Here is a 57671-nt window from a genome sequence, read left to right as displayed (position 1 = left end):
GACGCCGGAGTGCCGCCAGAAGAAGAGCCAGCGGTTAGAATCTTTGTCGTCGGTCATCCCGCGCGTGGCGGCATCTTTATTGTACTGGTCGTCGCTCGGCAGATAATCAAACTCAACCAGGCCCGCGCCCGCCTTGGTCAGGTAGCGGAATTCGTTCTGCCACTGCAGGCCGCGCTTGCTCATATAGTGCGGCGTGATGGTGGCATCAGCCTGCGGCGCAATGTTCCAGTAGTAAGGCAGAATAAATTCAAAGCCGTTGGAGCTGCCGAATTTCGCGTTGGGGATCAAAAAGCCCGAACGGCGGCGGTCGCCAATCGGTAGCTGTAGATAAGGGCTGTACAGCACCGGCACCGCGCCGATCTTAAAGCGGGCGTTCCAGATTTCCGCGACCTGCTCTTCACGATCCTGGATCACCTGCGTACCTGCAACGCTCCAGCTGTTGTCGCCGGGCAGACAGGAGGTGAAGGTACCGTTTTCAAGGATGGTATAGCGGTTTTCACCGCGCTGCTTCATCTGATCGCCGGTACCCCGTCCCTGGCGGCCCACCATTTGATAGGTGCCGTTCCAGACGTTGGTGTCTTTGGTATTCAGATTCGACCAGGCTTTCGGCCCTTTCAGGATGACCTGATTATCGTCGTATTGCACATTACCCAGCGCGTCAACGGTGCGTACCGGCGTCGTCTGGCCCGGCTGCTGTCGCTGATGCAGCTGCATCTCGTCGGAAAGCAGACGGCTGTTGCCCTGGCGAATATCGACGTTGCCGTTGAACACCGCGTCGTCAGGGTAGTTGCCTTTCGCTTGATCCGCGTTGATAGTAACCGGCAGTTCATTGGTATTTTTACCCTGAATCAGAGGCCGGTTATAGCTCGGTACACCCAGCATACACTGCGAGGCGAGGTCATCTGCCAGACCCTGCTGGCTGTAGAGCGCTGAGCCGATAAGCGTGGCCAGCAAAGTAGGTAGTCGTTTTTTCATACGCGGTATCGAAAATTCCGTGATAGCTGGCATCATGCCGACAAACGGTCAGAGACTAACGCACTCAACTGCGTTGCGCTAGTGTTATCCAGGCTGTTTGACCGCGTTGCCGTTAGGCTCAGAGATAAATGACGGGTATGATAATGCAATTTTTAGCCTTCAGCATGGCGAATTGAGGAGTATATGCGCTATTGGGGAAAAGTAATCGGGCTTGTGCTGGGTTTGTTAAGCGGCACCGGCTTTTGGGGACTGGCGATTGGCCTGCTCTTCGGGCATTTGGTTGATAAAGCGCGAGCGGTTCAGGGGCAGGGCTATTTTGCTAATCAGCAGACCCGTCAGGCGCTCTTTTTCAGCACCACCTTTCAGGTTATGGGCCATCTGACCAAGTCAAAAGGCCGCGTGACCGATGCGGACATCCAGATGGCGTCATTGTTGATGGATCGTATGCAGCTGCACGGCGAGGCGAGAACGGCCGCGCAGCAGGCTTTTCGCCAGGGGAAAGAGGGCAACTACCCGCTGCGCGACAAGCTGCGGGAGCTGCGCAGCGCCTGCTTCGGCCGCTTCGATCTGATTAGGATGTTTCTGGAAATCCAGATCCAGGCCGCGTTTGCCGACGGCTCGCTCCATCCTAACGAACGTCAGGTGCTGTATGTCATCGCGGAAGAGCTGGGGATTTCGCATGCGCAATTCGATCAGTTTTTACGGATGATGCAGGGCGGTCAGCAGTTCGGCGGCGGGGGCTATCAGCACGGTGCCGGTTCGCAAGGCTATGCGCAGGCGCAGCGCGGGCCAACGCTGGAAGATGCCTGTAGCGTGCTGGGCGTAAAAAGCAGCGACGATGCGGCGACCATCAAGCGCGCCTATCGCAAGCTGATGAGCGAACACCATCCCGATAAGCTGGTGGCCAAAGGCCTACCGCCGCAGATGATGGAGATGGCGAAGCAAAAAGCGCAGGAGATCCAGGCGGCTTACGATCTGATCAAGCGTGAAAAAGGGTTTAAATAATTTGTTAGCGGCCGACGAGCGCTTTCGTCGGCCTTTTTAATGCCAGCTTTATTATTAATATTCTTTTTAACACCACGCTGATTTTTTATTAACGCCTTGTCTTTTAATTCCCCTTTCTTGTTAATCTCGCCTGGCTGTAATCATGCCGCAGCCCGTCTGCGCCCTATATTGTTAATATAAATAATCAGAATGATATACAGACAGGTTCTGTCTGAGCGAACGGAAAATGTTTATGCTGGGTTTATCAGCGGGCCGCTATGATAGAGAAATAAAATACTGACAATATTAAAATGGCTTAATGAGATATGAATAAAGATAAATATTTTCTTTTTCTCTGTGTTGCTATCGCGTCTGAAATAACGGCTACCACGATGCTGGCGCTGTCTAAAGGCATGTCCGTGCTGCTACCGGCATTTACGGCGCTGGCCGCTTATGGTTTCTCCTATTATTTCTTATCGCTGTCCCTTAAAAAAATTCCGCTGGGCCTGGCCTATGCCCTGTGGGCCGGGCTGGGGATTGTCGCCACTTCGCTGATCAACCGCTTCCTGTTCCAGGTTTCCCTGAGCGGCGGCGCGATTGTCGGCCTGTTAATGATCATAGCCGGGGTGCTGGTGATTAATCTGCTGGCCAAAAGCGATCGCGGTAACGATACCGTGGAGGAAAACTAATTATGCACAGTACGCTGATGGGATTGTTATGGCTTTTTATCGCCATCCTGCTGGAGGTGCTGGCAACCAGCCTGCTGCCTAAAACCGATAATTTTAAACGCTGGGGACTGACCCTGGGCGTCATGGCAATTTACGGCACCTGTTTTTACGCATTATCAAAAGCGATTGTCGTGCTTTCCGTTGGCCTTTCTTATGCCCTGTGGGCCGGGCTGGGCGTAGTTATTATCAGTCTGGTTGGCGTGATTTTTTATCGAAATAAGATCGATAAGTATTCCGTTCTGGGAATCGGTCTTATCGGCATTGGCTGTATTACCATGGGGATATTTTAATGCAGGATATAAACACACGGCTTTTACCTCGTGCTGAGCGTCTGCGCGAGCGTTATTTACAGGCTAAGCCATTTATTTCGGCCGCGCGAGCCAGAGCGGTCACGGAAATTTACCGTCGCTATCCGGGGATGCCGGCTATTTTATTACGCGCGATGGCCTTTCGTCATGCCTGCCGCACGGCGCCGCTGGTGATTGCAGAAGATGAACTGATTGTCAGTCATCCGGCAGGCGCGGCGCGCGGTGGCGAAGTGTCGCCGGAAATTGCCTGGCGCTGGGTGGCGGACGAGCTGGATACCATGTCCACGCGCGCGCAGGATCCCTATGAAATCAGCGAAGAGGTAAAGCGCGAGCTGCGTGAAGAGATTTTCCCTTTCTGGCAGGGGCGGTCGCTGGATGAGGTGGCGGAAACCCGGCTGCGCCACGCGGGGCTGTGGGAATGGAGCACCGTTGAAGGAATTTGTGATTTAAGTATTAAAACGCAAAACGGCGGCGGCGACACCTGTCCGGGCTACGACATCATCCTGCTGAAAAAAGGCATGGGCGGCGTGCAGCGGGAAGCGCAGGCGGCGCTGGATAAGCTTTCGCCAACCTGCCCCGAGGATCAGGACAAGCGCTATTTCTATGAGGCGGTCGTGGAAACCTGTCAGGGCGTGGTGGATTACGCCAACCGCTACGCCGACTACGCCCAGGCGCTGGCTGAGCAGACGCCGGACGCGCAGCGCAAAGCGGAGCTGGAAAAGCTGGCCGCTATTTGCCGTCGCGTGCCGGAACAGCCGCCCGCCACCTTTTACGAAGCGCTACAGGCCATCTGGTTTGCGCAGTCGCTGTTTATTCTGGAAGAAAACCAGACCGGCATTTCGCTTGGCCGTGTCGATCAGTACCTGTGGCCGCTGCTGCAGGCCGATCTTGCCAGCGGCGAGCTGACGGAGGAACAGGCGGAAGAGCTGCTTTGCTGCTGGATGATCAAAATGTCCGAGTGCATGTGGATTTGCAGCGCCAGTTCCGCCATGTATTTCGCGGGCTACCAGCCCTTTGTCAATCTGGTGGTCGGCGGCCAGAAGCGCGAGGGCGGCGATGCCACCAATCCGCTTTCCATGCTGATTATGGACTGCTCGCGCAAGCTGAAAATTTATCAGCCAAGCCTGGCGGTGCGGATCCACAACCAGTCGCCGCAGCCTTTTATGCGCAAAATCGTCGAGGTGATCCGCGCCGGGATCGGTTTCCCTGCCTGTCACTTTGACGACGCGCATATCAAAATGATGCTGCGTAAAGGCTTCGATTACGACGATGCGCGCGACTACTGCCTGATGGGCTGCGTAGAGCCGCAACGTTCTGGCCGCATCTATCAGTGGACCTCGGTAGGCTATACCACCTTTACCTGCGCCATTGAGCTGGCGCTAAATAACGGCAGAAGCGCCAGCGGCAGCCAGATGGGGCCGCAGACCGGCGAGGCCGCCACGCTGAAAAGCTGGGAAGCCTTTGAGGAGGCAGTCAGGCAGCAGCTGCGCCACATTGTGAAGCAGGCCGCAGAAGCCACGCTGATGATGCAAAAGCTGCATAAAGAGCTGGCGCCCAAGCCGTTTATCTCCTGCCTGGTCGAAGGCTGTCTGGAGCAGGGCAAGGATGTGATGCACGGCGGCGCGGCAATTAACAACGGGCCAGGACTGATCTGGACGGGAATGGCGGACTACGCCAACGCCATGATGGTGATGCGCGAGCTGGTTTATCAGCAGCAGCAGGTGACGCCAGCGCAGATGGCGCAGGCGCTGCGTGATAATTTCTCCGGGCACGAAACGCTGCGCAACGCCTGCCTGAACGTCGCCAAATTTGGCAACGATATTGAAGAGGTCGATCTGATCGCGCGCGATCTGATCCGCTTTATCGAAAGCGAGCACCGCCGGTACTCGATGCTGTACGGGCCGTTCACCCACGGGACGCTTTCTATCTCTAACAATACGCCGTTCGGCCTGACCACCGGCGCGCTGCCCAGCGGACGACTGGCCGGTATGCCGCTCGCTGACGGCATCAGCCCTTCCCAGCAGACGGACTATGCAGGCCCTACGGCGATTATTAATTCCGTTGGCCGGATCAATGTCGAAGAGATGGAGATCGGCATGGTGCATAACTTTAAGCTGCTGCACGGCATTCTGGATACGGAAGAGGGCGAGCAGGGCATTATTACCCTGCTGCGCAGCGCCAGCCTGCTGGGCAACGCGCAGATGCAGTTCAGCTATGTGGACAACGAAACGCTGAAAAAAGCGCAGGAAAACCCCGGGCAGTATCGCAACCTGATGATCCGGGTGGCGGGCTACAGCGCCTTTTTCGTTGAACTCAGCCGCGAGGTTCAGGATGAAATCATCAGCCGTACCCAACTCCAGTCTTTCTGAGGCCGCCAGCGGGAGCGTATTCAATATTCAGCGCTTTTCTCTGCATGACGGCCCCGGCGTGCGCACCGTGGTGTTTCTGAAAGGGTGCCAGATGCGCTGCGCCTGGTGCGCCAACCCGGAAAGCCTGGCGCCGCAGCCGGAAGTCCTGTTCGATCGGCAACGCTGTGCAAAAGCGCCTTGCGAGCAGCACTGTCCGGGCCGATCGGCCGTTAAAATGGCGGCGGTCGGCTATGAAAGCTGGCCGGATGACCAGAAGTGCCCGGCGGCGGCGCTGCGCAAGGTGGGCAAAACGCTTAGCGTCGACGAAGTGATGCGCACGGTGGCGGCGGATGCGCTTTATTACCGTACTTCAGGCGGCGGGATGACGCTCAGCGGCGGTGAGGCCGCCATGCAGCCTGATTTTTCCCGTGCCTTACTGCGCCGCGCCAGGCAGGAGGGGATCCACACCGCCGTTGAAACCTCCGGCTTCGCCGCCTGGCCCGCGCTCTGGCAGGTCTGCGAAGCCAGCCAGCTGATCCTGTACGATGTTAAGCTGGCCGACGACGTCCTGCACCAGCGCTACACCGGCGTCAGCAACCGCAGCATCTGGCAGAACCTGACGCGCCTGCTGGCGCAGACGATCCCGCTGCGCATCCGCATTCCGGTCATACCTGAGGTGAACGACAGCAGAAAAGAGGCGGAGAAGATGATGCGCGCCATCGCCAGCCTGACGCAGGGCAGCCGCTGCTTTCAGGGCATCGATCTGCTGCCTTATCACAATTTCGGCCTGCGCAAATACGTGCTGACGGACAGGCGGTGTCTTTATGAGGAAATGCACCCCGATCGCGGCAAGCCGCGGGTGGCGGAGCTGGAGAAAATGGCCGTGCGGTATGGGTTAAGCACGACAACGCTGTCCCACTGCATCGGCTGAATAAGGCCTCTGGCGACAGAGGCCTTTGTTCAGAAGTCCGCCGGCTGACGGAAAGTCATCGGCGTCTGGTATTTGGGATGGGTGATGGTGAGCATCTCGGCGTGCAGCAGCAGGCGCGGCGCCATCGCTCTGGCCTCTTCATGCGCGTAAAAGTTATCGCCCAGAATCGGATGCCCCAGCGCCAGCATATGCACGCGAAGCTGATGAGAACGGCCGGTAATCGGCTTTAACCGCACGCGTGCGCTGTTATCCGCCGCATACTCCAGCACCTGATATTCGGTCTGCGCCGGTTTACCGGTTTCAAAGCAGACTTTCTGCTTTGGTCGCAGCGGCCAGTCGCAGATCAGCGGCAGATCGATAAGCCCTTCTTCCTGCGCGGGATGACCCCAGACGCGTGCCAGATAGGTTTTTTTCGGCTCGCGCTCGCGGAACTGGCGTTTCAGCTCCCGCTCGGACGCTTTGGTCAGTGCGACCAGGATAATACCGCTGGTTGCCATATCCAGGCGGTGTACGGATTCCGCCAGCGGAAAATCGCGCTGAAGACGCGTCATCACGCTGTCTTTATGCTCGGGCAGCCGACCGGGCACCGACAGCAGACCGCTCGGTTTGTTGACCACGATAATATGCTCGTCCTGATAAAGAACGGCTAAGGGATCTTGCGGAGGATTATAGGGTTCCATCTTTTTGCCTGTATGGGGCGACCGCAGCCGCCCCGTGCTAATTACTGATGCGTGACAACGATCAGGCGCAGCGCGTCAAGACGCCAGCCCGCGCTATCAAGCGCCGCCAGCACCTGCTCGCGATTGCTTTCCAGCGCGTCGATCTCATCCTGACGGATGTTAGGATTAACCGCGCTCAACGCCTGCAAACGCGACAGCTCCGCGCTCAGGTTCTCGTTTGCTTCCGTGCGGGCAATCTCGATCAGCTTGCGCGCTTCTTCGGCAGCCTGGCCTTCCGCCAGCTTCAGGATCTCGTGCACATCCTGCTGTACGGCGTTAACCAGCTTGCTGCCGGTATGGCGATTGACCGCGTTCAGCTGACGGTTGAAGCTCTCGAACTCGACCTTACCCGCCAGGTTAGTCCCCTTGCGATCAACCAGCATCCGCACCGGCGTCGTCGGCAGGAAGCGCGTCAGCTGAAGCTGTTTCGGCGCCTGCGCTTCCACCACGTAGATCAGCTCCACCAGCAGCGTGCCGACAGGCAGCGCCTTGTTTTTCAACAGCGAGAGCGCGCAGCTGCCGGTATCGCCGGACAGGATCAGATCCAGGCCGTTGCGAATGATCGGATGCTCCCAGGTGACGTACTGTGCGTCTTCGCGCGACAGTGCCTGATTGCGATCGAAAGTAATGGTGCAGCCATCTTCCGGCAGGCCAGGGAAATCCGGCACCAGCATGTGATCGCCCGGCGTCAGCACGATCAGGTTGTCGCTGCGATCTTCCTGATTAATACCGACGATATCAAACAGGTTGAGCGCAAAGTTAACCAGCTCGATATGGTTATCCTGCTCGCTGATGGTTTCCGCCAGCGCCTGCGCTTTTTCACCGCCGTTGGAGTTCAGCTCCAGCAGGCGGTCGCGGCCCTGTTCCAGCTTGCTTTTCAGCGCGTTATGCTGCTCGCGGCAGTCGCTGATAAAGTCGTCCAGCCCCTCGCTGTTTTCCGGCGAGGCCAGATAGTTCACCAGCTGGTCGCTGACCGTATCGTAAATAGCGCGGCCGGTCGGGCAGGTATGCTCAAAGGCGTCCAGCCCCTCGTGATACCAGCGCACCAGCACCGACTGGGCGGTTTTTTCCAGATAAGGCACGTGGATCTGGATATCGTGCGCCTGACCGATACGGTCAAGACGGCCAATACGCTGCTCCAGCAGATCCGGGTTGGCAGGCAGATCGAACATCACCATCTGGCTGGCGAACTGGAAGTTACGGCCTTCGGAACCGATTTCCGAGCAGAGCAGCACCTGCGCGCCATCCTCTTCGGAGGCGAACCAGGCCGCCGCGCGGTCGCGTTCAATAATCGACAGCCCTTCATGGAACACGGCGGCGCGGATGCCTTCGCGCTCGCGCAGCACCTGCTCCAGCTGGAGCGCGGTGGTGGCTTTGGCGCAGATAACCAGCACTTTGCTGTCGCGATGGCTGGTCAAAAAGCCCATCAGCCATTCGACGCGCGGATCGAAGTTCCACCAGGTGCCGCTGTCGCCTTCAAATTCCTGATAAATCTGCTCCGGATAGAGCATGTCGCGCGCGCGCTCATCGGCCGCCTTACGCGCGCCCATGATGCCGGACACCTTGATCGCCGTCTGATACTGCGTCGGCAGCGGCAGGCGGATCTGATGCAGTTCGCGTTTCGGAAAGCCTTTGACGCCGTTACGGGTGTTGCGGAACAGCACGCGGCTGGTGCCGTGGCGATCCATCAACATGCTGATCAGCTCCTGACGCGCTTCCAGCTTGCCTTCGCGATCGCTGTTGGCGACCTGGAGCAGCGGCTCGATATCCTGCTCGCCCATCAGATCGTTCAGCATATTCAGGGCGTCGTTATCGATCGCCTTATCGGCCAGCAGGCCGGAAACCGCATCGGCAATCGGCTGAAAATGTTGCTGTTCTTCAACAAAAGTGGCGAAGTCGTGGAAGCGATCCGGGTCCAGCAGGCGCAGACGGGCAAAGTGGCTCTCCATGCCCAGCTGCTCCGGCGTCGCGGTCAGCAGCAGCACACCGGGGATCTGCTCGGCCAGCTGCTCAATTACCTGATATTCGCGGCTTGGCTGACCCTCTTCCCAGGCCAGGTGATGCGCCTCGTCCACGATCAGCAGATCCCACTCGGCTTCCGCCAGCATCTCCAGACGCTGCTTGTTGCGGCGCACAAAGTCGAGCGAGCAGATTACCAGCTGTTCGGTATCGAAAGCGTTGTCGCTGTCCAGGCGCGCCTGCGCGTAGCGATCGTCGTCAAACAGGGCAAAGCGCAGGTTAAAGCGGCGGAGCATTTCCACCAGCCACTGGTGCTGTAGCGTTTCCGGCACGACGATCAGCACGCGCTCGGCGCGACCGGCCAGCAGCTGCTGATGAATAATCATGCCCGCTTCGATGGTTTTGCCAAGGCCCACTTCATCAGCCAGCAGCACGCGCGGCGCGTGGCGACGGCCTACGTCGTGCGCGATATGCAGCTGGTGCGGGATCAGGCTGGTGCGCATGCCGCGCAGGCCGCTGACCGGCAGGCGATACTGTTCGCTCTGGTATTTACGCGCGCGAAAACGCAGCGCGAAGCGATCCATACGATCCAGCTGGCCGGCAAACAGGCGGTCCTGCGGCTTGCTGAACACCAGCTTGCTGTCGAGCATCACTTCACGCAGCATCACGCCGGACTCTTCGGTATCAAGCCGGGTGCCGATGTAGCTGACCAGACCGTTTTCGGTCACGACTTCCGCCACCTCCAGCTGCCAGCCTTCGTGACTGGTAACGGTGTCGCCCGGGTTGAAGATCACACGAGTAATAGGCGAATCATTTTTAGCGTAAAGACGGTTCTCGCCGGTGGCGGGGAAAAGCAGTGTGACCATGCGCGCATCTACCGCAACAATAGTTCCTAATCCCAGTTCGCTTTCCGTATCGCTGATCCAGCGTTGACCAAGTGTAAAAGGCATAGATATTCGGCTCGATTCTCGTAGAGGTTATTTCAGGCAATAGCACGGCTGCCCGGCAATAAAGCCCGGCAGATTCATTTCGTTTTGCAGGAAGGGCGCTATGGTACTGGAAGGTGGCGCGTTCGTCACCTGTCAAAAAAGCCCCAACTGACCTGTTACCAGTGTAGCAAAGTCATCCTGCACGAAAGGCAAAATGCCTTCCGCAACGGGCTGCAGCTGGCGGGAAAGGTAGTGATCGTAGTCCAGCGGCGTCAGGCGTGCCTCCAGCGGCTCCGGCCCTGACGTGGCGATAACGTAGCGGATCCGGCCGCCTTTTTGATACTGCAACGGGCGGCCCAGCTGGCGGTTCTGCTCATCGGCAAGGCGCGCGGCGCGCACGTGCGGCGGCACGTTGCGCTGATAATCTTCCAGCGGGCGGCGCAGCTTTTTGCTGTAGGTCAGCTGCTCGTCCAGTTCGCCATCCAGCAGCTGCCGCACGGTTTCGCGGATGTAATCCTGATAGGGCTGCCGTTTGAAAATCCGCAGATAAAGCGCCTGCTGAAAATTTTTCGCCAGCGGCGTCCAGTCGGTGCGCACCGTCTCCAGCCCTTTAAACACCATGCGCTCCTGGTCGCCTTCGCGGATCAAACCGGCGTAGCGTTTTTTGCTGCCCTGTTCCGCGCCGCGAATGGTCGGCATCAGAAAACGACTGAAGTGGGTTTCGTACTCCAGCTCCAGCGCGCTGGTCAGCCCCAGCGTTTCCTGCAGATGCTGCTGCCACCAGGCGTTGATTTTTTCCACCAGCCGACGGCCAATCGCGGCGGCCGACGCCTCGTCGTGCGGCGTTTTCAGCCAGACGAAGGTGGAGTCGGTATCGCCATAAATCACGTCATAGCCTTCCGCCTCTATCAGCTCCCGCGTCTGGCGCATGATTTCATGGCCGCGCAGCGTGATGGAGGAGGCCAGCCGCGGATCGAAAAAGCGACAGGCGCTGGTGCCCAGCACGCCGTACAGCGCGTTCATAATGATTTTCAGCGCCTGCGACAGCGGCTTGTTGCCGTGCTTTTTGGCCGTTTCGCGGCCCTGCCAGATCTGACCGACGATCTCCGGCAGGCAGTGCAGGGTGCGGGAGAAACGCGCGCCGCGAAAGCCGCTGACCGACTCGCTGTCGTCGGGATGCGCCATGCCTTCGGCCAGCCCGACCGGGTCAATCAGAAAGGTACGGATAATCGAGGGATAAAGGCTTTTGTAATCCAGCACCAGCACCGAGTCATAAAGGCCTGGCCGCGAGTCCATCACGTAGCCGCCCGGACTCGCCTCCGGCGCGACTTCGCCCATATTCGGCGCAACGTAGCCGGCGCGATGCATACGCGGCAGATAAAGATGGCTGAACGAGGCGACCGAGCCGCCATGCCGATCCGCAGGCAGGCCGTTGACGGTAGCGCGCTCCAGCAGAAAAGGCATGATCTCGGTACGCTGGAAAATGCGCGTGACCAGTTCGCAGTCTTTCAGGTTGTAGTGCGCCAGCGCCGGTTTGTCTTCCGCAAAGCGCTGGTCGATCTCCTGCATCCTGTCCCACGGATTATTAATGGCTTTGCCTTCGCCCAGCAGCTCGCGCGAGACCGATTCCAGGCTAAAGGAGGGGAAATCCCAGAAGGCGGATTTCAGCGCCTCGATGCCGTCGATAATCAGCCGCCCGGTCGCCTGCGCAAAGTAGATCCCCGGCTTGAAGCCGTGCTCGCGCCACTCCAGCGCTTCGCTGTTGCGGCCCAGCCGCAGCGGGATGCCATAGCGATCGGCATGTTTTTGCAGCACCCTGAGATCAAACTGCACCACGTTCCAGCCGATCAGCACGTCCGGATCGTGTTCGGCAAACCAGGCGTTGAGTTTTTCCAGCAGCGCAGGACGGCTGGCGACATATTCCAGCCTGAAGTCCAGGCGGCTGGCGTCGCCGTTTTCCGGCCCTAACATATAAACCACGCGCTGGCCGCAGCCTTCCAGCCCGATACAGTAAAGCTCGCCGTGGCGCGTGGTTTCAATGTCCAGCGACACCCATTTCAGCGGCGGGCGATAGTCCGGGTTAGGTTTAAGCCGCGCCTGCGTCAGGCTGCCGCCGACCTGCTGGCCGCTGAACCACACCGGCGCGGTGATAAAACGCTCCATCAGGAAACGATCGGGCGGGCGGATATCGGCTTCATAAACCATCACGCCGTTTTCGCGCAGCAGCTTCTCCAGCTTTTGCAGCTGCCGATACTGTTTGCAGTAAAGCCCGGCGACCGGACGCTGGCGGAAGTCCTTCAGCGTCAGCGGCGTCAGCCGAATATCTTTTTCGGCACGCAGCAGGGTTTCCGCCTGCGCCAGCTGCTGCTGCGGAATAAAGGCGACCGACTCCTGCGGCGGCAGCACGACCCGCTGCGGGCCGTCGTCCGTGGCCAGCCACAGCACGATCTCCGTACCGCTGGGCGTATCCCGCCAGTGTCGGGTCAGCAGAAAGCCTGCGCGCGCGTCGTTCACCTGAACCTCCTGAGCGGCTGGAAATGGGATACGGGGCTGTTCACCGCCATGCGGGCCTATAATAGCATGTTTATTTATACAGTTCTTACTTCGCCGGCGCCGCTCACCGGCAAGCGCTTTTCTTCTTTACCTGAACAGAAGAAATATCCGCATTCCCATACAAAACAGCGCTTGACGGATCCCGGACGGGCCAGGACAATCCGGCTTTCCAATAAACAGAATGTGAAATCTATGGAAGCCTGGCTGGAACACCTTATAACTCAATCAGTTGCCTGGTCTTTACTGGCAGTAGGACTGGTCGCCTTTTTCGAGTCGCTGGCGCTGGTTGGGCTGCTGCTGCCGGGCACCGTGCTGATGGCCTCGCTGGGCGCACTGGTCGGCAGCGGACAAATCAGTCTTTATCCGGCCTGGGGCGTGGGGATTATCGGCTGCCTGCTGGGCGACTGGATCTCCTACTTTATCGGCTGGCAGTTCAAAGGGCCGCTGCACCGCTGGTCATTTATTAAAAAGCATCAGCCGCTGATGGATAAAACCGAACACGCGCTGCATCAGCACAGCATGTTTACCATTATTATCGGCCGCTTTATCGGCCCGACGCGGCCGCTGATCCCGCTGGTGGCGGGGATGCTGGAGCTGCCGGTAAAGAAGTTTATCCCGCCTAATTTAATCGGCTGCGTGCTGTGGCCGCCTCTGTACCTGCTGCCGGGCATCCTGGCTGGCGTGGCGATTGACGTGCCGAAGGACGCCAGCAGCAGCCTGTTTAAATGGCTGCTGCTGGCGGTAGCGCTGCTGGTGTGGCTGGGCGGCTGGCTGGGCTGGCGCTGGCTGCGCGCCAAAAAACAACATGACTGGGCGACGGCCTATTTGCCGGAGAGCCGCCTGCGCTGGCTCGCGCCGCTGATGATGGCGGCGGGCGTCGCCAGCTTCGTGGCGATCCAGTTCCATCCGATGATGCCCATCTTCCGCCATCTGCTGTGGCAGGTGTTTATCGGCTAGTTCGCCAACCATGCCACGAGATCCGCCGTGAAACGTGACGGATTCGCTGATATTAACGCGATCCATCTTCATGCGGTTGCCCGGTGCGGTTTCGGCCGGGTAGCAAAATGAGATGCCAGGCAGTAGCTTCACAAAAGGAAGGCATAAAGAGCAGCGCGACATGTGGCGCGTTGAAGAACGAGTGGTTATGGGCCGCTGCCCGCTGACGACCTTCTTTTTACCGTTTCGCTGAATGACAGCACGCGTCCTTCAGACGCAGCGGATAGAACCTGATTATTCATGGCACTTCTCCTTATGAAGTGCTCCCTGCGCCAGCGGGGATAGACCGGTTAGCGCCCTGAATGCCAATCACAGCCCCGGGTGTTCCCCGCGCCAGCGGGGATAAATCGAAACTGTATATTCAGCCGCTTTTAGATTTGATGTGTACCCCGCGTGAACGGGGATAAACCGGACGATGGGCGGCGATATAGCCCGTGGGTTGTGGGTTTATCAGTCAGGCAGTAAGATTTACCTACTACGCATCTTTGTTAAAAAAACGCCCCCCACAGAGATTGCGTTATTTCTTGTCGTTAGTGAGTTATCCGTCTGCTACAAATGAGCTACGCAGCCCCAAGCGATTGAGGCTGAAAAATGGACAAATTTTTCTTTGCTTTTGTTGTCCTGCTTGCAGTACTGAAATCTTTCGGAGGAGATACGCCAGCGATTAACATCCACGCGGACAACTTCCTTAATATTTCAGTCACTAGCAGCAAGTAACCCATACAGAGGTCGGAATTATCCGGCCTTCTGTAAAATTCTATAGCGGCATATTATCGCCGGTCTGCCTTTTCGGCGATCAGATAAGTCAGTCCATAAACCACAAGGCCAGCGATCAAAACCAATAAGGGGTTAATGACGCGCATCGCCCCTTCGCTGAGTGTTGCGGCCAGAAAAATACCTATAACGACGGCCATAAGCACCAGACCGCCAGAAATCTCGGCTATCAACTTGCGAACCAGCCTAATAATTTTCGATAGCATTAATAAATTCCTGTGAGGCTGTCGGATTTTTGCGCAGCGTTTCGCCCATCTTGATGTAGTTTTGCAACGGCTCTTCAAAGAAAAAATAGAGCATATCGTAATCTTTAACCCGCAATTTTTGCCACAGCTGGGGGTTTTGCATGTGTAAACGCCTGGACGACTCACAGGCCCGCGAGATCACCCCCTGAGCCACCATGCCGCCGGTCATGGTTCCCGTCAGTCCCCGCAAGGCAATCCGGGAAATAAAAGACAGCATCACGCCGCTGACCACTTTTGATCCCAGATAAGAAGAGAGCGCAAGCTGGGTCGTTGTTCGGCTGGTCATCGAGGTGGCACCGCCGATCAGTTTGTCGTACACCTTCTTTAACGCCGGTTCTGGCAAATTTTTTAGCGAGTCGTCAATGATGATTTTTGCGATCTGGGTTATTTCGTTTCTGTCCCTGAAAGCATTCCTGATAGCCCGCCCCACGCGAATATCGTCCTGCATGTTGCGGTACTGTATGCGGCGGCCACCGTCGGAAAGGTTCAGATCCTGGAAGGTGCGTTCAAGCCCCAGATAAAAATCCATTGGTACCGATATAACGCCCGACATTATCGACTTGGCCAGCATTGTTGCGTTCATTCCCTTTCTCCTTTTGGGGGCTGTGATCCAGATTTGTTTAAATATGATACATATTAAAAATACTGAACCACAAGGACAAGGTTTGCTCGTCGGTTTGAGGCCGCGCCCTTACTGGCTTAACAGGTGATCCTGATTTTTTATCTATATCTATATAGTCAGAAAAATTGGGAGCATTTTCAGGCTTCAATGTCTGCGGCTGTTTCAGGGCAAAGAACGTTTGGCCATCCTGCGCACGCTGTGCCAGCACATCGGCAACGAATGAGTAAGATTCCGGAATAACTGACCATACCCAGTTCATGCGTGTTCCCCGCGCCAGCGGGGATAAACCGTCCTGTCCGGTAATCAGACGGCGCACCGACTCGTGTTCCCCGCGTGAGCGGGGATAAACCGTCCACGTAATTGCGTGGTAACTCCAGCCGGGCGTGTTCCCCTCGCCAGCGGGGATAAACCGGCCTTAATTTCTGTCTGTGCCGTCTGGCTCTGGTGTTCCCCGCTCATGTGAACACACTTTTCCAATTTGCTACTAACAGGCATGGCGAGGTTTGTCCCCAAAAATACGGAAGAAGGTTGCTTACGGCTGCGATAATACAACTTATATGCGCGAAAGGGCTGACACCACGCGGAGCAGACGACATTCCAAACTCTTCTTCCGGTAGAATACAATCCCAGGCCCGGCTAATGCCGCCGTGCTGAAGTATTAAACGGATCATATATGAGGCAATACAGAACGCGCGACTTTCTGCCGTTCAAGCCTGCGCCATGTCGCTTTTGCTTAGTGGTTTACTAAATTTTTCCGCACGGACAAAGGCGATGGCGTGCCCATAAGTACGCAGATCAATCCAAGGCCGTCGGTGCCGAAACCGATAGCGTTAGGGAGTGCTCACGGGCGCGTAAATTAACCGACTCATTTTCCGGAGAACGCAACGCGTCAAAAGAGTCGCTTTCAGAGCATTTTACCATGTTAAAAGCGCTGTCAAAAAAAAAACTAAGATATTCTAGACGACCGGTCTAATCAGGTGTAAGGTTAGTTCATGAACACAGCGACGCATAAACACAAAGACGATGTCCGCGAGCATATCCTCGCCACCGGACAGCGCATCATGGCGGGCAGAGGCTATTCGGCCGTCGGGCTGAACGAAATCCTGACCGAAGCGGGCGTGCCTAAAGGCTCCTTCTATCACTATTTCGGCTCCAAGGATGCCTTTGCTGTCGCCATGCTGGAAAGCTATTTTGCCGACTACCTGGCCGGGCTTGACCACACGATGAGCCAGCCCGGTGCCAATATGGCGCAGCGGCTGATGAACTACTGGCAGCAGTGGCAGGATACACAGTCATTCCAGGACTGTCAGGGCAAATGCCTGGCGGTAAAGCTGGGGGCGGAAGTGGCTGACCTGTCGGAAAATATGCGACTTGCGCTGGAAAAAGGCACTTCGCAAATTGTGGCGCGGCTGGCTGAAGCCATTGAGGCTGGCGCAAAGGAAGGGTCACTGCGGATTATCGACGAGCCAGGCCGGGTCGCAGAAAGTCTTTACCAGCTCTGGCTGGGCGCGAGCGTGATGGTGAAAATCGTTCGTCACAAAGGGCCGTTTGCCTCAGCCATGCTGTTAACCCGGCACACGCTGGGCCTGGCAGGCTGAAGCGCCGTTTGCTTCAGCGGTCCGGCAAATGCGTGGCCTGGCAGGCCAAAGCGCCGCTAAGCCAGGCGGATAGTTTTATTACAGGTTTACGATCGACAGGGCCAGCAGGCTGGCCTGTTTTTTTACCCCGAGATTAGACGACTGGTCTACTATATATTAATGCCACCATGCGGAGAGACACGATGAAAGTTTTAATGGTTCTGACCTCACACGATCGACTGGGCGACACCGGCCGTAAAACCGGTTTCTGGCTGGAAGAGCTGGCCGCGCCTTATTATGCCTTTAAAGATGCGGGCGCCGAAGTAACTCTGGCTTCGCCGGCCGGCGGCAATCCGCCGCTGGATCCGAAAAGCAACGAGCCGGATTTTCAGACTGAGATGACGCATCGCTTTGAGGCTGACGCCGACGCTGTTGCGCAGCTTGCCGCTACCGTGCGTCTGGACACGATTTCCCAGGCCGATTACGACACGGTATTTTATCCGGGCGGCCACGGCCCGCTGTGGGATCTGGCTGAGGACAAGCATTCCATCGCCCTGATTGAATCTTTCCTCGCCGCAGAAAAACCGGTAGCGCTGGTTTGTCACGCGCCTGGCGTGCTGCGCCATGTGAAAACGCCGGCGGGCCGTCCGCTGGTGGAAGGGAAAAAGGTCACGGGCTTCGCCAACAGCGAAGAAGAAGGCGTCGGCCTGACCAACGTGGTGCCTTTCCTGGTAGAGGATGAGCTGGTGGCGCAGGGCGGCATCTACTCTAAGGGCGCCGACTGGGGCTCTTACGTGGTTCAGGATGGATTGTTAATTACCGGCCAGAACCCTGGCTCCTCAGCGGCAACAGCCGCGCTGCTTCTCAAACAGTTCGCATAATCATCGCTTTCCTGCGGCGCAATGCCGCAGGATCCCATCGGGCCGCGGCTATTGCAGTAGCGGCATCAGCGCGGCTACCAATTTTTCAGGCGAAACTGGCGGCCCTTCCGGCTGCCAGGCGTTCTGCAATTCCGCTATCTCTATACCGATTAAAGACGAACAGGCGAGCACTTCGCAGCAGGCCGTCAGTTCCGCCAGCGTTAATCCTCCCTCTGACTGATAATCTGTCGGCACCGTGCCCGGGGCCAGCACGTCGCAATCCAGATGCACATAAACCGCACGGCCAGCAACGGCCTTACGCAGGCGATCCGGCAAATCTTCACCGGGCGGAAGGCAGGAAATATTGTGCTGCTCGATCAGGTTCACTTCAAAAGGATCGAGATCGCGCTGGCCGACCAGCACGACCTGTTCCATCCTGATACCGCTGCCCAGGCCGGTGTCCCAAAGGCCCAGCGGCCCGGCCAGAGCCAGTCCGCCCAGAAATCCACTGGTGGAAGAAGCCGGCGTATTGAGATCGGCGTGCGCGTCGAACCACACCAGACAAGCGTCGGGATAATGTTGCGCCAGCGCGGGCAGCGTCGCCAGCGACACGGCACAGCGGCTGGTGGCCGCTACGGAAACGGCTCCGGAGGCAAACACGGCGGCAAAATGTTGTTGTACCGCGTGCAAATCGGGCATGGCCGCGTCCAGTTCTTCGCGCCAGCCTGCGCTCAGCGCCGGTTTGGGCGTACCGATAACAGTCGGCCGCTGGCCGAGGCAGGATGCCAGCGCGTTACCAAGGGATTTGGCCGCTGGGATCGCAAGATCGTTATGGTCTCCGGCACGCCCCTGAAAAATAGTACAGACAGTGTGGTTTTCGACCATCAGGCTGCTCCGGTTAATTGCCAGGGAGGATTAAACATAAAACAGCGGGGAATGACGCACAAGATGGCATGATGTTTTACACAAAACCCGGCCGTTTGCCATAAACGCAAGCGGCCAGGTGAATACTTTGCAGACTGAAGATACGAGGCGGTTTTCAGACGAAGAAACGGCGGGCCTAAACAGCCAGCCCGTTGACCCTTAACATAAACAGGTCGCCTTCCCGGATTTCCCTTTTTCTTTCCAGCAGCAAATCGAGATCGTCTCTGACGGTAAGATAAAGTCCGCTTAACGACCTGTATTTCCCGCTGCACAGTTTTTCAATATTGATCAGGCTTTGCGTTTCATCAACGGTATTCCCGGCATCTTTTTCATCATATACCCACTGCAAGGCTTTTCCACGAGCGCTGTTGCTGTCGGTGATGGTATCAATCAGATTCGTTACCATGCCGGTGGAATGAACCAGGCCGGGGTGATAGGCGTAAAGAGAGATATTTTCACGCTTCATTTCAACCGCAAGATTTTCGGTTAATTTAATCACGGCCGCTTTGGTTACGGAATAAGAGGTACAATAAGGCCAGCGGTAAACCCCGGCATTACTGACGATATTAATAATAATCCCACGCTTTTTCACACGCATTGGCTTTAGCGCCTCATGCGTGCAATAAGAAAGGCCAAGCAGGTTAATATTGATGGCCTCAAACCAGTCGTCCAGTTCGATATCGGCAAATTTATCTACCGGCCCCCAGACGCCGGCGTTGTTGATCACAACATCAATATGACCAAACTTGTCGGCTATGCTGGCAAAGCAGGCGGCAACCGCGACCCGATCGGTAACGTCGCACTGGAGGCAGTGAACGGCACCGCCAAACTCCTCTTCAAGTTCGGCCAGTCTTTGCGCATCTCTGCCGGTAATAATAACCCGATGATCTTTCGCCAGCGCTCTGGCATAGGACAGGCCAAGCCCTTTAGACCCACCGGTGATTAATATCGTCTTTTTTTGCGCATCAATCATTGCCTGTTTTCCTTTAATAAAATAGATTTCTGGTCATGCTTGCTATATCGCATTAGTAACATATCTTTATGTAACTTACATGACATTCATCATTCATTTTATTTATGACAGGATAATAGTTTGTTTCTGAGTTGAATTAACAGATGAATAAGGTGACTATTCCTGTGCGTTAATATATGTCAATAAAAAGGAAAATATTTAATAAGTAAATAAAGCCGTCTGGCCCTGTTGATATCAATATATCTGTGCCGTTGCAGGAAAGATGACTTAGTTAGCAGTACCAGTTTAATGTGGACTGTAGCTATGCCAGCGAATGCTTACGACGTGGCTCGGCTTAAGGCAGAGAGGCCCGGTATGTAAACCAGGCGCCGCCGTCGTTACCGCAGGCTAATGCCTAATATGGCCGCCTCTTTGACCTCACCGTTAAGCAAGGCAGAAGTGCTGCCGTCCCAGAAAATCCGGCCATCGACCACCAGGGCGCTGCGCGGCGTGATGCGCGCCGCATCCTCAATACTGTGCGACACCATCAGCAGCGTCATCTTTCTTTCCCGACAAACTTCATCCGTCAACGCCAGCATCTCTTTACGCAGCGCCGGATCCAGCGCCGAGAACGGTTCGTCCAGCAGCAGGATCGGCTGCTGGCGCACCAGGCAACGGGCCAGCGCGGCGCGCTGACGCTGCCCGCCGGAAAGCTCGCCCGGCAGACGGGTCAGATAGTCTTCCAGACCGACCCTCTCCGCAATCGTCTGCAAGCTTCGCTGCTGTTCCGCCGTCAGCCGCAGCCCCGGATGCAGCCCCAACCCGATATTTTGCGCCACGGTAAGATGGGGAAACAGGTTATTTTCCTGAAACAGCATGGAAACCGGCCGCCTGGCCGGCGGCGTAGCGCGATGATCTTCGCCGTTCAGCCGCAGTTCGCCACTGTCGGCGGTAAGAAAACCCGCTACCAGGCTCAGCAGGGTGCTTTTACCTGCGCCGCTGGGGCCAAGTATCGCCAGGCGCTCCCCGGCCTGCATCGACAGGGAAAAGCGCATCGGCAGATGCTGGTAGATCCAGGTAAGGTTAGTCAACGTCAGCATGGCGTCCCGGCAGTTTTTCAATCAGGGTAAACAAAAGAAAGCAGAGCAGCAGCAGCAGCAGCGCGGTCACCGCGCCATCCTCGCTGCGATAGGCGCCCATCTGCTGGTAAAGCCAGAACGGCAGGGTGCGGAAATCTTCGTTGCCGAACAGCGCCACCACGCCGAAATCGCCGACCGACAGCACGCTGGCAAACGCCAGCGCCTGCGCCAGCGGCCGTTTTAACGCGCGCAGCTCGATCAGCCGCAGACGGTTCAGCCCGCGAATATCCAGCGCCAGACAAAGGCGGCTGTAGCGCTCGGCGATATCGCGCAAAGGATTTTCCAGCACTTTCATCGCGTAGGGCACGGCCATCAGCGCATTGGTAAAGATAACAATGCCGTCCGCAGACTGCGGCAGACCGAGGGTATCGTTCAGCAACAGGAAAAAACCGGTCGCCAGCACGATCCCCGGCATCGCCAGGATCAGCATTCCGCTCAGCTCCATCAGCTGGCCCGCGAAAGGCTGCTGGCGCAGGCGCAGCTCGCGGCTGCTCCACAGCAGCATCGTGGTCAGCAGCACGCAGAGCACGCCGGCGCCCAGGGCGATGCGTAGCGAGGTAAAGGTCGCCTGCCAGAGCGCGGGCTGTTGCAGGACGCTAAACAGGTTGCTGTTCAGGCCGCTGGCAATCACGGCCAACAGCGGCGGCGCGATCAGCAGCAGCAGCAGCAACAGCAGTACGCCGTCCAGCAGCTTCGCGCCCGGCGCTTCCTGCTTATCCCGCCAGCCTTGCAGATGAGTGGTGCCTGACGGCAGCGCTTTACTCAGCCGCTGGCTCAGCAACACCAGGCTCAGGCAGCAGATCATTTGCAGCAGCGCCAGTAAGGCGGCGCGGCCGGGATCGTAATCAAAATTCAGCGCCTGAAAAATCGCCAGCTCGATAGTGGTGGCCTTAGGGCCGCCGCCCAGCGCCAGCACGGTGGCGAAGCTGGCGAAGCAGAGCATAAAGATCAGCGAGCCGACCGGCAGCAGCTGGCGCCGCAGCCAGGGCCACTCAACCAGGCGAAACTGATGCCAGCCCGTGACGCCCAGCTGCGCGGCCAGCTGGCGCTGTTCGGTGGGGATTTGCTCCAGCGTTTGCAGTAGCAGCCTGGCGGCCAGCGGCAGGTTAAAAAAGACGTGCGCCAACAAAATGCCCTGCAAACCATAAGGCGTAAAGTGATAGTCCACGCCCAGCCAGGCGCACAGCGACGCCAGCCATCCCGTACGCCCGTAAACGCTGAGGATACCGAATACCGCCACCAGCACCGGCAGCACCAGCGTCATCGCGCAAAGGCGCAGCACGAGTTGCCTGCCCGGAAAGCGGCGGCGATACAACGCCCGCGCCAGCGGCACGGCGGGCGTCAGCGCCAGCAAAGCGGAGAGAAACGCCTGCCAGAAGGAAAAGCGGAGGACGTGCCACAGATAGCTGTCTTCCCAAAGCGCGCGGGCGCTGACCGGCGCGTTGCGCCCCAGCGCGATAAAGGCGAGCAGCGCCACGGCGACCAGCAGCGTGGCGGCCAGGCAGCCAGGAACGAGGCTGCCTGAAGGCTGATAGCTGGCTAGCGGCTGACGGCGCGTTGCCATTCGCTGATCCATTGGCTGCGATGGCTGGCAACGTTCTGCGACGAATATTGCAGCGTGGTTTTCGGCAGGGTCAGCGTGTCAAAGCCTGCCGGCAGCTTGCCCGCCACGGCGGGATACATCCAGTTGCCCTGCGGAATGGTCTGCTGGAAAGGCTGAGCCAGTATAAACTGCATAAACTTCTGCGCCAGCTGCGGCTGTTTACTGGTTTTAAGCTGCCCGGCGACTTCCACCTGGAGGTAATGACCTTCACTAAAGTCGGCAGCGGTATACTGCGTTTTTTTCTCGGCAATCAAATGATAAGCGGGTGAGGTGGTGTAGCTCAGCACCATGTCGGCTTCGCCCTTCAGAAACAGGCCGTAAGCCTCGCTCCAGCCTTTGGTCACGGTCACGGTTTTCTGCGCCAGCTTCTGCCAGGCGGCGGGCGCGTTATCGCCATAGACTTTCTGCATCCACAGCAGCAGGCCCAGTCCCGGCGTGCTGGTGCGCGGATCTTCGTAGATAATTTTCAGCGGCTGACTGCCCTCGACCAGCTCTTTCAGGCTTTTGGGCGGGTTTTGCAGTTTAGTTTTGTCATAGACAAAGGCGAACCAGCCGTAGTCGTAGGGAACGAAAGTGCTGTTTGACCAGCCGCCCGGCACGGTGACGCTGCGCGTATCGACGCCGCTGGCGGCAAACAGGCCGGTTTTTTCCGCCGCGTCCAGCAGGTTGTTATCCAGCCCCAGCACCACGTCGGCGCGGCTGTTTTTCCCTTCCATACGCAGGCGGTTCAGCAGCGCGACGCCGTCGGGCAGGGCGACATAGCGCAGCTCGCAGCCGCAGTCGGCCTCAAAAGCCTTTTTAATGGCCGGACCGGGTCCCCATTCGGAAGAGAAAGAGTCATAGGTATAGACCGTCAGCGCGGGTTTGGCGGCAACGGCGGAAAGCGAGCAGAGCAGCAGCAGAGGCAGGATTTTTTTTAGCACCTGGAGTTCCTTGAGGGTCAGGCGACGCGCGATCTGAGCAGGTGAAGCACTCTCAAATCCCTACGCCGGTATTAGCCGGGTCAGGTTCGACGGGTTTATCTCAGCGTCGGCCAATGCCGCGCACCCCGTTGAGAACGGCTTATTCTAATGATTTCTACAGGGTAGCGAAAGCATCATGATTCGGGCGGTGCAAACCATGCGGACTTGAAGTCAAACCAGCCCAGCGTATTCATGCGCACCCCGCGCATACTGCGTTCGCCTTCCAGCAGCAGCCAGTGATGGAAAAGCGGATGAAAGTAGCAGTCGGCGATCAGCTGCCTGCTCCAGTCGGCCAGCGGCAGCTGCTGTTCGCGCCAGCGCTGCGCATCCTGCTGCCAGTCAATCGGCACGCAGTGTTGCAGCAGCGGGATCTCATACAGCAGGGCAAACAGCGAAAACTCCAGCGGCAGGGTAAAGTTAGCGCTGCCCAGCCAGATGTCGCTTTCCGCTTCGCCCTGATGCCAGCTGGCGTAATCGACCTGCTTCGTGACCAGCGTCACCCCTTGCGCAGCCAGCAGCGGATGGAGCAAATTAGCAATAGCCTGATGCTCAAGATGATCGCCATACCAGGTCAGCGTAAGCGAGGTCAGGCCCGTCGGCTTTTCCGGCGCGTCCAGATCGCGTCGATGATGCCAGCGCGGCAGCAGCCCGTAGGCCGGAAACCAGTAGCGCTGATAGCCCGCTCCGGCGCGGTTCAGCAGCGCTATCGGGTTGGCGATGGCGCTGACCCAGCGACGGATCTGCTCGTCCCGTCCCAGCGGCGAACGCTGGTCGAACAGCAGAAAATAGCAGCCTTCTTCAAGGCGGCTCTCTTCCGATTTTTCATCCAGGCTGCCGCCTTCCAGCCTGACGCCGGAATAGACCAGCTCCTCGCTGATTTCCGGTAATACCCAGATGTTGACCTCATCAAGCAGCGCGCGGTAGCCGAAATAGGCGTCGAAGGCTTCGATCTTAAGCTGGCTCTGCTGATTACGCACCACGGCATAGGGCCCGGTGCCGACGGGCTGACGGCTGAAATCGGGCAGAAAAGGCCACTCTTTCGGCACGATCAGCGCGCCGACGCCCGCCAGCAGCCACGGCAGCCAGCGGTCGGGCTGGTGCAGATGAATATCCAGCGTCCAGGGCGTGGAAGAGTGAATACGGACGATATTGGCGAAAAGCGGCTGCGTCCGCGCGCGTTCCAGCGTGGCGATCACATCCGCCATCTCCAGCTCGCGTCCGTGATGGAAATGCACCGCAGGGCGTAAATAGAAGCGCCAGTGCAGCGAAGAAACCGACTGCCAGTGGTGGGCGATATCCGGCTCGATTTCCCCGTTTTCCTCATTTATGCGCGTCAGGCCGCTGAAGATCTGCCGGGCCAGATGCGTTTCCGAACGACGCAACGCGGTGGCGGGATTCAGGTTCAGCAGCGAGCGATAATAGAGCACCCGCAGGATATGTTTTCCCTGGCGAAAGCTGCGGCCGAGATGAGAGAGCAGCATCTGCCGCACGGTATTTTTATCGCCGACCAGCTGCACCAGCTGATCGATGCGATCCTGCTCCAGCAGGTCTTCCGCGCGCTGCTGCTGAAGCGCCAGGCCCGTATAGTGAAACGTCAGCTTCGAGCGCTTGCCGCGCCCGGCTTCTGCCTGCCAGGTTAGCCAGCCCGCCTGCTGCATGGCGCCAAGCAGGTTACGCATATGGCGACGCGAACAGCTAAGCTGGAGCGCCAGCTGGTCGAGCGTGGTTTCCTGCGGCTGGCCCTCGCAGCTCTGCCAGAGCCGGATAAACTGCTGCTGTAAACGCGTTGATTGCATAAAAGGGGAACTCTTGCTGAAAAGTCGCCTGTTTTTCTTGCCCTATATTAAGGCAATACTGGTTAGCGATGAAAGTGCGGGAGGCATTCTTTTGAATGGCGCGCTTTCAAGACTTTATATCTGAGTAGGGTGTGCTTTCACCAGCCAGCAGGCGTCTTGCCCGCTGGCTTTTTTCATTTCCCGTTTTCTTCTATGCTTGCTGTTTGCGCCCGCGTGCGGGCCTCTTTATTTGCAAGGGATGTGGTATGAAATCGTTGCTTACGCGTCAACGTCGTATTAACCCGGTTTACCTCGCTTTTATGGCTGTCTCTTTTATGGTGGGTATCGCGGGGGCGCTACAGGCGCCAACGCTGAGCCTGTTTCTGACGCGCGAAGTGGGCGAGCGGCCATTCTGGGTCGGGCTGTTTTATACCGTGAACGCAATTGCCGGTATTGCGGTCAGCCTGCTGCTGGCGAAACGATCGGACAACCGTGGCGATCGACGTATGCTGATCCTCTTTTGCTGTCTGATGGCGACAGGCAACGCGCTGCTGTTCGCTTTTAACCGCGATTATCTGACGCTGATCACTTTTGGCGTGCTGCTGTCGGCGCTGGCCAGCGTCGCCATGCCGCAAATTTTTGCGCTGGCGCGCGAGTATGCGGACAGCTCTGCGCGTGAAGTCGTGATGTTCAGTTCGGTAATGCGCGCCCAGCTTTCGCTGGCGTGGGTGATTGGCCCGCCGCTCTCTTTCGCGCTGGCGTTGAACTACGGCTTTACCACCATGTTTTCCGTTGCCGCCGCGCTGTTTGTGCTCTGCATCGCGCTGATCTGGTTTGCGCTGCCTTCTGTACCACGGGTGGAACAGTCGCCGGAGGTGGTTATCACGCAAATCAGCGCGTGGAAAAACAGAGACGTGCGGCTTTTGTTTATCGCCTCGCTGCTGATGTGGACCTGCAACACCATGTATATCATTGATATGCCGCTTTATATCAGCAGCGTGCTGGGCCTGCCGGACAGGCTGGCGGGCCTGCTGATGGGCGTGGCGGCGGGCCTGGAGATCCCGGCGATGCTGCTGGCCGGGCACTATGTTAAGCGCTTCGGCAAGCGCAATATGATGCTGTTTGCCGTGGCGGCGGGCGTGCTGTTTTATCTGGGGCTGGTGCTGTTTCACTCGCGTGCGGCGCTGCTGGCGCTACAGATTTTCAACGCTATTTTTATCGGCATCATCGCCGGGATTGGCATGCTCTATTTTCAGGATCTGATGCCCGGCAGACCGGGTGCGGCCACCACGCTTTTTACCAACAGCATTTCGACCGGCGTGATCCTGGCGGGCGTGTTGCAGGGCGCGCTGGCAGAAACGTTCGGCCACTATTCGGTTTACTGGGGCGCGCTGATCCTCGCCGTCGCGGCTTTGGCGATGTCGGCTAAGGTGAAGGATGTTTGAGTGGAGGGAAGCGGCCCGCTCGGGCCGCTTTTAACCCGACTGAAGCTAGCGCAAGAACGCTGGCTGCCGCCGTTCATACTCGCTGATGCTGGCTTCGTGCTGCAGCGTCAGGCCAATGCTATCCAGCCCGTTCAACAGGCAGTGACGACGGAAAGGATCGATGCTGAAAGCGTAACGCTTGTCGCCTGCCACCACTTCCTGCCTGTCCAAATCCACGGTAAAGCTGACGCCCGGCTCGGCGGCGACCCGTTGAAACAGCGCATCCATTTCGGCTTCGCTTAACGTTACCAGCAGCAGCTGGTTATTAAACGCGTTATTGGCAAAAATATCGGCGAAATCACTGCCGATAATCGCCTGGATACCGTAGTCGGTCAGCGCCCAGGGCGCGTGTTCGCGCGAAGATCCACAGCCGAAGTTCTCCCTCGTCAGCATAATGCTGGCGCCGCGAAAGGCCGGTTTATTCAGGATAAAGTCCGGGTCAGGGATCTGACCTTCCGCATCCTTGTAGCGCCAGTCGTAAAACAGGTTGCGGCCAAAACCGGTGCGCGTCACCATCTGTAAAAACTGCTTCGGGATAATGGCGTCGGTGTCGACGTTGGCGGCGTCCATCGGTACCACCACGCCCGTATGCTGCGTAAATTTTTTCGCCATAGTTACTCCTGATCCAGCTCGCGGATATCGGCAAAGCGACCGGCTACCGCCGCAGCGGCGGCCATCGCCGGGCTGAGCAAATGCGTACGTCCGCCACGGCCCTGGCGGCCTTCGAAATTACGGTTGCTGGTTGAGGCGCAGCGCTCGCCCGGACTCAGGCGATCGTTATTCATCGCCAGACACATCGAGCAGCCGGGCAGGCGCCATTCGAAACCGGCAGCCAGAAAGATTTGATCCAGACCTTCCGCTTCGGCCTGCGCTTTGACCGGCCCGGAGCCGGGCACGACGTAAGCCTGCACGCCAGCGGCGATTTTATGCCCTTTGACCACGGAGGCCGCCGCGCGCAGATCCTCAATACGGGAATTGGTGCAGGAGCCGATAAATACCTTATCAATCCGCACGTCAGTCAGCCTGATGCCCGGTTTGAGATCCATATAGGCCAGCGCTTTTTCCGCCGAGGCGCGTTCAATGGGATCGCTGAAGCTGGCCGGATCGGGGATGACGTCGTTGACGGCGATCACCTGGCCGGGATTGGTGCCCCAGGTGACCTGCGGCGCGATCTCACTGGCATTAAGCGTCACGACTTTATCAAAGCGGGCACCGCTATCGGATTTCAGCGTGCGCCAGTAGGCGACTGCCTGTTCCCAGGCCCCATCTTTGGGCGCAAACTGGCGGCCCTTCACATAATTAAACGTGGTCTCATCCGGCGCGACCAGGCCCGCTTTCGCGCCCAGCTCAATCGCCATATTGCACAGCGTCATGCGGCCTTCCATGCTGAGCTGCTCCACGGCCGGGCCGCAGAACTCCACCACGTGCCCGTTGCCGCCGCCGCTGCCGGTTTTACCGATGATCGCCAGCGCGATATCCTTGGCGGTAATGCCCGGCGCCGTCTGCCCCACGACTTCGATCTTCATGGTTTTAGCGCGCGACTGCTTCAGCGTCTGCGTTGCCAGCACGTGTTCGACTTCTGACGTGCCGATGCCAAACGCCAGCGCGCCGAAAGCGCCGTGGGTAGAAGTATGCGAATCGCCGCAGACGATGGTCATACCGGGCAGCGACATGCCCTGTTCAGGCCCGATAACGTGCACAATGCCCTGAAAAGGATGCTTCAGATCGTACAGCCGCACGCCGAATTCTTCGCAGTTTTTGATCAGCATCGACATCTGAATGCGCGCCATCTCGCCGCTGGCGTTGATATCCCGCGTTTGCGTAGAGACGTTGTGATCCATCGTGGCGAAAGTTTTACCCGGCTGACGCACCGGGCGGCCGTGCGCGCGCAGACCGTCAAAAGCCTGCGCCGAGGTCACTTCATGCACCAGGTGCCTGTCGATATAAAGCAGCGGCGTCTCGTCAGGCGCTTCATACACGACATGGGCGTCAAACAGCTTCTCGTATAATGTTTTCATAATCAGGCTTCGCGGATAAATCGGGCGATAACGGAACCCATCTCCTCGGTGCCGACGGCGTCGCCGTCGCCAGCCAGGTCGCCGGTACGGTAATTTTCTGCCAGCGCGCGGCTGATGGCCTGCTCAATGGCATCGGCCGCGTCGGCGGCTTGCAGGCTGTAGCGCAGCAGCAGCGCCAGCGACAGGATCTGAGCGACAGGATTGGCAATATTTTTTCCGGCGATATCCGGCGCGGAGCCGCCTGCCGGTTCAAACAGGCCAAAACCCTGTTCGTTAAGGCTGGCGGAAGGCAGCATCCCCATCGAGCCGGTAATCATCGCGCACTCGTCGGAGAGAATATCGCCAAACAGGTTAGAGCAAAGCATAACGTCGAACTGTGAAGGTTCTTTGATCAGCTGCATCGTGGCGTTATCAATATACATATGATGCAGCTCGACATCCGGGTAATCCTGCGCCACTTCCGTTACGATCTGCCGCCATAAAATGGACGATTGCAGCACGTTTGCTTTATCAATCGACGTCACTTTTTTACGGCGCTTGCGGGCAGATTCAAAGGCGATGCGGGCGATGCGTTCGATCTCGAAGCGGTGATAAACCTCGGTATCAAAGGCGCGCTCGTGCTGGCCGCTACCTTCACGGCCTTTCGGCTGGCCAAAATAGATGCCGCCGGTCAGCTCGCGCACCACCAGAATATCGAAGCCTTTGGCGGCGATATCGGCGCGTAGCGGGCAGAACGCTTCCAGCCCCTGATGCAGGCTGGCCGGCCGCAGGTTGCTGAACAGTCTGAAGTGCTTACGCAACGGTAGCAGCGCACCGCGCTCCGGCTGCTCCGCTGGCGGCAGGTGTTCCCATTTCGGGCCGCCGACGGAGCCAAACAGGATCGCATCCGCCTGTTCGCAGCCCGCCACGGTGGCCGGCGGCAGCGGCTCGCCGTGACGGTCGATGGCAATGCCGCCGACGTCATACTCGCTGGTGGTGATGCGCAGATCGAAACGCTGACGTACCGCATCCAGCACCTTCGCGGCCTGCGCCATGACTTCCGGCCCGATGCCGTCGCCCGGCAATACGGCAATATGATAAGTCCTTGTCATTATACGGCTTCCTTTTCGTTGGCTTTGCGCTGCAGTTCCTGCTCGACCTGGCGCGCGCGCCAGATATTGTTCAGGGCGTTGATCATGGCTTTGGCGGAGGATTCCACGATATCCGTCGCCAGGCCCACGCCGTGGAATTTACGGCCGTTATAGTTCACCACGATATCAACCTGGCCCAGCGCATCTTTGCCGTGGCCTTTGGCGGTCAGCTGATATTTCACCAGCTCGATATCAAAGTCGGTAATACGGTTGATCGCCTGGTAAACGGCATCCACCGGCCCGTTGCCCGTCGCGGCTTCGGCGATGGATTCTTCTCCGCAGTTCAGCTTGACCGAAGCGGTTGCCATCACGCTGGAGCCGGACTGCACGCTGAAGTAGTCCAGGCGGAAATGTTCCGGCTCTTCGTTCTGCTTGTTAATAAAGGCCAGCGCTTCCAGATCGTAATCGAACACCTGGCCCTTTTTATCGGCCAGCTTCAGGAAGGCGTCGTACAGGCTGTCCAGATTGTAATCCTGCTCTTTGTAACCCATCTCCTCCATGCGGTGTTTCACGGCCGCACGACCGGAGCGAGAGGTCAGGTTCAGCTGGATTTGGTGCAGGCCGATCGATTCCGGCGTCATGATTTCGTAGTTTTCGCGGTTTTTCAGCACGCCGTCCTGGTGAATACCGGAGGAGTGGGCGAAAGCGCCGCTGCCCACCACGGCTTTATTGGCCGGGATTGGCATATTGCAGATCTGGCTGACCAGCTGGCTGGTGCGGTAGATTTCCTGATGGTGAATATGGGTATGCACGTTCATCAGCTGGCTGCGGGTTTTTATCGCCATGATGGCTTCTTCCAGCGCACAGTTGCCTGCACGCTCGCCCAAACCGTTAATGGTGCCCTCAATCTGGCGCGCGCCAGCCTGCACGGCGGCGATAGAATTGCCGACCGCCATGCCCAAATCGTCATGGGTATGCACTGACAGGATCGCTTTGTCGATATTGGGCACGCGGTTGCGCAGCTGGGTGAAAATGTTGCTGTACTCGCTCGGCAGGGTGTAGCCCACGGTGTCAGGGATATTGATGGTAGTGGCGCCGGCGTTGATGGCGGCTTCCACGACGCGGCACAGATCGTCGATTGGCGTCCGACCGCCGTCTTCGCAGGAAAATTCGACGTCGTCGGTGTAGTTACGCGCATGTTTTACCATACGCACGGCGCGCTCGATCACTTCCGGCAGCGTGCTGCGCAGCTTGGTGGCGATATGCATGGGCGACGTCGCCAGAAAGGTGTGGATGCGGTAGGCTTCGGCCACGCGCAGCGCTTCGTAAGCCGCATCGATATCTTTTTCCACACAGCGGGCCAGCGCGCAAACACGGCTGTTTTTTACCTGGCGAGCGATAGTCTGCACGGATTCGAAGTCGCCTGGCGAAGAAACCGGAAAACCGACCTCCATCACATCAACGCCCATACGCTCCAGCGCCAGCGCTATCTGCAATTTCTCTTTCACGCTCAGGCTGGCCTGTAATGCCTGTTCGCCATCACGCAGCGTGGTATCGAAAATAATAACTTGTTGGCTCATCAGATAATTCCTTTCATGTTTGCATCGCTAATGCTACGAGCATAAAAAAACCCGCGCAGTAGCGCGGGTTTTTTAGTTTGCAAGCCTGAATCAGTGATTCATTCCGCCCACAAGTCTACCGCGCATAAATATGCGTTTAGTAGTAGACCAGGTAGGAGGAGGGTACGGATCATTGAGTCAGGCCTCATAAATTTGCTGTTCCTTTATTGATACTTGAAAGCGGGGGGCGATGTCAAGGCGAGTCACAAGGTTATAATTAGCGACGTAAAATCAGCGCAGAGAAATTATTCTGGCTCAGCAAAGGCAGACAGAACAAAAAGGCGTACGGCAGGCCGCCCAGCAGAAAACCATCGAAAAACAAAAGGGAGTGCTGGCGGTTTTTAGCAAAAATAGCCTTTTTTATCAGTATATTACATAGGTTTTTCTTATAAACAACTTTCACCAACAATGCCCGGTTAGTTAGCGCATTCTTTTTCAGATAGATCGGGAAGCAGCAGAAAAAACTAAATCCGCCGCGATGTTTGAACAGGTAAACTTTATTCAAAGAAGTTCACTCATTAATAACGAAACGATCACACTGGAAAATAAAGCGCAGTCAGCATAAACCGCTTTTTTCCTGGCGAATAGTTAGTGTAAACGTCGACGCGTTAGCGAAACAGGTAGTGCCTTAATGAGGGCTTTCATTCATCAGTCACGTGCAGGACGTTTGCCTGTCGGGTTTTCTGCGGTTATGGTAAATCTTCACTCAAAGCAAAAATAAAACGGGCATCGCCCTGTACCTGGCCGCTGAAAATATTTTTAGCGGTTGAATAAACACAGGTTTTGAACTTATCGGCAGGCAGGCGTTATTTTCTGCATAAGCGCGTTAAGCACGTCGGTAAATCAGCACCTTAAAGCCTGGAGGCAAAAATGGAGATGTTGTCAGGAGCCGAGATGGTGGTCCGATCGTTAATCGATCAGGGCGTAAAACATGTGTTCGGCTACCCCGGCGGGGCAGTACTGGATATCTATGACGCATTGCAAACCGTGGGCGGCATTGACCACGTGCTGGTGCGCCATGAGCAGGGCGCTGTACATATGGCCGATGGCTACGCACGCGCTACCGGCGAAACCGGCGTGGTGCTGGTCACGTCCGGGCCGGGCGCCACCAACGCTATTACCGGCATTGCCACCGCCTATATGGATTCTATTCCTATGGTCGTGCTCTCCGGGCAGGTTCCTTCCTCCCTTATTGGCTATGACGCCTTCCAGGAGTGCGACATGGTCGGTATTTCGCGGCCGATCGTCAAACACAGCTTTATGGTGAGGCAGGTTGAAGATATCCCCACCGTCGTGAAAAAAGCCTTCTGGCTGGCGGCCAGCGGGCGTCCCGGCCCGGTGGTGATCGACCTGCCAAAAGATATGATGAATCCGGCGAACAAGCTGCCGTATCAGTGGCCGGAATCGGTCAGTATGCGCTCTTACAATCCCACGACGCAGGGGCATCGGGGCCAAATCAAGCGCGCGCTGCAAAGCCTGCTGGCGGCGAAAAAACCCGTTCTCTATGCGGGCGGCGGCGTAATCAATGCCGACTGCGCCAACGAGCTGCGCGAGTTCGCCGAACAACTCAATTTGCCGGTGACCTGCTCGCTGATGGGCCTGGGCGCTTTCCCCGGCACCCATCGCCAGTGTTTAGGCATGTTGGGGATGCACGGCACCTATGAAGCGAATATGACGATGCACAATGCCGACGTTATTTTCGCCGTTGGCGTGCGTTTCGATGACCGCACCACCAATAATTTAATGAAGTATTGTCCGAACGCGACGGTGCTGCATATTGATATCGATCCCGCGACTATCTCCAAAACCGTGCCGGCAGACGTGCCTATCGTCGGCGATGCCCGCGATGTGCTGAAGCAGATGCTGGAGATGCTAAAACAGCACAGCGAGCAGGATTGCGACAGCCTGCGCGACTGGTGGCAGAGCATCGAACAGTGGCGAGCGCGTCAGTGCCTGGCGTTCGATCGCAGCAGCGAGAAAATCAAGCCGCAGGCGGTGATCGAAACGATCTGGCGTCTGACCAACGGCGACGCCTACGTGACCTCCGACGTGGGGCAGCATCAGATGTTCGCCGCGCTTTATTATCCCTTTGACAAGCCGCGCCGCTGGATCAACTCGGGCGGTCTGGGCACGATGGGCTTCGGCCTGCCTGCCGCGCTGGGCGTCAAGCTGGCGCTGCCGGAGGAAACCGTGGTTTGCGTCACGGGCGACGGCAGTATTCAGATGAATATTCAGGAGCTGTCGACCGCGCTGCAATATAATCTGCCGGTGCTGGTGCTGAGCCTTAACAATCGCTATCTGGGCATGGTGAAGCAGTGGCAGGATATGATCTATTCGGGACGGCATTCGCAATCCTATATGGAGTCGCTGCCCGATTTTATCAGGCTGGCGGAGGCTTACGGCCATGTCGGCATCGGCATTAATCATCCGCATGAGCTGGAAGAAAAACTGAGCCAGGCGCTGGTAGAGCTGCGTAAAGGCCGCCTGGTGTTTGTGGACGTTAACGTTGACGGCAGCGAGCACGTTTACCCGATGCAGATCCGCGGCGGCGGAATGGACGAAATGTGGCTGAGCAAAACGGAGAGGACATAATTATGCGTCGTGTTTTATCGGTACTGCTGGAAAACGAATCCGGCGCATTATCGCGGGTAGTAGGGCTTTTTTCTCAGCGCGGCTACAACATCGAAAGCCTGACCGTCGCGCCTACTGACGATCCGACGCTGTCGCGGATGACTATTCAGACCGTGGGCGACGAGAAGGTGCTGGAGCAGATTGAAAAGCAGCTGCACAAGCTGGTGGACGTGCTGCGCGTCACGGAGCTGGGCCAGGGCGCGTTTGTCGAGCGCGAGATCATGCTGGTGAAAATCCAGGCGACCGGCTACGGGCGTGAAGAGGTTAAGCGTAGCGCGGAAATATTCCGTGGGCAGATCGTCGACGTGACGCCTTCGCTTTATACGGTTCAGCTGGCGGGCACCAGCGACAAGCTGGACGCTTTTTTAAGCACCGTTCGTGAAGTGGCGGAAATCGTTGAGGTTGCACGTTCAGGCGTTGTCGGTGTTGCGCGCGGCGAGCGAATTATGCGCTGATTGCCCCGCGTGATAATTGCGAAAAGCTTCTAACCCGGCGTAATGCCGGGTTTTTTTATTTTTGCCAGAAAGCTCCCGACTGGGACTAAAAGAGGTTGCTGGCGCAGCCGTTAGATGTAAGATTATCTTATCCTTAGCCGCGACATGGCTATTTTTTCTGCGCCGTCATGGTGCCTGAAGCGTGGAGTTATTGTGAAACTGGATGAAATTGCGCGTCTTGCTGGTGTATCGCGCACGACGGCCAGCTACGTTATAAACGGAAAAGCCCGGCAGTATCGTGTCAGCGACAAGACCGTAGAAAAAGTCATGGCGGTGGTTCGCGAGCATAATTATCACCCTAATGCGGTCGCCGCAGGTTTAAGGGCAGGGCGTACCCGCTCGATAGGCCTGGTTATTCCCGATTTAGAGAATACCAGCTATACGCGGATCGCGAATTATCTGGAGCGCCAGGCCCGTCAGCGCGGCTATCAGCTGCTGATCGCCTGCTCCGAAGATCAGCCGGATAACGAAATGCGCTGTGTGGAACACCTGTTACAGCGCAAGGTAGACGCGATTATCGTTTCGACCTCCCTGCCGCCGGAACACCCTTTTTATCAGCGCTGGATTAACGATCCGCTGCCGATCGTAGCGCTGGATCGCGCGCTGGATCGTGAACACTTCACCAGCGTCGTCGGCGCCGATCAGGATGATGCCGAGATGCTGGCGGCCGAACTGCGCAAGCAGCCGGCTGAATCCATTCTTTACCTCGGCGCGCTGCCGGAGCTGTCCGTCAGCTTCCTGCGTGAAATGGGCTTTCGCCAGGCGTGGCAGGGCGACGAGCGCCATATCGACTATATCTATGCCAACAGCTTTGAGCGCACGGCGGCGGCGGCGCTGTTTGAAACCTGGCTGGAAACGCACGCCATGCCCGATGCGCTGTTTACCACCTCTTTTGGTCTGCTGCAGGGCGTGATGGACGTGGCGCTGAAGCGGGAAGGGCGGATGCCGACCGATTTATCAATAGCCACCTTCGGCGATCATGAGCTGCTGGATTTTCTGGATTGTCCGGTACTGGCGGTAGGTCAGCGTCATCGCGACGTGGCCGAGCGGGTGCTGGAACTGGTGCTGGCCAGCCTGGACGAGCCGCGTAAGCCAAAACCCGGCCTGACGCGTATCCGTCGCAATCTTTACCGGCGTGGACGCCTGAGCCGTAAAGGAAGTTAATCAGTTGCTAAAAGGGTGTCTTTTATTGGCACCTTTTATTTTTCTGGTTTCGCAACTTTTCGCGCGGTGCCGGATGCCCAAATAAGACCGGTGCGTTTTTGGTTTGTCGTTAGCGTAAATAAAAGTAAAGATAAAGTTTCAAATGATTTTAACTTTCCGAAAATGCACGCTTATTAAAACGTTAGCGACACGCCTTCGCTGCCGCATCAGGCAGAACGGCACTATCAGGCCATTTTCTTAGGAAATTCCTTAAAATACCGGTCAACGGCTAAAGTTGGCGGCCGGAATTTTACGGGTAACGGCTGGTATATTTTTGAACAACTCAGACTTTCTCATCAATTTCCCGTCACTATTCATTAGTTTAATTTTCGATAGCGCGCTAAAGGCGCTTCTTTTTTAACTCTTTGCTGTTTTTTCTGGAAAAGAAATAATTCTTCAGGGCCTGCGCTGTCGCTTGACAATGATTTCCTCCGCTCCGTACACTCCTCCGGGTGGGAATTTGTGGTGTAAAGTGGGACTTAAGGGTAACCAAAGGGGAAGACTGGCATGTTCCGTGGAGCAACGTTAGTCAATCTCGACGGCAAAGGGCGACTGGCTGTGCCCATGCGCTACCGCGAAACGCTGATCGGGGAATCTCAGGGGCAAATGGTGTGTACTATTGACCTCCATCAGCCATGCCTGCTGCTTTACACCCTGCCTGAATGGGAAATTATTGAACGTAAGCTGGCTCGCTTATCGAGCATGAACCCGGTAGAGCGCCGTATTCAGCGCTTGTTGCTTGGTCATGCCAGCGAATGCCAGATGGATAATGCAGGCCGTTTGCTGATTGCGGGTACGCTCCGTCAGCACGCGAATCTGACCAAAGAAGTGATGCTGGTTGGACAGTTTAACAAGTTTGAGCTGTGGGATGAACAGACCTGGTATCAACAAGTCAGGGAGGATATTGACGCGGAGCAGTCGTCTCAGGAACCGCTATCTGAGCGCTTGCAGGACTTGTCATTATAGCTATGCAGGAAAATTTTAAACATACCACGGTGCTGCTGGACGAGGCGGTCAACGGCCTCAATATCAAACCAGACGGCATCTATATTGATGGCACCTTTGGACGAGGCGGGCATTCCCGACTGATCCTCTCCGCGCTGGGCGAACAGGGGCGTCTGTACGCCATCGACCGCGACCCGCAGGCTATTGCCGCCGCCGCCGCCATTACCGATCCGCGCTTTACCATTATACATGGGCCTTTCTCCGCGCTGGCGGAGTATGTTGACGCGCGCGGGCTGACCGGCCGCATCGACGGCATTTTACTGGATTTGGGCGTCTCTTCGCCGCAGCTGGATGATGCCGAACGCGGCTTCTCTTTTATGCGCGACGGCCCGCTGGATATGCGCATGGATCCGACCAAAGGCTTATCTGCTGCGCAGTGGCTGCTTCAGGCAGAGGAGAGCGATATCGCCTTTGTGCTGAAAACCTTTGGCGAAGAGCGCTTCGCAAAACGCATCGCGCGCGCCATCGTCGAGCGCAACCGCGAGCAGCCAATGACCCGCACCAAAGAGCTGGCGGACGTGATTTATGCCGCTACGCCGGTAAAAGATAAATTCAAGCATCCGGCAACGCGCAGCTTCCAGGCTATCCGTATTTGGGTCAACAGCGAGCTGGAAGAGATTGAAAAAGCGCTGAAAGGCGCGCTTTCCGCGCTGGCGCCGCAGGGCCGCCTGTCGGTGATCAGCTTCCACTCGCTGGAAGACCGTATCGTCAAACGCTTTATGCGCGAACAGAGCCGTGGCCCGCAGGTTCCGGCCGGTATTCCGATGACGGAAGCGCAGCTGAGCAAGCTCGGCGGCCGTCAGCTTAAAGCGCTGGGCAAAATGATGCCGGGCGAAGCGGAAGTGGCGGAAAACCCGCGCGCGCGCAGTTCCGTATTACGTATTGCTGAGAGAACAGACGCATGATCGGCAACGAGCGACACAGTTTACCCGGCGTGATTGCAGGCGATCTTTTACGCCACGGCAAAATCCCGCTGATCCTGGCTGTCGCCGTGCTGGTGTCTGCGGTGCTGGTGGTGACCACGGCGCATAAAACCCGCCTGCTCACCGCGCAGCGCGAGCAGCTGGTGCTGGAACGCGACGCGCTGGATATCGAATGGCGCAACCTGATTCTGGAAGAGAATGCGCTGGGCGATCACAGCCGCGTGGAAAGAACGGCGATGGAAAAACTGCAAATGCAGCATGTCGATCCTTCGCAGGAAAATATTGTGGTACAGCCATAAGGGCATAAATGAAAGCCGCAGTTAAGACGCTTAAGACAAAACGTCAGGAAGATCAGGCCAGCTTTGTCAGCTGGCGTTTTGCGTTGTTGTGCGGCTGTATTTTACTCGCGCTGGGCGGACTGCTGGCGCGCATGGCTTATCTGCAGGTGATCAACCCGGATAAGCTGGTGCGGGAAGGCGATATGCGCTCGCTGCGCGTCCAGGCCGTTCCGACCTCTCGTGGCATGATCACCGATCGCGCCGGGCGGCCGCTGGCCGTCAGCGTGCCGGTCAACGCTATCTGGGCCGATCCGAAAGAGCTGCACGCCAAAGGCGGCATCACGCTGGACAGCCGCTGGCAGGCGCTTTCCGATGCGCTTTCCATTCCGCTGGATCAGCTGGCGGCGCGCGTTAACGCCAACCCCAAAGGGCGCTTCGTCTATCTGGCGCGCCAGGTCAATCCGGCCATCGGCGACTACATTAAAAAACTCAAGCTTCCCGGCATCTTTTTACGGGAAGAGTCGCGTCGCTACTATCCGGCAGGGCAGGTCACGTCACATCTGATCGGCTTTACCAACATTGATGGTCAGGGCATTGAAGGCGTCGAAAAGAGCTTTGATAAATGGCTGACGGGCGAGCCGGGCGAGCGCACCGTGCGCAAAGACCGCCATGGCCGCGTGATTGAGGATGTCTCTTCCGTAGACAGCCGGGCGGCGCACAACCTGGCGCTGAGCATTGACGAACGCCTGCAGGCGCTGGTCTATCGCGAACTGAACAATGCCGTCGCCTTTAACAAGGCGGAGTCGGGCACCGCCGTGCTGGTGGATGTTAACACCGGCGAAGTGCTGGCGATGGCCAACAGCCCGGCCTATAACCCGAACAACCTTACCGGCGTTACCAAAGACGTAATGCGCAACCGCGCCATCACCGATATTTTCGAGCCGGGTTCAACCGTCAAACCGATGGTGGTCATGACCGCGCTACAGCGCGGCGTGGTGCGCGAAAACAGCGTGCTGAACACCGTGCCTTACCGCATCAACGGCCATGAGATCAAAGACGTGGCCCGCTATAACGAGCTGACGCTGACCGGCGTTCTGCAAAAATCGAGTAACGTCGGCGTTTCCAGGCTGGCGTTAGCGATGCCGTCCTCGGCGCTGGTAGAAACCTACTCGCACTTTGGACTGGGTAAAGCGACCAATCTGGGACTGGTCGGAGAAAGTAGTGGCTTATATCCCCAAAAACAACGGTGGTCTGACATAGAGAGGGCCACCTTCTCTTTCGGCTACGGGCTGATGGTAACGCCGTTACAGTTAGCGCGAGTCTACGCCACAATCGGCAGCTATGGTCTCTATCGCCCGCTGTCGATTACCAAAGTTGATCCGCCCGTGGGCGGACAGCGCGTATTTTCTGAAGAAGTGGTTCGCACCGTCATGCATATGATGGAGAGCGTGGCGCTGCCCGGCGGCGGCGGCGTAAAAGCGGCCATCAAAGGCTACCGCATCGCCATTAAAACCGGTACGGCGAAAAAAGTCGGGCCGGACGGGCGCTACGTTAACAAATATATTGCCTACACCGCCGGCGTTGCACCGGCAAGCCGTCCCCGTTTTGCGCTGGTGGTGGTGATCAACGATCCCCAGGCCGGTAAATATTACGGCGGCGCGGTTTCGGCTCCGGTGTTTGGCGCCATTATGGGCGGTGTATTGCGCACCATGAATATCGAACCTGATGCGCTACCGGTCGTTGAGAAAAACGAGCTGGTAGACAATAAGTGAGGGATCAAGTGACAGATCGTAATCTGCACGACTTACTGGCGCCGTGGGTGCCTGGCGCGCCCGCGCTGCCGCTGCGTGAAATGATCCTGGACAGCCGTTTAGCGGCTGCCGGCGATCTCTTTGTCGCCGTAAAAGGCCATACGGCAGACGGCCGTCGTTTTATTCCCCAGGCTATCGCGCAGGGCGTGGCGGCGATTATCGCCGAAGCGGAAGGCGAAGCGGAAGATGGCGACATCACTACCGTGCACGGCGTGCCGGTGATTTATCTGGCGCAGCTGAGCCAGCGGCTTTCCGCGCTGGCCGGGCGCTTTTACCAGCAGCCGGGCGAAAAACTGCGCCTGATTGGCGTGACCGGCACCAATGGCAAAACCACCACCACTCAGCTGCTGGCGCAATGGGCGCAGCTGCTGGGCGAAACCGGCGCGGTGATGGGCACCGTCGGCAACGGCCTTTACGGGCATCTGGCGCCGGTTGAAAACACGACCGGCTCGGCGGTTGAGGTACAGCAGACGCTGGCTTCGCTGGTGGAGCAGGGCGCGACGCTGGCCGCGATGGAGGTTTCCTCCCACGGTCTGGTGCAGCATCGCGTAGCGGCGCTGCCTTTTGCCGCTGCGGCCTTTACCAACCTCAGCCGCGATCACCTGGACTACCACGGTGATATGACGCGCTATGAGTCCGCCAAATGGCTGCTTTTCTCCGAGCACATGGTCGGCCAGGCCATTATCAATGCCGATGACGAGACGGGACGCCGCTGGCTGGCGAACCTGCCGGACGCCGTTGCCGTTACGCTGGAAGATAACCTGGAGCCGGGCTGTCATGGCCGCTGGCTGAAGGCGACGGACGTGCGCTATCACGACAACGGCGCCGCCATCCGTTTTGACTCCAGCTGGGGCGGCGGCGAGCTGGAAAGCCGTCTGATGGGCGCGTTTAACGTCAGCAATCTGCTGGTGGCGCTGGCTACGCTGTTGGCGCTGGGTTATCCGCTCAACGAGCTGGTGGCGACCGGCAACCGACTACAGCCGGTCACCGGCCGTATGGAAGTCTTCAGCTCGCCCGCGAAGCCAACGGTAGTGGTGGATTATGCCCACACGCCGGACGCGCTGGAAAAAGCGCTGGAGGCCGCTCGCCTGCACTGTAAAGGCAAGCTGTGGTGCGTCTTCGGCTGCGGCGGCGATCGCGACAAAGGCAAGCGTCCGCTGATGGGCGCCATTGCCGAGCAGTTCTCCGACGTGGTGGTGATCACCGACGATAACCCGCGCAGCGAAGATCCTGCCGCTATCGTGGCCGACATTCTGACCGGCCTGCTCGATCCGGGCCGCGCCCGCGTGGTAGCCGGACGAGCACAGGCGGTCACTAACGCCATCATGCAGGCTAAAGAAGAAGATATCGTGCTGGTTGCCGGTAAAGGTCATGAAGATTATCAAATCGTCGGCAACCGTCGGCTGGACTATTCCGACCGCGAAACCGTGGCGCGTTTGCTGGGGGTGATGGCATGATCGCACTCTCTCTGCAAAAGCTGGCTGAGATCACCGGCGGTGAACTAATCGGCAGCGACCTTACCTTTAGCGAAGTGACCACCGATACGCGCAAGATAAGCGCCGGCTGTCTGTTTATCGCGCTGAAGGGCGAGCGTTTTGACGCGCACGAGCTGGTCGGCGACGCAATAGCGGCCGGTTCGGCGGCTCTGTTAGTCAGTAAGCACTTACCTGTTGCGGTTCCTCAGGTGGTGGTCAGCGATACGCGCATAGCGCTGGGCCGGCTGGCCGGCTGGGTTCGCCAGCAGTCGACGGCGCGCGTCGTGGCGCTGACCGGCTCTTCCGGCAAAACCTCGGTCAAAGAGATGACCGCCGCCATTCTGCGCCAGTGCGGCGAAACGCTGTATACCGCAGGCAATCTGAATAACGATATCGGCGTCCCGCTGACGCTGCTGCGTCTGAGCGCGCAGCACCAGTACGCGGTGATTGAGCTGGGCGCTAACCATCAGGGCGAAATCGCCTGGACCACCAGCCTGGCGCGACCGGAAACGGCGCTGGTCAACAACCTGGCGGCCGCGCACCTGGAAGGGTTCGGCTCGCTGGCAGGCGTGGCCAAAGCCAAAGGCGAAATTTTTCAGGGGCTGCCGGACAACGGCACCGCCATTCTGAACGCCGACAGCAACGACGAGGCTAACTGGCAGCCGATGCTGAAGGGCAAAACGGTCTGGCACTTCTCTTCCCAACCGCAGGCCGAAAGCGAGTTCGCCGCCAGCGATGTGCAAATCACCAGCTCTGGCACCCATTTTGTGATGAAAACGCCTGTAGGCAGCGTAGCCGTTCAGCTGCCGCTGCCGGGGCGTCACAATATCGCGAATGCGCTGGCCGCCGCCGCGCTGGCTATCTCCGTCGGCGCTTCCCTGGAAGCGGTACAGCTTGGCTTAGGCCAGCTTGAAGCCGTGCCGGGCCGCCTTTTCCCGGTTCTGCTGGCGGAAAATCAGCTGCTGCTGGACGACAGCTATAACGCCAACGTCGGCTCGATGACCGCAGCGGCTCAGGTGCTGGCGGATATGCCGGGCTATCGCGTGATGGTCACCGGCGATATGGCGGAGCTGGGCGAGGAGGCCGAAGCGTGCCATCGCGAAGTGGGCGAAGCGGCGCGGCGCGCCGGTATTGATAAGGTGCTTAGCGTGGGCACATTAAGCCGCGCTATCGGCGAGGCCAGCGGCGTGGGCGAACATTTTACCGATAAGGCTGCCGTCACGGCGCGTCTGCGGACGCTGCTGGCGGAACAGCCGACGATCACCATTTTAGTTAAAGGTTCACGTAGTGCCGCCATGGAGCAGGTAGTACAGAGCTTACAGGAGAAAAGAACATGCTAGTCTGGCTGGCCGAACATCTGGTCGCTTTTTATTCAGGCTTTAACGTCTTTTCCTATCTGACGTTTCGCGCCATCGTCAGCCTGCTGACCGCGCTGTTTATCTCGCTGTGGATGGGGCCGCGCATGATCGCCCGCCTGCAGGAAATGTCCTTCGGTCAGGTCGTGCGTAACGACGGCCCGGAATCGCACTTCAGCAAGCGCGGCACGCCGACCATGGGCGGCATTATGATCCTGTTCTCCATTACCGTCTCGGTGCTGATGTGGGCCTATCCGTCCAACCCTTACGTCTGGTGCGTGCTGGTGGTGCTGGTGGGCTTTGGCATCATTGGGTTTGTGGACGATTATCGCAAGGTGGTGCGTAAAGACACGAAAGGGCTGATCGCGCGCTGGAAATATTTCTGGATGTCGGTGATTTCGCTGGGCGTCGCCTTTACGCTCTATGCGACAGGAAAAGGCACGCCGGCGACGCAGCTGGTGGTGCCGTTCTTCAAGGACATCATGCCGCAGCTTGGCCTGTTTTACGTGGTGCTCGCCTACTTCGTTATCGTCGGCACCGGTAATGCGGTGAACCTGACCGACGGGCTGGACGGACTGGCGATCATGCCTACCGTTTTTGTGGCCGCCGGTTTTGCGTTGGTTGCCTGGGCCACCGGTAATATGAACTTCGCTAACTACCTGCATATTCCCTATCTGCGCCACGCTGGCGAACTGGTGATTGTCTGTACGGCAATCGTCGGTGCCGGGCTGGGCTTTTTATGGTTTAACACCTATCCGGCGCAGGTCTTTATGGGCGACGTCGGATCGCTGGCGCTGGGCGGCGCGCTGGGCACCATCGCCGTGCTGCTGCGTCAGGAGTTTTTGCTGGTGATTATGGGCGGCGTCTTTGTGGTGGAAACCCTGTCGGTGATCCTACAGGTGGGGTCGTTCAAGCTGCGCGGCCAGCGAATTTTCCGCATGGCGCCTATTCATCATCATTACGAACTTAAAGGCTGGCCGGAACCGCGCGTTATCGTACGTTTCTGGATCATTTCACTGATGCTGGTGCTGATTGGCCTGGCGACGCTGAAGGTGCGGTAATAATGACTGATTACCAGGGTAAAAAAGTCGTCATTATCGGTCTGGGATTGACCGGGCAGTCGTGCGTTGACTTCTTTTTAGCGCGTGGCGTCACGCCGCGCGTCATGGATACCCGACTTGTTCCGCCGGGCCTGGAAAAGCTGCCAGCAGAAGTGGAACGCTGGCTGGGTTCGTTGAACGACGACTGGCTGCAAAGCGCCGATCTGATTGTCGCCAGCCCCGGGCTGGCGCTGTCGCATCCGTCCCTGACGGCGGCGGCGAAAGCGGGCGTGGAGATCGTAGGCGACATCGAGCTGTTTTGCCGCGAGGCGCAGGCGCCGATTGTGGCGATCACCGGCTCTAACGGCAAAAGCACCGTGACCACGCTGGTGGGCGAGATGGCTACAGCCGCAGGCTGGCAGGTCGGCGTGGGCGGCAATATTGGCCTGCCGGCGCTGATGCTGCTTGCTCAGCCCGCCCGGCTCTACGTGCTGGAACTCTCCAGCTTCCAGCTGGAAACGACCCACAGCCTGAAAGCGGCGGCGGCGACCATCCTGAACGTGACGGAAGATCATATGGATCGCTATCCGTTCGGGATGCAGCAGTATCGGGCGGCCAAGCTGCGCGTTTACGAACAGGCAGACGCGTGCATTGTGAATGCGGACGATGCGATGACCATGCCGGTACGCGGCGCGGATAAACGCTGCATCAGCTTTGGCGTCGATGTCGGCGACTATCACCTGACGCGCCAGCAGGGCAGTACCTGGCTACGGGTGAAAGGCGAGAAGGTACTGAATACCAACGAGATGGCGCTGGTGGGCCAGCATAACTATACCAACGCGCTGGCGGCCCTTGCGCTGGCCGATGCCGTGGGTTTGCCTCGCGCCTCCAGCCTGAAAGCGCTGACTACCTTTACCGGCCTGGCGCACCGCTTCCAGCTGGCGCACGAGCGTAACGGCATCCGCTGGATCAACGACTCCAAAGCGACCAACGTCGGCAGCACCGAGGCGGCGCTGAACGGTCTGACCGTGCAGGGCACGCTCTGGCTGCTGCTGGGCGGTGACGGCAAATCCGCCGACTTCAGCCCGCTGGCTCGCTACTTACAGGGCGATAACATCAGAATTTACTGCTTTGGTCGGGATGCGGCCGCGCTGGCAGCGCTGCGCCCGGAAAGGGCAGTGCAGACCGCAACGATGCAGGAAGCCATGCAGCAGATTGCCGCCAAAGCGCAGTCTGGCGATATGGTGCTGCTGTCGCCGGCCTGCGCCAGCCTCGATCAGTTTAAAAACTTCGAGCAGCGCGGCGACGTGTTCACTCGACTGGCAAAGGAGCTGGGCTGATGCGTGTTCCGGGTTTAAGCGTTGCCAGCTGGCTGTCAGAACGCCTGAAAGAGTGGGTGATGGGCTCGCGCGAGAGCGATGCCAGCACCATGGTGCTTTACGACCGCACGCTGCTCTGGCTGACGATAGGGCTGGCGATTATCGGCTTCGTGATGGTGACGTCGGCCTCCATGCCGGTGGGCCAGCGTTTATCGGACGATCCTTTTTACTTCGCCAAGCGCGATGCCTTTTACATCGTGCTGGCGTTCGGCATCGGGCTGGTCACGCTGCGCGTGCCGATGGCTTTCTGGCAGCGCTACAGCAACATTATGCTGCTGGTCACGGTGGTGATGCTGCTGATTGTGCTGGTGGTGGGCAGTTCGGTAAACGGCGCCTCGCGCTGGATTGCGCTCGGCCCGCTGCGTATCCAGCCTGCGGAGCTCTCCAAGCTTTCGCTGTTCTGCTATCTCGCCAGCTACCTGGTGCGCAAGGTAGAGGAAGTGCGCAACAACTTTTGGGGCTTCTGCAAACCGATGGGCGTGATGGTGGTGCTGGCGGTCCTGCTGCTGGCGCAGCCCGATCTGGGCACCGTGGTGGTGCTGTTTGTCACCACGCTGGCGATGCTGTTCCTGGCTGGCGCAAAATTATGGCAGTTTCTGGCGATCATCGGCTCCGGTATTTTTGCGGTTTGCCTACTGATTATTGCCGAACCTTACCGTATGCGGCGCGTCACCTCTTTCTGGAACCCGTGGGAAGATCCCTTCGGCAGCGGCTACCAGCTGACCCAGTCGCTGATGGCGTTTGGCCGCGGCGAATTCTGGGGCCAGGGGCTGGGCAACTCGGTACAGAAACTGGAATATCTACCGGAAGCGCACACCGACTTTATCTTCTCGATTATCGGTGAAGAGCTGGGTTATATCGGTGTGGTTTTAGCGCTGTTAATGGTATTCTTCGTCGCTTTTCGCGCGATGTCCATCGGGCGCCGCGCGCTGGAGCTTGACCAGCGCTTCGCCGGTTTTCTGGGCTGCTCTATCGGCGTCTGGTTCAGCTTCCAGGCGCTGGTTAACGTTGGCGCCGCAGCAGGTATGCTGCCGACCAAAGGCCTGACGCTGCCGCTGATCAGTTACGGCGGCTCCAGCCTGATAATTATGTCAACCGCCATCGTATTTTTGTTACGCATAGATTATGAAACGCGTCTGGCAAAAGCCCAGGCGTTTACGCGAGGTAGTCGATGAAAGGGAAGCGACTGATGGTTATGGCCGGCGGCACCGGAGGACACGTTTTTCCGGGGCTGGCGGTGGCGCACCATCTGATGGCGCAGGGCTGGCAGGTGCGCTGGCTCGGCACGGCTGACCGTATGGAGGCCGATCTGGTGCCGAAACACGGCATCGACATCGATTTTATTCGCATCAGCGGCCTGCGCGGCAAAGGGCTGAAGGCGCAGCTGGCCGCGCCGCTGCGGATTTTCCACGCCGTACGTCAGGCCCGCGCAATCATGAAGGCCTACAGGCCGGACGTGGTGCTGGGCATGGGCGGCTACGTTTCCGGGCCGGGCGGCCTGGCGGCGTGGAGCTGCGGTATTCCGGTGGTGCTGCATGAACAAAACGGCATCGCCGGATTAACCAATAAGTGGCTGGCGAAAATCGCCAAAAAAGTGATGCAGGCGTTTCCCGGCGCGTTCCCTGATGCGGATGTGGTCGGCAACCCGGTACGGACAGACGTGCTTGCTCTGCCGTTGCCTGCTGAACGTATGGCCGATCGCAGCGGCCCGGTTCGCGTATTGGTTATCGGCGGCAGCCAGGGTGCCCGCGTGCTGAACCAGACGCTGCCTCAGGTGGCCGCGAAGCTGGGCGACAGCATTACGCTGTGGCACCAGACGGGCAAAGGCGCGCTGGCTGAAGTCAACGACGCCTACGGTAAGGTTGGACAGACGCAGCATAAAGTCACCGAATTTATTGACGATATGGCAGCGGCCTACGCCTGGGCGGACGTTATCGTCTGTCGCTCCGGCGCGCTGACGGTCAGCGAAGTGGCCGCCGCAGGCTTACCGGCGATCTTCGTGCCGTTTCAGCATAAAGATCGTCAGCAGTACTGGAACGCGCTGCCGCTGGAAAAAGCGGGCGCGGCAAAAATTTACGAGCAGCCGCAGTTTACGGCTGACACCGTGGCGCAGACGCTGGCCGCATGGGATCGCCCAACGCTGATGGCGATGGCGGCGAAGGCCCGTGCCGTGGCGATCCCGGATGCGACCGAGCGTGTCGCAGCCGAAGTCAGCAAAGCGGCGCTATAGCACAGGACGAGACTTGTCCCGGAACAGGGTGCCAGCAGGTACCGACAGGCAGAAAGAGATGAATACACAACAACTGGCAAAACTGCGTTCTATCGTGCCCGAGATGCGTCGCGTCCGGCACATTCACTTTGTTGGCATCGGTGGTGCCGGCATGGGCGGTATTGCCGAAGTGTTGGCCAACGAAGGCTATGAAATCAGCGGTTCCGATCTGGCGCCGAATGCGGTCACGCAGCATTTGAGCGCGCTGGGAGCGACCATCTATTTTAACCATCGTCCTGAAAATGTCAGCGATGCCAGCGTGGTGGTGGTATCCACCGCGGTGTCGCAGGATAACCCGGAACTTATCGCGGCGCGTGAAGCCCGCATTCCGGTGATCCGGCGGGCGGAAATGCTGGCCGAGCTGATGCGCTTCCGTCACGGCATCGCCGTCGCCGGGACGCACGGAAAAACCACGACCACGGCCATGGTATCCAGCATTTATGCGGAAGGCGGCCTGGATCCGACCTTCGTTAACGGTGGCCTGGTCAAAGCGGCGGGCACCCATGCGCGCCTGGGCAGCAGCCGCTATCTGATTGCGGAAGCGGATGAAAGCGATGCGTCCTTCCTGCACCTTCAGCCGATGGTGGCTATCGTCACTAATATCGAAGCTGACCACATGGATACCTATCAGGGCGATTTTGAGAACCTGAAGCAGACCTTTATCAATTTCCTGCACAACCTGCCGTTCTATGGCCGCGCGGTGCTCTGCGTGGATGACGCGGTGATCCGCGATCTGATCCCGCGCGTAGGCCGCCAGATCACCACTTACGGCTTTAGCGAAGATGCCGACGTGCGTATCGCCAGCTACGAGCAGCACGGCGCGCAGGGCCACTTCACGCTGGCCCGCCACGATAAGCCGCTGATGCAGGTGACGCTGAACGCGCCTGGCCGCCACAATGCGCTGAACGCCGCCGCCGCGGTAGCCGTCGCGACGGAAGAGGGCATTGACGATGCAGAAATCCTGAGCGCGCTGGAAAGCTTCCAGGGCACCGGTCGTCGCTTCGATTTCCTGGGCGAGTATCCGCTACAGGAAGTGAACGGCGTGCAGGGCACCGCGATGCTGGTTGACGATTATGGTCATCATCCCACGGAAGTTGACGCCACGATCAAAGCGGCCCGCGCGGGCTGGCCGGACAAGCAGCTGGTAATGATCTTCCAGCCGCATCGCTATACGCGCACCCGCGATCTCTATGACGATTTCGCGAACGTGCTGTCTCAGGTGGATGTGCTGCTGATGCTGGACGTTTACTCCGCTGGCGAAACGCCGATCCCCGGTGCCGACAGTCGCTCGCTGTGCCGCACCATCCGTGGGCGCGGCAAAGTGGATCCTATCCTGGTGTCGGACCATGACGCCGTGCTGGAAATGCTGGCGCCGAAGCTGTCCGGCAACGATTTAATTCTGGTGCAGGGCGCGGGCAACGTTGGTCGTATTGCCCGCACGCTTGCTGAAAATAAGTTACAACCGCAGAAAGAAGGTAAACATCATGGCTGAGAAAGTAGCGGTATTGCTGGGTGGCACTTCTGCGGAACGCGACGTTTCCCTGATGTCGGGCAACGCCGTGGTGAGCGGACTGCTTGAGGCGGGCATCGACGCGCATGCCGTCGATATCCGTGATTTTCCGGTAACGCGCCTGAAAGAAGAAGGCTTCGATAAAGCTTTTATCGCGCTGCACGGTCGCGGCGGCGAAGACGGCACCCTGCAGGGGCTGCTGGAGTTTCTGGCTATTCCCTATACCGGCAGCGGCGTGATGGCTTCCGCCATTACCATGGACAAGCTGCGCACCAAATGCCTGTGGCAGGGCTGCGGCCTGCCGGTATCGCCTTACGTGGCGATTACCCGTAAAGAGATGGACGCCGGGCTTAACGACGAGATCCGCGCCCGTATCGCAGCGCTGGGCCTGCCGGTTTTCGTTAAGCCCAGCAGCGAAGGCTCCAGCGTCGGCATCAGCCGCGTTAACGACGCTGATTCGCTTCAGGCTGCGCTGACCGAGGCTTTCCGTCACGACGACGACGTGCTGGTAGAGGCGTTTCTGAGCGGCCCGGAATACACCGTAGCGGTGATCGGCGACGATATTCTGCCTTCCATTCGTATTCAGGTGGCTTCGGAGTTCTATGACTATGAAGCAAAATACTTTTCTGACGAAACGCAGTACTTCTGTCCAAGCGGTTTATCGGCCGAGCGGGAAGCGGAACTGAGCGAGATCGTGATTAAAGCGTGGCGCGCGCTGGGCTGTAGCGGCTGGGGACGCGTCGATCTGATGATGGGCGGCGACGGCCAGTTTTACCTGCTGGAGGTGAATACCTCGCCCGGCATGACCAGCCACAGCCTGGTGCCGATGGCCGCTAAGCAGGCCGGCATGAGCTTTTCGCAGCTGGTAGCCCGCATTCTGGAACTGGCGGACTGATATGTCCCAGGCTGCTCTGAATGTTCGCAATCGCGAGGCGCAGGAAAAAGCGCGCACCGGCCGCAGCAACGGCTCGCGGCTGGCCGGCATTCTTTTCCTGTTGATAGTGCTTGGCGTGATGTCGGCAGGCGGTTACGTAGTGGTACGCTGGATGAACGACGCGTCCCGGCTGCCGCTGTCCAGGCTGGTGGTGACGGGGCAAATGCACTACACCACCAACGACGATATTCGTCAGGCTATCCTGTCGCTGGGCGAGCCTGGCACTTTTATGTCGCAGGACGTGGATGTTATCCAGCAGCAGATCGAACGGCTGCCCTGGATCCAACAGGTCAGCGTGCGTAAGCAGTGGCCGGACGAATTAAAGATTCATCTGGTTGAATATGTGCCCGTTGCCCGCTGGAATGACCTGCATCTGGTTGATGCAACGGGAAAATCGTTCAGCGTGCCGGCTAATCACCTCGGCAAAGAGAAGATGGTGATGCTTTACGGGCCGGAAGGCAGCGAATCCGAAGTGCTGGCAGGCTACCATCAGATGGACGCTATGCTGGCCGCCGGAAAATTTAAGCTGAAGGCGGCGTCAATGACGGCGCGGCGTTCATGGCAGCTGGTGCTGGATGACGATACGCGTCTGGAACTGGGACGCAACGAGGATATGAAGCGGCTGAAACGCTTCATTCAGCTCTGGCCGACGCTCCAGCAGCAGGCGCAAGCGGAAAATAAGCGGATCGGTTATGTGGACCTGCGATACGACTCTGGCGCGGCAGTAGGCTGGGCACCGCCACTTATTCAGACCACTGACGGTAATAAGCAACAGAATCAGGCACAGGTTAAACAACAATGATCAAGGCGACGGACAGAAAACTGGTAGTTGGACTGGAAATCGGCACCGCGAAGGTCGCCGCTTTGGTAGGGGAAGTTTTGCCCGATGGTATGGTCAATATCATCGGGGTGGGTAGCTGTCCTTCTCGCGGCATGGATAAAGGCGGCGTCAACGACCTGGAGTCGGTCGTCAAGTGCGTACAGCGTGCAATTGACCAGGCCGAACTGATGGCGGACTGCCAGATTTCCTCGGTTTATCTGGCGCTGTCCGGAAAACACATCAGCTGTCAGAACGAAATAGGGATGGTTCCTATTTCAGAAGAGGAAGTGACCCAGGAAGATGTGGAAAACGTGGTGCACACCGCGAAATCCGTGCGTGTTCGTGACGAACACCGGATTTTGCACGTTATTCCGCAAGAATATGCGATCGATTATCAGGAAGGGATCAAAAATCCGGTAGGCTTATCGGGCGTGCGTATGCAGGCGAAAGTCCATTTGATCACCTGCCATAACGATATGGCGAAAAACATCGTTAAAGCGGTTGAACGATGCGGCCTGAAAGTTGACCAACTGATTTTCGCCGGTCTGGCCTCCAGTTTCGCTGTGCTGACCGAAGATGAACGCGAGCTGGGCGTTTGCGTTGTGGACGTCGGCGGCGGCACAATGGATATCGCGGTCTATACTGGCGGGGCGCTGCGCCACACCAAGGTTATCCCGTATGCGGGCAATGTGGTCACCAGCGACATCGCCTATGCGTTCGGCACGCCGCCGACCGATGCGGAAGCCATTAAAGTGCGTCACGGCTGCGCGCTCGGCTCCATCGTCGGCAAAGACGAAAACGTCGAGGTGCCGAGCGTGGGCGGACGGCCGCCGCGCAGCCTGCAGCGCCAGACGCTGGCAGAGGTCATTGAGCCGCGCTATACCGAGCTGCTGAACCTGGTCAACGACGAGATTTTACAGCTGCAGGAGCAGCTGCGTCAGCAGGGCGTCAAGCATCACCTGGCCGCAGGCATCGTCCTGACCGGCGGCGCAGCGCAGATTGAAGGCCTGGCGGCCTGCGCGCAGCGCGTGTTTCATACGCAGGTGCGCATCGGCCAGCCGCTGAATATCACCGGCTTAACAGATTATGCGCAGGAGCCTTACTACTCGACGGCTGTCGGGCTGCTGCACTACGGAAAAGAGTCTCATCTTAACGGTGAGGCGGATGTGGAAAAAAGAGCGTCAGTGGGCAACTGGTTCAAGCGAATCAACAGCTGGCTGAAAAAAGAGTTTTAATTTAGAGAAAAGGAGATCATGCTAGGCTTATTTTATGATCTCCAGGCGACAGGCACATAACGGAGAGAAATTATGTTTGAACCTATGGAATTAACCAATGACGCGGTGATTAAAGTCATCGGCGTCGGCGGCGGCGGCGGTAACGCCGTAGAGCATATGGTGCGTGAGCGCATCGAAGGCGTAGAATTCTTTGCCGTTAACACCGACGCTCAGGCGTTGCGCAAAACGGCAGTAGGCCAGACCATCCAAATCGGTAACGGGATTACCAAGGGTCTGGGTGCCGGGGCAAACCCGGAAGTAGGACGCAATTCAGCGGAAGAAGATCGTGAAGCATTACGTCAGGCGCTGGAAGGCGCGGACATGGTGTTTATCGCCGCAGGTATGGGCGGCGGCACCGGTACCGGCGCGGCGCCGGTCGTGGCCGAAGTAGCCAAAGATTTAGGTATCCTGACCGTGGCCGTCGTGACCAAGCCTTTCAATTTTGAAGGCAAGAAGCGTATGGCTTTCGCGGAGCAGGGTATTGCCGAGCTCTCCAAGCATGTCGATTCTCTGATTACTATTCCAAACGACAAGCTGCTGAAAGTGCTGGGTCGCGGTATTTCTCTGCTGGACGCGTTCGGCGCGGCTAACGACGTGCTGAAAGGCGCGGTGCAGGGCATTGCCGAACTGATTACCCGTCCGGGTCTGATGAACGTCGACTTTGCCGACGTGCGCACCGTAATGTCCGAAATGGGCTATGCGATGATGGGCTCCGGCGTGGCGTGCGGCGAAGACCGTGCGGAAGAAGCGGCCGAAATGGCGATCTCCAGCCCGCTGCTGGAAGATATCGACCTTTCCGGCGCGCGCGGCGTACTGGTCAACATCACGGCTGGTTTCGACCTGCGTCTGGATGAATTTGAAACAGTGGGTAACACTATCCGCGCCTTCGCTTCCGACAACGCGACCGTGGTTATCGGTACCTCGCTGGATCCGGAAATGAACGACGAGCTGCGTGTGACCGTGGTCGCAACCGGCATCGGCATGGACAAACGTCCGGAAATCACGCTGGTGACCAACAAGCAGGCACAGACTCAGCCTGTTATGGATCATCGTTATCAGCAGCACGGTATGGCGCCGCTGCCTCAGGAACAAAAGCCTGCGGCGAAGGTGGTCAACGAGCCCGGCACGCAAACCAACAAAGAGCCTGACTATCTGGATATTCCGGCCTTCCTGCGTAAGCAGGCGGACTAAGAATTCCCTGAAGGTTGGGGTTCTCCGCTCTTTGTGTTAAAGTGTTCGCCCGTCAGTGATTTATACTGGCGGTCGGATGAGTAATTTTGCGAGATAATGCGATGATCAAACAACGGACATTAAAACGTATTGTTCAGGCGACTGGCGTCGGTTTGCATACCGGCAAGAAAGTCACTCTGACGCTACGCCCTGCGCCGGCTAACACCGGGGTCATCTATCGTCGCACTGACTTGAATCCACCGGTTGATTTCCCGGCTGATGCCAAATCCGTGCGTGATACCATGCTCTGTACCTGTCTGGTCAACGAGCATGACGTGCGTATTTCCACGGTCGAGCACCTGAATGCGGCCCTTGCCGGCCTCGGCATTGATAATATCGTGGTGGAAGTTAACGCGCCTGAAATCCCTATTATGGATGGCAGCGCGGCGCCCTTTATTTATCTGCTGATGGACGCGGGTATTCAGGAGCTGAACTGCGCGAAAAAATTTGTGCGCATCAAACAGCCTGTCCGGGTTGAAGACGGCGACAAATGGGCCGAACTGGTCCCGCACAACGGCTTTAAGCTCGATTTCACCATCGACTTTAAGCACCCGGCTATCGACGCCAGCTCACAGCGCTACAGCATGGATTTTTCCGCTGAAGCCTTTGCGCGTCAAATCAGCCGTGCCCGTACGTTCGGCTTTATGCGCGACATCGAGGCGTTACAGTCTCGCGGTCTTTGCCTGGGCGGCAGCTTCGACTGCGCCATCGTGGTGGACGACTATCGCGTGCTGAACGAAGACGGCCTGCGTTTTGAGGACGAGTTCGTGCGTCACAAAATGCTGGATGCGATCGGCGACCTGTTTATGTGCGGACACAACATCATTGGCGCGTTTACCGCGTTCAAAGGTGGTCACGCGCTGAACAACAAGCTGCTGCAGGCCGTGCTGGCGAAGCAGGAAGCCTGGGAATGGGCAACGTTTGAAGACGAAGCCGAGCTGCCGGTGACCTTCCGTGCGCCAAACCTGGTGCTGGCTTAAGCACTATTTATGACGACTGGTTGAGCGGGTACTCTCTCCGGCCAGCAAGGCCAGTCGTTCTAATGTTTTCTTTAGTTTTTCCGGGCTACGGCTCGCGACTCCCCGTAAAATTTCCGCACTCTCTTCGCTAAGCTGACGCCCCAGATTATTCTCTTTTGCTGGCCGAACGCTGTTTTCCTGCGCGTTTTCCTGAGCTTTTGCCGCCATCGTTGGATTTATCCTGATGTCGATTGACGTCAATGATGGTAATATTTGCGCTCGTAAAGCTGACAGCAGGCTGGATTGTTCATAGCGTAAGCGCATCATCCAGCTGGCGTTAGCGGTTTCAAGCACCAGAACGCCCTGGCGGAAATTCGCCACGCGGCACCAGGGATGCAGCTGAGCCGGGATAATACCCTGCAACGCACGGTTCAGCTTATTCAGCGCAATAGCGCGTTGCTGAATGGATTGCAGCATACTCTGGCCTTCGGCAGCTTCGAAAAAACTTTCAATTGATTGCGGGCGACTATCGCGCATAGCAGGCTCCGGCGGAAAACAGTGGGTATTCTTAATTGTTGGCGACAATTTGGCAGACGTTACTTCTGGCCGCATCTCCTGTTGGGGATGGTCGCGGCGAGCTTTGGTCTGCCTCACGCCTCAGGTGATACCTTACCAGAAACTGCTTCCAGAAGCCTGAATATCAATAATAGCGTGCGCTTCGACAGCCTTGCGTTGTTGAACGCGCGTCGCGCCAGCTTTAATGTGGATTACTGGCATCAACACGCCATCCGCACCGTTATTCGCCATCTCTCTTTTACGCTGACGCCCGCTGCCGTTATTGAGCAGGCCACGCCGCTTGAGGTGCATCGGCTGGCGCTGCTGGACACGCTGAATGCGCTACTCACGCATGAAGTCAGACCGCCCGCGATTGTTCGCCAGACCACGCCACAGCAAACAACCGACGCGCCTCGCTATCAGACCGGCCTGTGGCTGGCCAGCGTGCAGGGCATTCGCGCCGGGCCTGTCTCTCTCGCATAAATCGACTATAGTTCCCCCATTAAAAGTTTAGTGATGCGCTGTAGAAGCAGTGGCTGAGAGAATATTGTTTATGTTAATCAAATTATTAACCAAGGTTTTTGGTAGCAGTAACGACCGTACGCTGCGCCGTATGCGCAAAGTGGTTGAGCAGATCAACAAGATGGAACCGGACTTTGAGAAGCTGTCCGATGATGAGCTGAAGGCGAAGACCGCCGAGTTCCGCGCGCGTCTGGAAAAAGGCGAAGTGCTGGAAAACCTGATCCCGGAAGCCTTTGCGACCGTACGTGAGGCCAGCAAGCGCGTCTTTAACATGCGTCACTTTGACGTGCAGCTGCTGGGCGGCATGGTACTGAACGATCGCTGCATCGCGGAAATGCGTACCGGTGAAGGTAAAACCCTGACCGCTACGCTGCCTGCTTACCTGAACGCCCTTAGCGGCAAAGGCGTGCACGTCGTCACGGTCAACGACTATCTGGCGCAGCGTGATGCGGAAAACAACCGCGCGCTGTTCGAGTTCCTGGGACTGAGCATCGGCATCAACCTGCCGGGAATGCCTGCTCCGGCCAAACGTGAAGCCTACGCTGCCGATATTACCTACGGCACCAACAACGAATATGGCTTTGACTATCTGCGCGATAACATGGCGTTCAGCCCTGAGGATCGCGTACAGCGCAAGCTCAACTATGCGCTGGTGGATGAGGTCGACTCCATCCTGATCGATGAAGCGCGTACGCCGCTGATTATCTCCGGCCCGGCGGAAGACAGCTCCGAACTCTATATCAAAGTTAACAAAATCATCCCTCACCTGATCCGTCAGGACAAAGAAGACTCCGACACCTTCCAGGGCGAAGGCGACTTCTCCGTGGATGAAAAAGGGCGTCAGGTGCATCTGACCGAGCGCGGCCTGATGAAGGTGGAAGAGCTGCTGGTCAGCGAAGGCATCATGGAAGAGGGCGAGTCGCTTTATTCGCCAGGCAACATCATGATGATGCACCACGTCACGGCGGCGCTGCGCGCCCATGCGCTCTTTACCCGCGACGTGGACTATATCGTGAAAGACGGCGAAGTGATTATCGTCGATGAACATACTGGTCGTACCATGCAGGGCCGTCGCTGGTCGGATGGTCTGCATCAGGCGGTAGAAGCGAAAGAAGGCGTGGAGATCCAGAACGAAAACCAGACGCTGGCTTCTATTACCTTCCAGAACTATTTCCGCCTTTACGACAAGCTGGCCGGTATGACCGGTACGGCAGATACCGAGGCTTTTGAGTTCAGCTCTATCTACAAGCTGGAAACGATTGTCGTGCCGACCAACCGCCCAATGGTGCGTAAAGATCTGCCGGATCTGGTCTATATGACCGAGAAAGAGAAGATCGACGCGATCATTGAAGATATCCGCGAGCGTACCGCTAACGGCCAGCCGGTGCTGGTGGGAACGATCTCTATTGAGAAATCGGAAGTGGTGTCAGCCGAGCTGACTCGCGCCGGGATCAAACACGAGGTGCTGAACGCCAAGTTCCACGCCCGTGAAGCGGATATCGTGGCGCAGGCTGGTCAGCCGGGCGCGGTTACCATCGCAACCAACATGGCGGGTCGCGGTACGGATATCGTGCTGGGCGGCAGCTGGCAGGCGGAAATCGCCGCGCTGACCGATCCAACCCCTGAGCAGATCGAAGCGATCAAGAGCGCCTGGAAAGTGCGTCACGATGCGGTACTGGCTTCCGGCGGTCTGCATATCATCGGCACCGAGCGTCATGAATCACGCCGTATCGATAACCAGCTGCGCGGCCGCTCCGGTCGTCAGGGCGATAACGGCTCCTCACGCTTCTATCTGTCGATGGAAGATGCGCTGATGCGTATTTTCGCCTCCGATCGCGTCTCTAATATGATGCGTAAACTGGGCATGAAGCCGGGCGAAGCGATTGAGCATCCGTGGGTGACCAAAGCTATTGCCAATGCACAGCGCAAAGTGGAAAGCCGTAACTTTGATATTCGTAAGCAGCTGCTGGAATATGATGACGTGGCTAACGATCAGCGTCGCGCTATCTACACCCAGCGTAACGAGCTGTTGGACGTTTCCGACGTATCGGAAACTATCACCAGCATCCGTGAAGACGTGTTTAAAACCACGATCGATACCTACATTCCACCGCAGTCGCTGGAAGAGATGTGGGATGTGCCAGGCCTGCAGGAACGTCTGAAAAACGATTTCGACCTGGAGCTGCCAATTGCAGAGTGGCTGGACAAAGAGCCTGACCTGCATGAAGAGACGCTGCGCGAACGTATTATGACGCAGGCCAAAGAGCAGTATCAGCGTAAAGAAGAAGTGGTCGGCATTGAGATGATGCGCAACTTTGAAAAAGGCGTGATGCTGCAAACGCTGGATTCGCTGTGGAAAGAGCATCTGGCTGCAATGGACTATCTGCGTCAGGGCATCCATCTGCGTGGCTATGCGCAGAAGGATCCTAAGCAGGAGTACAAGCGCGAGTCTTTCGCCATGTTCGCCGCAATGCTGGAGTCGCTGAAGTATGAAGTGATCAGCACGCTGAGCAAGGTGCAGGTCCGGATGCCGGAAGAAGTCGAAGCGATGGAAGAGCAGCGTCGTGAAGAAGCCGAGCGTCTGGCGCAGCAGCAGCAGCTGAGCCATGTGGATACCGAAACGGAAGCGGCAATGGCGCTGGCTGAGCAGACCGGCGAGCGCAAAGTCGGACGTAACGATCCTTGCCCTTGCGGCTCAGGAAAAAAATATAAGCAGTGTCACGGCCGCCTGGCCTGACGGGTATTGCTGACCACGCTTTAAAAAACCGGGGAATTCCCCGGTTTTTTTATGGCGGAGAGACAGGGCAAACCAGTACGCTCTTGCACAGCCACAGCCACAGCCACAGCCACAGCCACAGCCACAGCCACAGCCACAGCCACAGCCACAGCCACAGCCACAGCCACAGCCACAGCCACAGCCACAGCCACAGCCACAGCCACAGCCACAGCC

General features: G+C 57.8%; 48 protein-coding genes, 2 pseudogenes and 1 riboswitch (1 of these 51 running past the window's edge). Of the genes and pseudogenes, 31 read left to right on the top strand and 19 right to left on the bottom strand.

Going from position 1 to position 57671, the window contains the following annotated elements:
- On the bottom strand, positions 1 to 1011 hold the start of the coding sequence (gene lptD / locus ACA373_RS20665) for an LPS assembly protein LptD (RefSeq protein WP_370735013.1). The gene continues 1386 nt to the left of window position 1, outside the view; only the first 1011 of its 2397 coding nucleotides appear in the window; its start codon is at positions 1009 to 1011; its stop codon lies beyond the left edge, outside the window.
- 147 nt (positions 1012 to 1158) lie between these two features.
- Between lptD and djlA the strand changes: the two genes are divergently transcribed.
- The 5 genes from djlA to ACA373_RS20640 all read left to right on the top strand — a co-directional run bounded on the left by djlA (position 1159) and on the right by ACA373_RS20640 (position 6274).
- Entirely contained in the window at positions 1159 to 1980 is an 822-nt protein-coding gene (gene djlA / locus ACA373_RS20660; RefSeq protein WP_253455313.1) for a co-chaperone DjlA, read from the top strand.
- Positions 1981 to 2285: 305 nt separating this feature from the next.
- Positions 2286 to 2648, top strand: a complete 363-nt coding sequence (locus ACA373_RS20655; protein WP_253455312.1) for a multidrug efflux SMR transporter — start codon at positions 2286 to 2288, stop codon at positions 2646 to 2648.
- A 2-nt stretch (positions 2649 to 2650) separates the two neighbouring features.
- Positions 2651 to 2977 carry a multidrug efflux SMR transporter gene (locus ACA373_RS20650; protein WP_253455311.1) on the top strand — a complete coding sequence of 109 codons (327 nt, stop codon included), beginning with the start codon at positions 2651 to 2653 and terminating at the stop codon, positions 2975 to 2977.
- On the top strand, positions 2977 to 5364 hold the full coding sequence (gene cutC / locus ACA373_RS20645; protein WP_370735012.1) for a choline trimethylamine-lyase: 2388 nt from the start codon (positions 2977 to 2979) through the stop codon (positions 5362 to 5364). Before ACA373_RS20650 ends, cutC begins: the two co-directional genes overlap by 1 nt.
- On the top strand, positions 5327 to 6274 hold the full coding sequence (locus tag ACA373_RS20640; protein WP_370735011.1) for a glycyl-radical enzyme activating protein: 948 nt from the start codon (positions 5327 to 5329) through the stop codon (positions 6272 to 6274). The genes cutC and ACA373_RS20640 overlap by 38 nt, the downstream gene beginning before the upstream one ends.
- Positions 6275 to 6303: 29 nt before the next feature.
- Here ACA373_RS20640 and rluA read toward each other — a convergent pair whose 3' ends face one another.
- From rluA to polB, 3 genes are all read right to left on the bottom strand, one after another.
- On the bottom strand, positions 6304 to 6954 hold the full coding sequence (gene rluA / locus ACA373_RS20635) for a bifunctional tRNA pseudouridine(32) synthase/23S rRNA pseudouridine(746) synthase RluA (RefSeq protein WP_253455309.1): 651 nt from the start codon (positions 6952 to 6954) through the stop codon (positions 6304 to 6306).
- A gap of 41 nt (positions 6955 to 6995) precedes the next feature.
- Positions 6996 to 9902 (bottom strand): RNA polymerase-associated protein RapA, encoded by a 2907-nt coding sequence (gene rapA, locus ACA373_RS20630; RefSeq protein WP_370735010.1) that lies wholly within the window; start codon positions 9900 to 9902, stop codon positions 6996 to 6998.
- Positions 9903 to 10034: 132 nt separating this feature from the next.
- Positions 10035 to 12395 carry a DNA polymerase II gene (gene polB, locus ACA373_RS20625; RefSeq protein ID WP_370735009.1) on the bottom strand — a complete coding sequence of 787 codons (2361 nt, stop codon included), beginning with the start codon at positions 12393 to 12395 and terminating at the stop codon, positions 10035 to 10037.
- Positions 12396 to 12626: 231 nt separating this feature from the next.
- Between polB and ACA373_RS20620 the strand changes: the two genes are divergently transcribed.
- A complete protein-coding gene (locus tag ACA373_RS20620; protein WP_253455306.1) occupies positions 12627 to 13391 on the top strand; it encodes a DedA family protein in 765 nt (254 codons plus the stop codon).
- Between the two features lie 448 nt (positions 13392 to 13839).
- Positions 13840 to 13989 (top strand): annotated as a pseudogene (locus ACA373_RS20615) (type II toxin-antitoxin system RelE/ParE family toxin); the annotation flags it as partial.
- Positions 13990 to 14200: 211 nt separating this feature from the next.
- On the opposite strand, the gene ACA373_RS20610 reads toward ACA373_RS20615, so the two are convergent.
- Genes ACA373_RS20610 through ACA373_RS20600 form a run of 3 tightly spaced genes read right to left on the bottom strand, consistent with a single transcriptional unit; the run spans position 14201 to position 15330 of the window.
- Positions 14201 to 14410: a hypothetical protein gene (locus ACA373_RS20610; protein ID WP_253455305.1), complete on the bottom strand. Its 210-nt coding sequence runs from the start codon at positions 14408 to 14410 to the stop codon at positions 14201 to 14203.
- On the bottom strand, positions 14391 to 15032 hold the full coding sequence (locus tag ACA373_RS20605) for a hypothetical protein (RefSeq protein WP_370735008.1): 642 nt from the start codon (positions 15030 to 15032) through the stop codon (positions 14391 to 14393). The genes ACA373_RS20610 and ACA373_RS20605 overlap by 20 nt, the downstream gene beginning before the upstream one ends.
- Before the next feature lie 37 nt (positions 15033 to 15069).
- Positions 15070 to 15330, bottom strand: a complete 261-nt coding sequence (locus ACA373_RS20600) for a hypothetical protein (protein ID WP_253455303.1) — start codon at positions 15328 to 15330, stop codon at positions 15070 to 15072.
- 733 nt (positions 15331 to 16063) lie between these two features.
- Here ACA373_RS20600 and ACA373_RS20595 point away from each other — a divergent pair.
- A complete protein-coding gene (locus ACA373_RS20595) occupies positions 16064 to 16669 on the top strand; it encodes a TetR/AcrR family transcriptional regulator (protein WP_253455302.1) in 606 nt (201 codons plus the stop codon).
- A gap of 182 nt (positions 16670 to 16851) precedes the next feature.
- On the top strand, positions 16852 to 17529 hold the full coding sequence (locus ACA373_RS20590) for a type 1 glutamine amidotransferase domain-containing protein (RefSeq protein WP_253455301.1): 678 nt from the start codon (positions 16852 to 16854) through the stop codon (positions 17527 to 17529).
- A 48-nt stretch (positions 17530 to 17577) separates the two neighbouring features.
- Here the strand turns inward: ACA373_RS20590 and ACA373_RS20585 are convergent, their stop codons facing one another.
- The 6 genes from ACA373_RS20585 to sgrR all read right to left on the bottom strand — a co-directional run bounded on the left by ACA373_RS20585 (position 17578) and on the right by sgrR (position 24884).
- Positions 17578 to 18393, bottom strand: coding sequence for an arginase family protein (locus tag ACA373_RS20585; protein WP_301251468.1), 816 nt, complete (start codon positions 18391 to 18393; stop codon positions 17578 to 17580).
- A gap of 175 nt (positions 18394 to 18568) precedes the next feature.
- The gene (locus tag ACA373_RS20580) at positions 18569 to 19405 is read right to left on the bottom strand and encodes an SDR family oxidoreductase (RefSeq protein ID WP_253455299.1); all 837 of its coding nucleotides are present in this window, start codon (positions 19403 to 19405) and stop codon (positions 18569 to 18571) included.
- Between the two features lie 377 nt (positions 19406 to 19782).
- A complete protein-coding gene (gene thiQ / locus ACA373_RS20575; protein WP_301251466.1) occupies positions 19783 to 20484 on the bottom strand; it encodes a thiamine ABC transporter ATP-binding protein ThiQ in 702 nt (233 codons plus the stop codon).
- A complete protein-coding gene (thiP, locus tag ACA373_RS20570; protein WP_301251464.1) occupies positions 20468 to 22087 on the bottom strand; it encodes a thiamine/thiamine pyrophosphate ABC transporter permease ThiP in 1620 nt (539 codons plus the stop codon). The genes thiQ and thiP overlap by 17 nt, the downstream gene beginning before the upstream one ends.
- Entirely contained in the window at positions 22063 to 23049 is a 987-nt protein-coding gene (gene thiB / locus ACA373_RS20565) for a thiamine ABC transporter substrate binding subunit (protein WP_370735007.1), read from the bottom strand. The genes thiP and thiB overlap by 25 nt, the downstream gene beginning before the upstream one ends.
- 39 nt (positions 23050 to 23088) lie before the next feature.
- Positions 23089 to 23187, bottom strand: a riboswitch (TPP riboswitch).
- Between the two features lie 35 nt (positions 23188 to 23222).
- A complete protein-coding gene (sgrR, locus tag ACA373_RS20560; RefSeq protein WP_369895541.1) occupies positions 23223 to 24884 on the bottom strand; it encodes an HTH-type transcriptional regulator SgrR in 1662 nt (553 codons plus the stop codon).
- Positions 24885 to 25129: 245 nt separating this feature from the next.
- On the opposite strand from sgrR, the gene ACA373_RS20555 reads away from it, so the two are divergent.
- Positions 25130 to 26308: a sugar efflux transporter gene (locus tag ACA373_RS20555; RefSeq protein ID WP_253455294.1), complete on the top strand. Its 1179-nt coding sequence runs from the start codon at positions 25130 to 25132 to the stop codon at positions 26306 to 26308.
- 45 nt (positions 26309 to 26353) lie between these two features.
- Here the strand turns inward: ACA373_RS20555 and leuD are convergent, their stop codons facing one another.
- The 5 genes from leuD to ACA373_RS20530 all read right to left on the bottom strand — a co-directional run bounded on the left by leuD (position 26354) and on the right by ACA373_RS20530 (position 31559).
- Positions 26354 to 26959, bottom strand: coding sequence for a 3-isopropylmalate dehydratase small subunit (gene leuD, locus ACA373_RS20550; RefSeq protein ID WP_253455293.1), 606 nt, complete (start codon positions 26957 to 26959; stop codon positions 26354 to 26356).
- A 2-nt stretch (positions 26960 to 26961) separates the two neighbouring features.
- Complete coding sequence (leuC, locus tag ACA373_RS20545; RefSeq protein WP_370735006.1) at positions 26962 to 28365, bottom strand: 3-isopropylmalate dehydratase large subunit; 1404 nt, start codon at positions 28363 to 28365, stop codon at positions 26962 to 26964.
- 2 nt (positions 28366 to 28367) lie between these two features.
- Positions 28368 to 29456 carry a 3-isopropylmalate dehydrogenase gene (gene leuB, locus ACA373_RS20540; RefSeq protein ID WP_253455291.1) on the bottom strand — a complete coding sequence of 363 codons (1089 nt, stop codon included), beginning with the start codon at positions 29454 to 29456 and terminating at the stop codon, positions 28368 to 28370.
- Positions 29456 to 31015, bottom strand: a complete 1560-nt coding sequence (gene leuA, locus ACA373_RS20535) for a 2-isopropylmalate synthase (RefSeq protein WP_253455290.1) — start codon at positions 31013 to 31015, stop codon at positions 29456 to 29458. The genes leuB and leuA overlap by 1 nt, the downstream gene beginning before the upstream one ends.
- A gap of 256 nt (positions 31016 to 31271) precedes the next feature.
- The gene (locus ACA373_RS20530) at positions 31272 to 31559 is read right to left on the bottom strand and encodes a hypothetical protein (RefSeq protein WP_253455289.1); all 288 of its coding nucleotides are present in this window, start codon (positions 31557 to 31559) and stop codon (positions 31272 to 31274) included.
- 365 nt (positions 31560 to 31924) lie between these two features.
- Here ACA373_RS20530 and ilvI point away from each other — a divergent pair, with 365 nt between their 5' ends.
- The 19 genes and pseudogenes from ilvI to lpxC all read left to right on the top strand — a co-directional run bounded on the left by ilvI (position 31925) and on the right by lpxC (position 53665).
- Complete coding sequence (gene ilvI, locus ACA373_RS20525; protein ID WP_253455288.1) at positions 31925 to 33646, top strand: acetolactate synthase 3 large subunit; 1722 nt, start codon at positions 31925 to 31927, stop codon at positions 33644 to 33646.
- Positions 33647 to 33648: 2 nt separating this feature from the next.
- On the top strand, positions 33649 to 34140 hold the full coding sequence (gene ilvN / locus ACA373_RS20520; protein WP_125288984.1) for an acetolactate synthase small subunit: 492 nt from the start codon (positions 33649 to 33651) through the stop codon (positions 34138 to 34140).
- A 192-nt stretch (positions 34141 to 34332) separates the two neighbouring features.
- Positions 34333 to 35343 (top strand): catabolite repressor/activator, encoded by a 1011-nt coding sequence (cra, locus tag ACA373_RS20515; RefSeq protein ID WP_253455287.1) that lies wholly within the window; start codon positions 34333 to 34335, stop codon positions 35341 to 35343.
- 546 nt (positions 35344 to 35889) lie between these two features.
- Positions 35890 to 36348 carry a division/cell wall cluster transcriptional repressor MraZ gene (mraZ, locus tag ACA373_RS20510; RefSeq protein WP_125288986.1) on the top strand — a complete coding sequence of 153 codons (459 nt, stop codon included), beginning with the start codon at positions 35890 to 35892 and terminating at the stop codon, positions 36346 to 36348.
- 2 nt (positions 36349 to 36350) lie between these two features.
- On the top strand, positions 36351 to 37292 hold the full coding sequence (rsmH, locus tag ACA373_RS20505; RefSeq protein WP_253455286.1) for a 16S rRNA (cytosine(1402)-N(4))-methyltransferase RsmH: 942 nt from the start codon (positions 36351 to 36353) through the stop codon (positions 37290 to 37292).
- On the top strand, positions 37289 to 37609 hold the full coding sequence (ftsL, locus tag ACA373_RS20500; protein ID WP_253455285.1) for a cell division protein FtsL: 321 nt from the start codon (positions 37289 to 37291) through the stop codon (positions 37607 to 37609). The genes rsmH and ftsL overlap by 4 nt, the downstream gene beginning before the upstream one ends.
- 8 nt (positions 37610 to 37617) lie before the next feature.
- Positions 37618 to 39382 (top strand): annotated as a pseudogene (locus ACA373_RS20495) (peptidoglycan glycosyltransferase FtsI).
- Positions 39369 to 40856 carry a UDP-N-acetylmuramoyl-L-alanyl-D-glutamate--2,6-diaminopimelate ligase gene (gene murE / locus ACA373_RS20490; RefSeq protein ID WP_370735005.1) on the top strand — a complete coding sequence of 496 codons (1488 nt, stop codon included), beginning with the start codon at positions 39369 to 39371 and terminating at the stop codon, positions 40854 to 40856. Before ACA373_RS20495 ends, murE begins: the two are co-directional and overlap by 14 nt.
- A complete protein-coding gene (gene murF / locus ACA373_RS20485) occupies positions 40853 to 42214 on the top strand; it encodes a UDP-N-acetylmuramoyl-tripeptide--D-alanyl-D-alanine ligase (protein WP_301251455.1) in 1362 nt (453 codons plus the stop codon). The genes murE and murF overlap by 4 nt, the downstream gene beginning before the upstream one ends.
- Complete coding sequence (gene mraY, locus ACA373_RS20480; RefSeq protein WP_253455282.1) at positions 42208 to 43290, top strand: phospho-N-acetylmuramoyl-pentapeptide-transferase; 1083 nt, start codon at positions 42208 to 42210, stop codon at positions 43288 to 43290. Before murF ends, mraY begins: the two co-directional genes overlap by 7 nt.
- 2 nt (positions 43291 to 43292) lie before the next feature.
- Positions 43293 to 44609 carry a UDP-N-acetylmuramoyl-L-alanine--D-glutamate ligase gene (gene murD / locus ACA373_RS20475; protein WP_370735004.1) on the top strand — a complete coding sequence of 439 codons (1317 nt, stop codon included), beginning with the start codon at positions 43293 to 43295 and terminating at the stop codon, positions 44607 to 44609.
- Complete coding sequence (gene ftsW / locus ACA373_RS20470; protein WP_253455280.1) at positions 44609 to 45823, top strand: cell division protein FtsW; 1215 nt, start codon at positions 44609 to 44611, stop codon at positions 45821 to 45823. Before murD ends, ftsW begins: the two co-directional genes overlap by 1 nt.
- Positions 45820 to 46878, top strand: coding sequence for an undecaprenyldiphospho-muramoylpentapeptide beta-N-acetylglucosaminyltransferase (murG, locus tag ACA373_RS20465; protein ID WP_253455279.1), 1059 nt, complete (start codon positions 45820 to 45822; stop codon positions 46876 to 46878). Before ftsW ends, murG begins: the two co-directional genes overlap by 4 nt.
- A 58-nt stretch (positions 46879 to 46936) precedes the next feature.
- Positions 46937 to 48409, top strand: coding sequence for a UDP-N-acetylmuramate--L-alanine ligase (murC, locus tag ACA373_RS20460; RefSeq protein WP_301251452.1), 1473 nt, complete (start codon positions 46937 to 46939; stop codon positions 48407 to 48409).
- Complete coding sequence (locus ACA373_RS20455; RefSeq protein WP_253455277.1) at positions 48402 to 49322, top strand: D-alanine--D-alanine ligase; 921 nt, start codon at positions 48402 to 48404, stop codon at positions 49320 to 49322. Before murC ends, ACA373_RS20455 begins: the two co-directional genes overlap by 8 nt.
- A 1-nt stretch (position 49323) precedes the next feature.
- A complete protein-coding gene (gene ftsQ / locus ACA373_RS20450; protein WP_253455276.1) occupies positions 49324 to 50163 on the top strand; it encodes a cell division protein FtsQ in 840 nt (279 codons plus the stop codon).
- The gene (gene ftsA, locus ACA373_RS20445; protein ID WP_125288999.1) at positions 50160 to 51416 is read left to right on the top strand and encodes a cell division protein FtsA; all 1257 of its coding nucleotides are present in this window, start codon (positions 50160 to 50162) and stop codon (positions 51414 to 51416) included. Before ftsQ ends, ftsA begins: the two co-directional genes overlap by 4 nt.
- A 72-nt stretch (positions 51417 to 51488) precedes the next feature.
- A complete protein-coding gene (gene ftsZ, locus ACA373_RS20440) occupies positions 51489 to 52646 on the top strand; it encodes a cell division protein FtsZ (protein WP_125289000.1) in 1158 nt (385 codons plus the stop codon).
- 101 nt (positions 52647 to 52747) lie between these two features.
- Positions 52748 to 53665 carry a UDP-3-O-acyl-N-acetylglucosamine deacetylase gene (lpxC, locus tag ACA373_RS20435; protein ID WP_125289001.1) on the top strand — a complete coding sequence of 306 codons (918 nt, stop codon included), beginning with the start codon at positions 52748 to 52750 and terminating at the stop codon, positions 53663 to 53665.
- Positions 53666 to 53668: 3 nt separating this feature from the next.
- Here the strand turns inward: lpxC and ACA373_RS20430 are convergent, their stop codons facing one another.
- Complete coding sequence (locus ACA373_RS20430) at positions 53669 to 54181, bottom strand: DUF721 domain-containing protein (protein ID WP_125289002.1); 513 nt, start codon at positions 54179 to 54181, stop codon at positions 53669 to 53671.
- Between the two features lie 21 nt (positions 54182 to 54202).
- On the opposite strand from ACA373_RS20430, the gene secM reads away from it, so the two are divergent.
- On the top strand, positions 54203 to 54682 hold the full coding sequence (gene secM / locus ACA373_RS20425) for a secA translation cis-regulator SecM (RefSeq protein ID WP_370735003.1): 480 nt from the start codon (positions 54203 to 54205) through the stop codon (positions 54680 to 54682).
- A gap of 70 nt (positions 54683 to 54752) precedes the next feature.
- On the top strand, positions 54753 to 57458 hold the full coding sequence (gene secA / locus ACA373_RS20420) for a preprotein translocase subunit SecA (protein ID WP_253455274.1): 2706 nt from the start codon (positions 54753 to 54755) through the stop codon (positions 57456 to 57458).
- Positions 57459 to 57671: the final 213 nt, after the last annotated feature.

This window comes from Erwinia sp. STN24 (assembly GCF_041320675.1).
GTDB lineage: Bacteria > Pseudomonadota > Gammaproteobacteria > Enterobacterales > Enterobacteriaceae > Erwinia > Erwinia aeris.
Note: the sequence above shows the minus strand (reverse complement) of the source record. Positions and strands in the feature narration are given on the sequence as shown.

What these genes read in the sequence shown, in the direction of transcription:
- djlA (WP_253455313.1), top strand. Translation starts at nt 1,159, where the DNA reads ATGCGCTATTGGGGAAAAGTAATCGGGCTTGTGCTGGGTTTGTTAAGC.
- ACA373_RS20655 (WP_253455312.1), top strand. Translation starts at nt 2,286, where the DNA reads ATGAATAAAGATAAATATTTTCTTTTTCTCTGTGTTGCTATCGCGTCT.
- ACA373_RS20650 (WP_253455311.1), top strand. Translation starts at nt 2,651, where the DNA reads ATGCACAGTACGCTGATGGGATTGTTATGGCTTTTTATCGCCATCCTG.
- cutC (WP_370735012.1), top strand. Translation starts at nt 2,977, where the DNA reads ATGCAGGATATAAACACACGGCTTTTACCTCGTGCTGAGCGTCTGCGC.
- ACA373_RS20640 (WP_370735011.1), top strand. Translation starts at nt 5,327, where the DNA reads ATGAAATCATCAGCCGTACCCAACTCCAGTCTTTCTGAGGCCGCCAGC.
- rluA (WP_253455309.1), bottom strand. Translation starts at nt 6,954, where the DNA reads ATGGAACCCTATAATCCTCCGCAAGATCCCTTAGCCGTTCTTTATCAG.
- rapA (WP_370735010.1), bottom strand. Translation starts at nt 9,902, where the DNA reads ATGCCTTTTACACTTGGTCAACGCTGGATCAGCGATACGGAAAGCGAA.
- ACA373_RS20620 (WP_253455306.1), top strand. Translation starts at nt 12,627, where the DNA reads ATGGAAGCCTGGCTGGAACACCTTATAACTCAATCAGTTGCCTGGTCT.
- ACA373_RS20610 (WP_253455305.1), bottom strand. Translation starts at nt 14,410, where the DNA reads ATGCTATCGAAAATTATTAGGCTGGTTCGCAAGTTGATAGCCGAGATT.
- ACA373_RS20605 (WP_370735008.1), bottom strand. Translation starts at nt 15,032, where the DNA reads ATGAACGCAACAATGCTGGCCAAGTCGATAATGTCGGGCGTTATATCG.
- ACA373_RS20600 (WP_253455303.1), bottom strand. Translation starts at nt 15,330, where the DNA reads ATGAACTGGGTATGGTCAGTTATTCCGGAATCTTACTCATTCGTTGCC.
- ACA373_RS20595 (WP_253455302.1), top strand. Translation starts at nt 16,064, where the DNA reads ATGAACACAGCGACGCATAAACACAAAGACGATGTCCGCGAGCATATC.
- ACA373_RS20590 (WP_253455301.1), top strand. Translation starts at nt 16,852, where the DNA reads ATGAAAGTTTTAATGGTTCTGACCTCACACGATCGACTGGGCGACACC.
- ACA373_RS20585 (WP_301251468.1), bottom strand. Translation starts at nt 18,393, where the DNA reads ATGGTCGAAAACCACACTGTCTGTACTATTTTTCAGGGGCGTGCCGGA.
- ACA373_RS20580 (WP_253455299.1), bottom strand. Translation starts at nt 19,405, where the DNA reads ATGATTGATGCGCAAAAAAAGACGATATTAATCACCGGTGGGTCTAAA.
- thiQ (WP_301251466.1), bottom strand. Translation starts at nt 20,484, where the DNA reads ATGCTGACGTTGACTAACCTTACCTGGATCTACCAGCATCTGCCGATG.
- thiP (WP_301251464.1), bottom strand. Translation starts at nt 22,087, where the DNA reads ATGGCAACGCGCCGTCAGCCGCTAGCCAGCTATCAGCCTTCAGGCAGC.
- sgrR (WP_369895541.1), bottom strand. Translation starts at nt 24,884, where the DNA reads ATGCAATCAACGCGTTTACAGCAGCAGTTTATCCGGCTCTGGCAGAGC.
- ACA373_RS20555 (WP_253455294.1), top strand. Translation starts at nt 25,130, where the DNA reads ATGAAATCGTTGCTTACGCGTCAACGTCGTATTAACCCGGTTTACCTC.
- leuD (WP_253455293.1), bottom strand. Translation starts at nt 26,959, where the DNA reads ATGGCGAAAAAATTTACGCAGCATACGGGCGTGGTGGTACCGATGGAC.
- leuC (WP_370735006.1), bottom strand. Translation starts at nt 28,365, where the DNA reads ATGAAAACATTATACGAGAAGCTGTTTGACGCCCATGTCGTGTATGAA.
- leuB (WP_253455291.1), bottom strand. Translation starts at nt 29,456, where the DNA reads ATGACAAGGACTTATCATATTGCCGTATTGCCGGGCGACGGCATCGGG.
- leuA (WP_253455290.1), bottom strand. Translation starts at nt 31,015, where the DNA reads ATGAGCCAACAAGTTATTATTTTCGATACCACGCTGCGTGATGGCGAA.
- ilvI (WP_253455288.1), top strand. Translation starts at nt 31,925, where the DNA reads ATGGAGATGTTGTCAGGAGCCGAGATGGTGGTCCGATCGTTAATCGAT.
- ilvN (WP_125288984.1), top strand. Translation starts at nt 33,649, where the DNA reads ATGCGTCGTGTTTTATCGGTACTGCTGGAAAACGAATCCGGCGCATTA.
- mraZ (WP_125288986.1), top strand. Translation starts at nt 35,890, where the DNA reads ATGTTCCGTGGAGCAACGTTAGTCAATCTCGACGGCAAAGGGCGACTG.
- rsmH (WP_253455286.1), top strand. Translation starts at nt 36,351, where the DNA reads ATGCAGGAAAATTTTAAACATACCACGGTGCTGCTGGACGAGGCGGTC.
- ftsL (WP_253455285.1), top strand. Translation starts at nt 37,289, where the DNA reads ATGATCGGCAACGAGCGACACAGTTTACCCGGCGTGATTGCAGGCGAT.
- murF (WP_301251455.1), top strand. Translation starts at nt 40,853, where the DNA reads ATGATCGCACTCTCTCTGCAAAAGCTGGCTGAGATCACCGGCGGTGAA.
- mraY (WP_253455282.1), top strand. Translation starts at nt 42,208, where the DNA reads ATGCTAGTCTGGCTGGCCGAACATCTGGTCGCTTTTTATTCAGGCTTT.
- murD (WP_370735004.1), top strand. Translation starts at nt 43,293, where the DNA reads ATGACTGATTACCAGGGTAAAAAAGTCGTCATTATCGGTCTGGGATTG.
- ftsW (WP_253455280.1), top strand. Translation starts at nt 44,609, where the DNA reads ATGCGTGTTCCGGGTTTAAGCGTTGCCAGCTGGCTGTCAGAACGCCTG.
- murG (WP_253455279.1), top strand. Translation starts at nt 45,820, where the DNA reads ATGAAAGGGAAGCGACTGATGGTTATGGCCGGCGGCACCGGAGGACAC.
- murC (WP_301251452.1), top strand. Translation starts at nt 46,937, where the DNA reads ATGAATACACAACAACTGGCAAAACTGCGTTCTATCGTGCCCGAGATG.
- ACA373_RS20455 (WP_253455277.1), top strand. Translation starts at nt 48,402, where the DNA reads ATGGCTGAGAAAGTAGCGGTATTGCTGGGTGGCACTTCTGCGGAACGC.
- ftsQ (WP_253455276.1), top strand. Translation starts at nt 49,324, where the DNA reads ATGTCCCAGGCTGCTCTGAATGTTCGCAATCGCGAGGCGCAGGAAAAA.
- ftsA (WP_125288999.1), top strand. Translation starts at nt 50,160, where the DNA reads ATGATCAAGGCGACGGACAGAAAACTGGTAGTTGGACTGGAAATCGGC.
- ftsZ (WP_125289000.1), top strand. Translation starts at nt 51,489, where the DNA reads ATGTTTGAACCTATGGAATTAACCAATGACGCGGTGATTAAAGTCATC.
- lpxC (WP_125289001.1), top strand. Translation starts at nt 52,748, where the DNA reads ATGATCAAACAACGGACATTAAAACGTATTGTTCAGGCGACTGGCGTC.
- ACA373_RS20430 (WP_125289002.1), bottom strand. Translation starts at nt 54,181, where the DNA reads ATGCGCGATAGTCGCCCGCAATCAATTGAAAGTTTTTTCGAAGCTGCC.
- secA (WP_253455274.1), top strand. Translation starts at nt 54,753, where the DNA reads ATGTTAATCAAATTATTAACCAAGGTTTTTGGTAGCAGTAACGACCGT.